Source organism: Chryseobacterium sp. GQ58 (assembly GCF_059758895.1).
Genome location: NZ_JCAXEH010000003.1, coordinates 173,015 through 230,685, shown reverse-complemented (window position 1 = coordinate 230,685; position 57,671 = coordinate 173,015). Strand labels below are relative to the sequence as shown.

The 57,671-nt window shown below is 35.4% G+C and carries 57 protein-coding genes and 3 pseudogenes (2 of these 60 running past the window's edge); 31 read left to right on the top strand and 29 right to left on the bottom strand.

The features are described 5' to 3' along the window. Positions 1 to 177, top strand: the 3' end of a protein-coding gene (locus tag AC6CHK_RS09030) for a DoxX family membrane protein (RefSeq protein ID WP_498095323.1). It extends 264 nt beyond the left edge of the window; only the last 177 of its 441 coding nucleotides appear in the window; its start codon lies off the left edge, out of view; the stop codon is at positions 175 to 177. Between the two features lie 311 nt (positions 178 to 488). Here the strand turns inward: AC6CHK_RS09030 and AC6CHK_RS09025 are convergent. From AC6CHK_RS09025 to AC6CHK_RS09015, 3 genes and pseudogenes are all read right to left on the bottom strand, one after another. Continuing rightward, positions 489 to 1,159 (bottom strand): annotated as a pseudogene (locus tag AC6CHK_RS09025) (potassium channel family protein). Between the two features lie 390 nt (positions 1,160 to 1,549). Then, complete coding sequence (locus tag AC6CHK_RS09020) at positions 1,550 to 1,747, bottom strand: hypothetical protein (protein ID WP_498095322.1); 198 nt, start codon at positions 1,745 to 1,747, stop codon at positions 1,550 to 1,552. A gap of 115 nt (positions 1,748 to 1,862) precedes the next feature. Then, complete coding sequence (locus AC6CHK_RS09015; RefSeq protein ID WP_498095321.1) at positions 1,863 to 3,464, bottom strand: helix-turn-helix domain-containing protein; 1,602 nt, start codon at positions 3,462 to 3,464, stop codon at positions 1,863 to 1,865. Between the two features lie 381 nt (positions 3,465 to 3,845). Here AC6CHK_RS09015 and AC6CHK_RS09010 point away from each other — a divergent pair, with 381 nt between their 5' ends. The 8 genes from AC6CHK_RS09010 (at position 3,846) to AC6CHK_RS08975 (ending at position 10,466) form a co-directional block, all read left to right on the top strand. Continuing rightward, entirely contained in the window at positions 3,846 to 4,466 is a 621-nt protein-coding gene (locus AC6CHK_RS09010) for a hypothetical protein (RefSeq protein WP_498095320.1), read from the top strand. A 170-nt stretch (positions 4,467 to 4,636) separates the two neighbouring features. Beyond that, positions 4,637 to 6,160 carry a phage tail-like protein gene (locus AC6CHK_RS09005; RefSeq protein WP_498095319.1) on the top strand — a complete coding sequence of 508 codons (1,524 nt, stop codon included), beginning with the start codon at positions 4,637 to 4,639 and terminating at the stop codon, positions 6,158 to 6,160. 20 nt (positions 6,161 to 6,180) lie between these two features. Next, on the top strand, positions 6,181 to 7,125 hold the full coding sequence (locus tag AC6CHK_RS09000) for a hypothetical protein (protein ID WP_498095318.1): 945 nt from the start codon (positions 6,181 to 6,183) through the stop codon (positions 7,123 to 7,125). A gap of 9 nt (positions 7,126 to 7,134) precedes the next feature. Next, positions 7,135 to 7,980, top strand: coding sequence for a hypothetical protein (locus tag AC6CHK_RS08995; protein WP_498095317.1), 846 nt, complete (start codon positions 7,135 to 7,137; stop codon positions 7,978 to 7,980). 11 nt (positions 7,981 to 7,991) lie between these two features. Further along, on the top strand, positions 7,992 to 8,894 hold the full coding sequence (locus tag AC6CHK_RS08990; protein ID WP_498095316.1) for a hypothetical protein: 903 nt from the start codon (positions 7,992 to 7,994) through the stop codon (positions 8,892 to 8,894). A 110-nt stretch (positions 8,895 to 9,004) separates the two neighbouring features. Beyond that, a complete protein-coding gene (locus tag AC6CHK_RS08985) occupies positions 9,005 to 9,151 on the top strand; it encodes a hypothetical protein (RefSeq protein ID WP_498095315.1) in 147 nt (48 codons plus the stop codon). 529 nt (positions 9,152 to 9,680) lie between these two features. Next, positions 9,681 to 10,133, top strand: a complete 453-nt coding sequence (locus AC6CHK_RS08980; protein ID WP_498095314.1) for a transposase — start codon at positions 9,681 to 9,683, stop codon at positions 10,131 to 10,133. 21 nt (positions 10,134 to 10,154) lie between these two features. Continuing rightward, positions 10,155 to 10,466, top strand: a complete 312-nt coding sequence (locus tag AC6CHK_RS08975; protein ID WP_498095313.1) for a helix-turn-helix domain-containing protein — start codon at positions 10,155 to 10,157, stop codon at positions 10,464 to 10,466. A gap of 561 nt (positions 10,467 to 11,027) precedes the next feature. Here the strand turns inward: AC6CHK_RS08975 and AC6CHK_RS08970 are convergent. From AC6CHK_RS08970 to AC6CHK_RS08940, 7 genes are all read right to left on the bottom strand, one after another. Next, positions 11,028 to 11,279, bottom strand: a complete 252-nt coding sequence (locus AC6CHK_RS08970; RefSeq protein WP_498095312.1) for a helix-turn-helix domain-containing protein — start codon at positions 11,277 to 11,279, stop codon at positions 11,028 to 11,030. After that, complete coding sequence (locus tag AC6CHK_RS08965) at positions 11,276 to 11,818, bottom strand: hypothetical protein (protein WP_498095311.1); 543 nt, start codon at positions 11,816 to 11,818, stop codon at positions 11,276 to 11,278. Before AC6CHK_RS08965 ends, AC6CHK_RS08970 begins: the two co-directional genes overlap by 4 nt. Positions 11,819 to 13,053: 1,235 nt before the next feature. Further along, entirely contained in the window at positions 13,054 to 13,485 is a 432-nt protein-coding gene (locus AC6CHK_RS08960) for a ubiquitination-like system serine protease family protein (RefSeq protein ID WP_498095310.1), read from the bottom strand. Continuing rightward, complete coding sequence (locus AC6CHK_RS08955; protein WP_498095309.1) at positions 13,451 to 13,738, bottom strand: hypothetical protein; 288 nt, start codon at positions 13,736 to 13,738, stop codon at positions 13,451 to 13,453. The genes AC6CHK_RS08960 and AC6CHK_RS08955 overlap by 35 nt, the downstream gene beginning before the upstream one ends. A gap of 120 nt (positions 13,739 to 13,858) precedes the next feature. Next, entirely contained in the window at positions 13,859 to 14,065 is a 207-nt protein-coding gene (locus AC6CHK_RS08950) for a hypothetical protein (protein ID WP_498096238.1), read from the bottom strand. Continuing rightward, positions 14,043 to 14,183 (bottom strand): bacteriocin-like protein, encoded by a 141-nt coding sequence (locus AC6CHK_RS08945; RefSeq protein WP_498095308.1) that lies wholly within the window; start codon positions 14,181 to 14,183, stop codon positions 14,043 to 14,045. Before AC6CHK_RS08945 ends, AC6CHK_RS08950 begins: the two co-directional genes overlap by 23 nt. A gap of 266 nt (positions 14,184 to 14,449) precedes the next feature. Then, positions 14,450 to 14,662: a hypothetical protein gene (locus tag AC6CHK_RS08940; protein ID WP_498095307.1), complete on the bottom strand. Its 213-nt coding sequence runs from the start codon at positions 14,660 to 14,662 to the stop codon at positions 14,450 to 14,452. Between the two features lie 621 nt (positions 14,663 to 15,283). Between AC6CHK_RS08940 and AC6CHK_RS08935 the strand changes: the two genes are divergently transcribed. The 5 genes and pseudogenes from AC6CHK_RS08935 (at position 15,284) to AC6CHK_RS08915 (ending at position 18,602) form a co-directional block, all read left to right on the top strand. Next, complete coding sequence (locus AC6CHK_RS08935) at positions 15,284 to 15,658, top strand: helix-turn-helix domain-containing protein (RefSeq protein WP_498095306.1); 375 nt, start codon at positions 15,284 to 15,286, stop codon at positions 15,656 to 15,658. Between the two features lie 92 nt (positions 15,659 to 15,750). Then, positions 15,751 to 16,506 carry an SDR family oxidoreductase gene (locus AC6CHK_RS08930; RefSeq protein ID WP_498095305.1) on the top strand — a complete coding sequence of 252 codons (756 nt, stop codon included), beginning with the start codon at positions 15,751 to 15,753 and terminating at the stop codon, positions 16,504 to 16,506. Between the two features lie 481 nt (positions 16,507 to 16,987). After that, entirely contained in the window at positions 16,988 to 17,563 is a 576-nt protein-coding gene (locus AC6CHK_RS08925; protein WP_498095304.1) for a hypothetical protein, read from the top strand. A 66-nt stretch (positions 17,564 to 17,629) separates the two neighbouring features. Beyond that, positions 17,630 to 18,080 (top strand): annotated as a pseudogene (locus tag AC6CHK_RS08920) (Rossmann-fold NAD(P)-binding domain-containing protein); the annotation flags it as partial. A gap of 36 nt (positions 18,081 to 18,116) precedes the next feature. Then, entirely contained in the window at positions 18,117 to 18,602 is a 486-nt protein-coding gene (locus AC6CHK_RS08915) for a DinB family protein (protein ID WP_498095303.1), read from the top strand. Between the two features lie 87 nt (positions 18,603 to 18,689). Here the strand turns inward: AC6CHK_RS08915 and AC6CHK_RS08910 are convergent, their stop codons facing one another. Next, positions 18,690 to 19,220: an SMI1/KNR4 family protein gene (locus AC6CHK_RS08910; protein ID WP_498095302.1), complete on the bottom strand. Its 531-nt coding sequence runs from the start codon at positions 19,218 to 19,220 to the stop codon at positions 18,690 to 18,692. A gap of 339 nt (positions 19,221 to 19,559) precedes the next feature. Here AC6CHK_RS08910 and AC6CHK_RS08905 point away from each other — a divergent pair, with 339 nt between their 5' ends. From AC6CHK_RS08905 to AC6CHK_RS08850, 12 genes are all read left to right on the top strand, one after another. Beyond that, entirely contained in the window at positions 19,560 to 20,333 is a 774-nt protein-coding gene (locus AC6CHK_RS08905) for an SDR family NAD(P)-dependent oxidoreductase (protein ID WP_498095301.1), read from the top strand. 66 nt (positions 20,334 to 20,399) lie between these two features. Then, a complete protein-coding gene (locus AC6CHK_RS08900) occupies positions 20,400 to 21,320 on the top strand; it encodes a helix-turn-helix domain-containing protein (RefSeq protein WP_498095300.1) in 921 nt (306 codons plus the stop codon). Positions 21,321 to 21,426: 106 nt separating this feature from the next. Beyond that, complete coding sequence (locus AC6CHK_RS08895; protein ID WP_498095299.1) at positions 21,427 to 22,254, top strand: hypothetical protein; 828 nt, start codon at positions 21,427 to 21,429, stop codon at positions 22,252 to 22,254. A gap of 624 nt (positions 22,255 to 22,878) precedes the next feature. Further along, entirely contained in the window at positions 22,879 to 24,069 is a 1,191-nt protein-coding gene (locus AC6CHK_RS08890) for an exodeoxyribonuclease VII large subunit (protein ID WP_498095298.1), read from the top strand. Further along, entirely contained in the window at positions 24,033 to 24,209 is a 177-nt protein-coding gene (locus tag AC6CHK_RS08885; RefSeq protein ID WP_498095297.1) for a hypothetical protein, read from the top strand. Before AC6CHK_RS08890 ends, AC6CHK_RS08885 begins: the two co-directional genes overlap by 37 nt. Positions 24,210 to 24,270: 61 nt before the next feature. Next, positions 24,271 to 24,447: a BF3379 family histone-like protein gene (locus AC6CHK_RS08880; RefSeq protein WP_123856289.1), complete on the top strand. Its 177-nt coding sequence runs from the start codon at positions 24,271 to 24,273 to the stop codon at positions 24,445 to 24,447. 485 nt (positions 24,448 to 24,932) lie between these two features. Next, a complete protein-coding gene (locus AC6CHK_RS08875; RefSeq protein ID WP_498095296.1) occupies positions 24,933 to 25,079 on the top strand; it encodes a hypothetical protein in 147 nt (48 codons plus the stop codon). A gap of 277 nt (positions 25,080 to 25,356) precedes the next feature. Then, positions 25,357 to 25,596 (top strand): hypothetical protein, encoded by a 240-nt coding sequence (locus AC6CHK_RS08870; protein WP_498095295.1) that lies wholly within the window; start codon positions 25,357 to 25,359, stop codon positions 25,594 to 25,596. A 409-nt stretch (positions 25,597 to 26,005) separates the two neighbouring features. Continuing rightward, positions 26,006 to 26,929 (top strand): sensor histidine kinase, encoded by a 924-nt coding sequence (locus AC6CHK_RS08865; RefSeq protein WP_498095294.1) that lies wholly within the window; start codon positions 26,006 to 26,008, stop codon positions 26,927 to 26,929. Then, positions 26,926 to 27,681, top strand: coding sequence for a LytR/AlgR family response regulator transcription factor (locus tag AC6CHK_RS08860; protein WP_498095293.1), 756 nt, complete (start codon positions 26,926 to 26,928; stop codon positions 27,679 to 27,681). The genes AC6CHK_RS08865 and AC6CHK_RS08860 overlap by 4 nt, the downstream gene beginning before the upstream one ends. Positions 27,682 to 28,078: 397 nt before the next feature. Further along, a complete protein-coding gene (locus AC6CHK_RS08855; protein WP_498095292.1) occupies positions 28,079 to 28,999 on the top strand; it encodes a DUF6268 family outer membrane beta-barrel protein in 921 nt (306 codons plus the stop codon). A 3-nt stretch (positions 29,000 to 29,002) separates the two neighbouring features. Beyond that, on the top strand, positions 29,003 to 29,878 hold the full coding sequence (locus tag AC6CHK_RS08850) for a lysophospholipid acyltransferase family protein (protein WP_498095291.1): 876 nt from the start codon (positions 29,003 to 29,005) through the stop codon (positions 29,876 to 29,878). Between the two features lie 293 nt (positions 29,879 to 30,171). Here the strand turns inward: AC6CHK_RS08850 and AC6CHK_RS08845 are convergent, their stop codons facing one another. The 5 genes from AC6CHK_RS08845 to AC6CHK_RS08825 all read right to left on the bottom strand — a co-directional run bounded on the left by AC6CHK_RS08845 (position 30,172) and on the right by AC6CHK_RS08825 (position 36,029). Beyond that, a complete protein-coding gene (locus AC6CHK_RS08845) occupies positions 30,172 to 31,329 on the bottom strand; it encodes a hypothetical protein (protein ID WP_498095290.1) in 1,158 nt (385 codons plus the stop codon). Between the two features lie 275 nt (positions 31,330 to 31,604). Beyond that, the gene (locus tag AC6CHK_RS08840; protein WP_498095289.1) at positions 31,605 to 33,065 is read right to left on the bottom strand and encodes a T9SS type A sorting domain-containing protein; all 1,461 of its coding nucleotides are present in this window, start codon (positions 33,063 to 33,065) and stop codon (positions 31,605 to 31,607) included. A gap of 510 nt (positions 33,066 to 33,575) precedes the next feature. Next, positions 33,576 to 34,091: a hypothetical protein gene (locus AC6CHK_RS08835; RefSeq protein ID WP_498095288.1), complete on the bottom strand. Its 516-nt coding sequence runs from the start codon at positions 34,089 to 34,091 to the stop codon at positions 33,576 to 33,578. A gap of 90 nt (positions 34,092 to 34,181) precedes the next feature. Then, the gene (locus AC6CHK_RS08830; RefSeq protein WP_498095287.1) at positions 34,182 to 34,511 is read right to left on the bottom strand and encodes a LytR/AlgR family response regulator transcription factor; all 330 of its coding nucleotides are present in this window, start codon (positions 34,509 to 34,511) and stop codon (positions 34,182 to 34,184) included. 327 nt (positions 34,512 to 34,838) lie between these two features. Next, positions 34,839 to 36,029: a DUF4369 domain-containing protein gene (locus AC6CHK_RS08825; RefSeq protein WP_498095286.1), complete on the bottom strand. Its 1,191-nt coding sequence runs from the start codon at positions 36,027 to 36,029 to the stop codon at positions 34,839 to 34,841. A gap of 201 nt (positions 36,030 to 36,230) precedes the next feature. Between AC6CHK_RS08825 and AC6CHK_RS08820 the strand changes: the two genes are divergently transcribed. The 4 genes and pseudogenes from AC6CHK_RS08820 (at position 36,231) to AC6CHK_RS08805 (ending at position 42,872) form a co-directional block, all read left to right on the top strand. Beyond that, positions 36,231 to 38,255, top strand: a complete 2,025-nt coding sequence (locus AC6CHK_RS08820) for a BCCT family transporter (protein WP_498095285.1) — start codon at positions 36,231 to 36,233, stop codon at positions 38,253 to 38,255. Positions 38,256 to 38,886: 631 nt separating this feature from the next. Next, positions 38,887 to 39,168, top strand: coding sequence for a helix-turn-helix domain-containing protein (locus tag AC6CHK_RS08815; RefSeq protein ID WP_498095284.1), 282 nt, complete (start codon positions 38,887 to 38,889; stop codon positions 39,166 to 39,168). 100 nt (positions 39,169 to 39,268) lie between these two features. Continuing rightward, positions 39,269 to 40,717, top strand: a complete 1,449-nt coding sequence (locus AC6CHK_RS08810) for a DUF3945 domain-containing protein (protein WP_498095283.1) — start codon at positions 39,269 to 39,271, stop codon at positions 40,715 to 40,717. A gap of 16 nt (positions 40,718 to 40,733) precedes the next feature. Beyond that, positions 40,734 to 42,872: pseudogene (locus AC6CHK_RS08805) on the top strand (type IA DNA topoisomerase). 60 nt (positions 42,873 to 42,932) lie between these two features. Here the strand turns inward: AC6CHK_RS08805 and AC6CHK_RS08800 are convergent. From AC6CHK_RS08800 to AC6CHK_RS08760, 9 genes are all read right to left on the bottom strand, one after another. Beyond that, positions 42,933 to 44,759 (bottom strand): T9SS type A sorting domain-containing protein, encoded by a 1,827-nt coding sequence (locus AC6CHK_RS08800; protein ID WP_498095282.1) that lies wholly within the window; start codon positions 44,757 to 44,759, stop codon positions 42,933 to 42,935. 18 nt (positions 44,760 to 44,777) lie between these two features. Then, complete coding sequence (locus AC6CHK_RS08795) at positions 44,778 to 45,335, bottom strand: hypothetical protein (protein WP_498095281.1); 558 nt, start codon at positions 45,333 to 45,335, stop codon at positions 44,778 to 44,780. Between the two features lie 10 nt (positions 45,336 to 45,345). Further along, on the bottom strand, positions 45,346 to 45,708 hold the full coding sequence (locus tag AC6CHK_RS08790) for a hypothetical protein (protein WP_498095280.1): 363 nt from the start codon (positions 45,706 to 45,708) through the stop codon (positions 45,346 to 45,348). Between the two features lie 232 nt (positions 45,709 to 45,940). Beyond that, a complete protein-coding gene (locus AC6CHK_RS08785; RefSeq protein WP_498095279.1) occupies positions 45,941 to 47,758 on the bottom strand; it encodes a T9SS type A sorting domain-containing protein in 1,818 nt (605 codons plus the stop codon). Then, positions 47,755 to 48,309, bottom strand: coding sequence for a hypothetical protein (locus AC6CHK_RS08780; RefSeq protein ID WP_498095278.1), 555 nt, complete (start codon positions 48,307 to 48,309; stop codon positions 47,755 to 47,757). The genes AC6CHK_RS08785 and AC6CHK_RS08780 overlap by 4 nt, the downstream gene beginning before the upstream one ends. A 70-nt stretch (positions 48,310 to 48,379) precedes the next feature. Beyond that, positions 48,380 to 48,973, bottom strand: a complete 594-nt coding sequence (locus AC6CHK_RS08775) for a hypothetical protein (RefSeq protein WP_498095277.1) — start codon at positions 48,971 to 48,973, stop codon at positions 48,380 to 48,382. A 4-nt stretch (positions 48,974 to 48,977) separates the two neighbouring features. Further along, a complete protein-coding gene (locus AC6CHK_RS08770; protein ID WP_498095276.1) occupies positions 48,978 to 49,358 on the bottom strand; it encodes a hypothetical protein in 381 nt (126 codons plus the stop codon). 918 nt (positions 49,359 to 50,276) lie between these two features. After that, positions 50,277 to 50,576 carry a hypothetical protein gene (locus AC6CHK_RS08765; RefSeq protein WP_498095275.1) on the bottom strand — a complete coding sequence of 100 codons (300 nt, stop codon included), beginning with the start codon at positions 50,574 to 50,576 and terminating at the stop codon, positions 50,277 to 50,279. 150 nt (positions 50,577 to 50,726) lie between these two features. Beyond that, positions 50,727 to 51,509 carry a hypothetical protein gene (locus AC6CHK_RS08760; RefSeq protein ID WP_498095274.1) on the bottom strand — a complete coding sequence of 261 codons (783 nt, stop codon included), beginning with the start codon at positions 51,507 to 51,509 and terminating at the stop codon, positions 50,727 to 50,729. Positions 51,510 to 52,242: 733 nt separating this feature from the next. Here AC6CHK_RS08760 and AC6CHK_RS08755 point away from each other — a divergent pair. Then, a complete protein-coding gene (locus tag AC6CHK_RS08755) occupies positions 52,243 to 53,469 on the top strand; it encodes a cation:proton antiporter (RefSeq protein ID WP_498095273.1) in 1,227 nt (408 codons plus the stop codon). Positions 53,470 to 53,816: 347 nt separating this feature from the next. On the opposite strand, the gene AC6CHK_RS08750 is transcribed toward AC6CHK_RS08755, so the two are convergent. From AC6CHK_RS08750 to dinB, 4 genes are all read right to left on the bottom strand, one after another. Further along, on the bottom strand, positions 53,817 to 54,068 hold the full coding sequence (locus AC6CHK_RS08750; RefSeq protein WP_498096213.1) for a transposase: 252 nt from the start codon (positions 54,066 to 54,068) through the stop codon (positions 53,817 to 53,819). 71 nt (positions 54,069 to 54,139) lie between these two features. After that, entirely contained in the window at positions 54,140 to 54,280 is a 141-nt protein-coding gene (locus AC6CHK_RS08745; protein ID WP_498095272.1) for a hypothetical protein, read from the bottom strand. Positions 54,281 to 54,315: 35 nt separating this feature from the next. Next, entirely contained in the window at positions 54,316 to 57,369 is a 3,054-nt protein-coding gene (locus AC6CHK_RS08740; RefSeq protein WP_498095271.1) for a DNA polymerase III subunit alpha, read from the bottom strand. A gap of 11 nt (positions 57,370 to 57,380) precedes the next feature. After that, positions 57,381 to 57,671 carry the 3' portion of a DNA polymerase IV gene (dinB, locus tag AC6CHK_RS08735; protein WP_498095270.1) on the bottom strand. 852 nt of this gene lie beyond the right edge of the window, so the window shows 291 of its 1,143 coding nt (coding positions 853-1,143); its start codon lies off the right edge, out of view — the gene reads right to left on this strand; it ends in the stop codon at positions 57,381 to 57,383.

Here is a 57,671-nt window from a genome sequence, read left to right as displayed (position 1 = left end):
GCTGTAATTTCAGGTATACTTTTAATTCTTTTCGCTGTTTCAATGACTCTGTCATTAGGAATAAAATCTACTTTTACCTATTCGGTATGGATAGGTGCAAGTTCCTGCTTTCTTTTAGCAACTATGACAGTCTATCAGTATAGTCTAGACAATTATATTCTAAAGAAGCAGAAATAATTGAAAATTTGCCCAACCTATAATTGTTATTATTTTTTAGAGAAGAAGTTTAGTTTTTAAAAGATAAGACATGGGAAAATCTAGTATATTTAGAACATTTCAGAAAGTTATTGAAATTGATTGCGTAGAAGAAGATATATTATTTCTTTACCTCGAAGTCATTTACTACAAACGATGCTGCTTTTAAAGAATTAATTAAAAAAGTCTGGACGCAATTTAATAAGTAGGCAATTAAATGCTGCTGGAAGGAAAGGGATCTCAGCAGGACTAAAGACGGCATGCGTCAAATTTATTGAAAGCAGCTTATTTATCTATTCTTTGGCAAATTTTTGAAGATCTTCATTAGCCCTGTAAATAACAATAATATCATCTTTTGAGAGGATTGTCTGAGGGTCAGGTATTCCCTGAACTGTTGTCACCATCTTATTTTTTCCAAAAAAGCTGATTCGGGTGTGTTTTTTATTGTGGTCAATACTAAAACATTGTAGTTTTCCCTGAATTTCACTTCTTCAATTGATTTCCCAACATATTTTTCAGGAAGTAATATTTCTACAATACTATAATTTTTATTAAGTTCAAATGAATCAATAACTCCTTTTAAACATAGCTTTTTAGCCCATCTTTCGGAAGATTCTTCTTCTGGTCTTACAATCTCGCTAACTCCAATAGCCTGTAGTACATTTTCGTGTAGTGGATTGATAGAGCGGCTTATTAATCGCTTGACACCGAGATTTTTAAAGTTTGAAGTTACCATGATATTGGCCCCCTCATCTTCTCCAATACAAACCATCACCACATCAGTATTTTTCAATGGCAAATGGGCAATGGCTGTCTGATCCGTTGCATTCATACAAACTGTATGGGAAAGCTTATTCTTCACTATGTTCACTTTCTCTACTCTTGAATCAACACCAATTACTTCATTTCCTTGTTGAGTTAGCTTTTCGACTAATGAACCTCCAAAGTTGCCCAGCCCTATTATTAAATTTCATGATTTCTATTATTTTATCTCCAATGCAGTATTTGTTGAAAGAGTAAACTCGCTAAATCCTGGTCCAACACCAAGTTTTCTCCTTTCCAACAAATTTTTCCAACACCAACAAGAGAATGAAATATTTTATAATTTTACAAAACAAAATGAGGGTATAAGTCTGTCCAAAGAATAGGGAGACTTACAGTTTAAAACAAGGAGGACGAATCTCCCAAAGCTTCAAGAGCCTCGAAAGATCGTTTTTGGTTAAAGAAAATAAACACGGAAATTGCGAGATCTCCTTCAAATAGCAGTCATGATGTCGTATCTCTGCCTAAGTTGTTAACGTAATATGATCTTACTACACCTTTTATTATAAAATAAATAGATTTTTGGACCTCGTCAATATCCAGAAGAACATCTTTCTTTTTTACTTTCATCAAATAATCGGATACCTGTTTGCGTTGCAGACTTAAACCACGTTGACCAATTATAAATAAGTCCGAATGAAACAGCAACTCCGTTATCATTTACATCCTGAAAAGCTGAATTATTAACGGCAAGTTTACGGTATTCCTGTGCTGTTAAAAAATTAGTCATAATGGCCGAATAAGACAAGTGCAAAAACGTTGTTTTTTTAAGATTAATATTTAGTTTTTTGCTTATTAATTGATGTATGGGGAAATTCCGAAATACCCGCTAAAATGGATAAATTTCACAATTCTTGCTTAACTTTAGCAGCTCTGAGCTGGGATATAAAATATGATGGAGTAACTCCTATTTCTTTTTTGAAAACCGTTGCGAAAACTTCTCTGGAGGCAAAACCGCAAACTTCTGCTAAATAGCTGATTTTGTATTCTCTGTATTTAGGTTCTTTATAGAGTAACTCTGTTATATAATTAATTCTAAGTCCATTAATGTAATTGTTAAAACTCTTGCCGGTACGCTGTTTGATGATTTCTGAAAGATACTTTGTATTGGTATTAAGAGAATTTGCCAAGTAAACATGACTTATATCTTCTCTAATAAATTCTTGTTCTTTTTCAAATTTGGATAATTTTTCAAATAAAATAGCGCTTGTCTTAGAAGTAATATGAACGCTGTTGTCGTGAATAATTTTATTATTATCACTATCATTGATGGTTTTTAGCTTTTCTTCCTCTTTATTCTTAAGAGATTCTATAATTATTTCATATTTTCTGTGGAGTAAAATTTTATTTCGTCGCCAAAAAAAACAACCTATTATAATAATAAGGATAAAAAGTACTGAAGATATTATAATGATTTTTTGAATAGTACTTTTATTGATTTTCCCCTGTTCATCTCTCATATGCTTGGCAGGAGTATTTATTGTCTTTTTTTCTGCATTTACCAGGCTGTCGTTCAAACTTGTATAAAGATTCATGTATTTTGAGGACTCCTCTTTTTTCCCCATTTCCACTTGTGCTCTGAACAAAACTTCGTAAATATCCCTTCTGGTATAAGGTTTGCTGATTTGCCTTTCAAGTTTTTCTGCTTCTACTGCATTGCTTATCGCCTTATCATATTTCTTTTGATCATAAAACAACCAGGCAAACTCACTCAGAGTAATTACTTCTAGATCCTTACCTAAATTATATTTCGGGCTTTTGCATATTTGCAAAGCTTTGAGAAAATACATTTCTGCATCTTTTACATTTTTCGAAGCATTACTTGTCATTCCCAAATTAATATATGCCAACGTCAAATTATGATATTTCTTATTCAAAAAATCTCCACTATCATCCATTTTATTTGCTATTTCCAAACTTTTTTTCTGATAATAAATTACCGAGTCTAGTGGTGCATTGATATGAGCATTATAAGAAGCCAGGCCTACATAAATGAGTGATTTTTGGTAAAATTTATAATTTTTACTTTCTATTTTATCTACAACAGCAAGAGCTTTTAAAAATTCTTTATGACTATCATCATTAAAACCCAATTCCGTAAAAGAAGATGCTCTTAGTCTGTAAGTATTAGAGAGCATTTTATGATCATCTGTTTCTAAGGATAATTTTTCGGCATCTTTACTAATTTCAATAACTTTCTTAAAATTTCCAGCATCGAAATATTTTGTCATCAGAATATTGTAGCTTTTCTTCATCCCGTTTTTATAATCTATAATTTTAGAAAGGCGGTATGTATTGTTAGAAATTTCTATTGCTTTTTTAGAATCTCTTGCTTTTTCTGCTTCTTCTATATCACTATCAATTTTTGATCTTATATTAAGTTGTTCAGAGTTTTGGGAATAAGTTATTCCGAAAATCATACAGAATAATAAATAGAGTTTTTTCATAAGATGCGTTTTATGTGTTTAAATTAATAGCATACAGAAATGCGAAGAAATTACTGATATTAGCCTGCAATTTATCACAAATAAAATTACAACTTAAATATATCATAATAAACCTTGTTATAAGAGTAGCTGTTTTAAGCAAAGTAAATTTGTATATCCCAGCATTTTTTGTAAAATAATCTTTAAGCTATTTTTTTTATTATCAGTTGATAATCAGTATTGTTTTTTGTAAAACAATACATTTATGTGCTTCTGGTGGTTTTATTGTTAGTTTTTCCGAAAACCTCACTTACTATCGTTTTCTCTGCGAAATTTAAGCTATAATATTGTCAAGTATTTGATCATATACAAGAGTTGTATTCTCCTTTTTTATAAATCCAAATGAGGAAAATTTATTTATTTAACAGCAGAGCTTATATTGCATTTTGTGCAAAAGCTCTGCTGTTTCCCATTTTCTTCACTTCTGCAATTTTAATATCTGCACTCCCAATTGCAAATGTTGAGGTGAAAAATACAGAAGAAAAAATTTCAGGAGATACTTCTGATTCTCTTTCTCAAAACACGGATAATTCTCAAATTGTAAAAGTTTTTGTATCAGATGGTACTACGATCTATAATACCGAACAATTGAAAGGTAATGTAGAATTTGTACAAACCAAACCAAGAGTAAGTATAAAGAAGAAATCACCAGTCTTACAAGTTTCAAAAAATATTCCGAAGTCTTATCTAAATAAGTATCAGAAAGTAGAAAAAACACGTGTAGCTAATGTACAGGTCAAAGAGATTCCTGTGTCTGATCATTTTATCTTCTCTAAAAGTAAGAGAGATATCATAATAGTACCCTCTACAACTACACATTTAACAATATTGGCACTACCAATATTGTTTAAGAATTACATCTCCATTCCTTTCCAGAAAAAACACAATTCTAAATATATAATGTCTTTTGCCAATGAAATAAGTCATTGCCAAATGCACATCCGTCCGCCACCTAGAGTTTAGAAGTAAATAGCAAACGTGAATTCTCACAAAACACCACTCTGTCATTCGTGTGGTCTGGCGTAGCCAATCTTAATAACAATCATATAAACCATTTGTGTGTTCGTGTGCAAAACAAAAAGTAGATGCCGTGAATACACTAATTAACAATTTTTTCAAAAAAACATTTTAAAATGAAAAAAAATATTATTCTTTTAGGCGCTTTAGCAATTTCTTCAGTAGCCTATTCTCAGGTAGGTATCAACAATGAAGCTCCCAAAGCGACTTTGGATGTTACCGCAAAAACAACGGATGCTACTACAGCAGAGGGTATCATTGCCCCACGTCTTACGGGCAACGAGCTTGCTGGTAAAGATGCCCAATATGACACAGCGCAAAAAGGAGCTATTATCTATGCTACATCTGCTGTATCTCCAGCTACCACAAAAACAGCAAATGTAACAACAGAAGGTTATTACTATTTTGATGGTTCTCTTTGGACCAAGTTTGGAAGTGGCAGCAGCGCATCTGGTGCGGAGCCGTGGTACAATCAAGCAGATGGCACTCCGGCAACCGCAAATACCCAAAACATTTACCAGACTGGTAAGGTTGCCATTAATAAGACTACAACCAACAAGCAGCTAGAAGTAGCCGGAGATATAAAATCCATGTATAGTGGTTCCGGTGTTTTCAGTACTATTGACAATAATTTCTCCGGTATTGGAGAAGGGTCCAACATAATGTCAAGTGCTGACAATGCAGATATTAACAGTGCATCAAAAGTAAATATGTTGTATACAAATAATGCTGCTGGTATGACAGGTCTTTCAAGTAAATACGGAACTTATAGAGCAGAAATAACAGGACTTTCTCTTGCTAGTGTAAGCTCGGCTCAGCTACGGGCTGCTAATGATTCGAACCAATATCAGTCTGCCGTAGGTGTAAATACAAGCGTAGGTGTTGAACTATATGATAACTTAGCTTCAGGATCAGGAGTAGGATCCAGAGTAACCATCAATAGAGCGGAAGGTGTCAGATTTAGGTTCTTTAATTCCAGCGGTACAAATGAAGGACAGTATATTTTTCCTCGAAATAATGGTGCTGCTAATCAAGTATTAACTACTGCTGGAGCATCTAGCGTCCAGTTATCTTGGCAAGACGTTTCTTCACTAGTAACTGTTCCGACAGAACCTTGGAACGTACAAGGTAGTACTACAGCAGCAACTACCAATACCCAGAATATCTACCAGGCTGGTAATGTTTCCATAGGTTCACAAACACCTATTGCACCTTTTACGTCCAACTCAGTTACCATTACACCAAAGCTGTCTGTAACAGGTAATGTGGCCACAACAGGATCTTACTACACAACCACAGGTAAATATGCTGATTATGTTTTTGAAGACTATTTTGATGGAACATCTAAAATAGATGAAACATACAAATTCAAAACATTGGAAGAAACAGCTGCTTACATCAAAGCAAATAAGCATCTGCCGGGAGTAACTTCTATCAAGGATATCCCGAAAACAGACAATGGCTACACAGTTAACTTGTCTGAGCTGTCCATCCAGCAATTGGAAAAGATAGAAGAATTGTATCTGCATACCATAGAGCAGCAGCAGGAGATCGCTAAGCAAAAAATGGAGATCAATGATCTGAAATACCGTATGGAAAAGCTGGAGAAGCTTCTTGTGAAAGAAAACAATAACAAGTAATCCAAATTCCTTTAGAAAATATGAAAAATAGACATAAAGGAATTCATGCAATACTGGCGATGTCGATATTGTATTGTTCGGTCGGTATAGCTTTTGCCCAGGTAGGATCAACCGGAATAGGCACCATAAATCCGCAAGGGCCATTGCATATAGATGGTGCTAAGGATAATGATGCTACCGCACCAGCACTGCCAATATCAGCACAGGCTGCCAATGATGTGATCGTCGATAAGACAACCGGTTTCATTGGTGTAGGAACTCTTTCCCCAAAAGTAAAGCTGGATATGCGCTCAGAAACAGGTACAAACAGCGAAAATGCTTTAGGATTAGGAACGACCACTATGCTTGCATCAGCCGCCGGTGCCGGTGCTGTAAGATATGATTCTGCGACACCACAAGGTACTGGACCCACAATGGACGTATCTGACAACGTAACGTGGAAGAGGGTCTATGTAGCCCCACAGAAAGCTGTAGTGGTTGCGAGAAAGATCTCAAGTCAAACAATAACAAGGGGTGTAGCTACTAATATTGGGAATTGGAGTGAGCTGAATTCGAGCCCTACTTTCGCTCCGCTTACAGGTATTTTCACAGCACCTCGCACTGGTACCTATACTTTTCTGTTGACTTTTGATTTTGCGAGTACTGCTATTAATGATAGCTCTTTGGTAGAATCACAGTTCTATAACATTACCACAGGTACAGTTTTGGCTCGTGTCTATAAAACCTTTGGACAATCAATGAATGGCAGTAATGCTGCCGGTGAAGATGGTGGTGCTTCTCGTCCCACACAGGCGGGAGGCTCAAGTACCGTTACGCTTAACCTGGCTGCTGGTACACAAGTGGTCGCAAGGTTATTTCATACCTTAGTAACATCTGGTGGTGTCGCACTGAGGGTTACAAGTAATCCTTCAGACCCTGCAAATCCGGATGATGGATTTAATAATTTGACCATTATAGAACATTAAAAATAGATTATGATGAAAAATATTAATATCAAATATCAATTGCTGGCTTGTACTCTAATTTTTTCTGTTGGTAAAACCTTGGCTCAGACGGGCGTAGGTACTATAAATCCGCAGGCGGCATTCCATATAGACGCTGCAAAAGACGCCAGCGATACACCTGCACATATGGCCAATGATGTAGTGGTTACAGCGGCTGGTAATTTAGGAGTGGGACTTTTAAGCCCTGTGACCAGAGTGGACCTCCGTTCGGCAGACCAGAAGGGGATTCTTGGTGTGGGCATCAATACACAATCTGCACTAGCTGCCGGTGCTGGTGCACTGCGTTATAATGCCGATGGTTATTTAGATTATTCCGATGGTACTAACTGGATTGCCTTGCCACTTAATCCACCTACCAAGGTGCTTATCAATGCTACCAACAATTCAGGTGCGGGTATTCCCACAGGTATTATTAACAGTACACCAATTACTACGGGTTGGAATGAAACCGGAGATTCTGAGAACGCTTTTACGAATGGTGTTTTTACGGCACCTCGCGACGGATTCTATCTGGTTTCTTTCAGTATTACTTTGGGTCCAAGTACAGGTAATATTCCTAATAATACCTATATAGAAACAGCCATAGAAGGTGTTACATTGACTGGTACTACTACGATCCCGACATTCAAAACAATCAATTCTTATCCTGCATATCAGGCTAATGTAAAGCAAAATTACATAAGTGGTAACTGCAATGCTATTTTTAACCTTAAGGCTGGTAATAGTTTTAGGTTTACTGTTAAGCATAATATGGGGGGCGGTAGAATTGTTTTGGCAGATGCAACATTAAATAACTTAAGTATCAGCGAACTATAAAAAGTATAACAATGATAATATTACAACATAAAATAAAAAAAATTGCAGGTTCTATCATACCTCTGCTTTTCCTGGTAACGCAGTTCAATGCCCAAATTGGTGTAGGAACACGCAGCCCTGTAAATTCTACCGAGATCGTAACAGATGCGGGCAATGTGATTGTGGATAACACCGGTAAGGTTGGCGTGTTGGTTGCTAGCCCAAAGGTGGCTGTGGATCTTCGCAGTGGTACTAATGGCTCAGTAGGCGTAGGGATGACGGATAAAACGGCAACTGCTGCCGGTGCCGGTGCTCTACGCTATGTGAACAGCCCCGCTATCGGAGTAAATGGCTATCTGGAACTTTCCGATGGCACCAATTGGATAAGTTTCTTCCCGAAAGGCAAACCACGGATTGTGGTAATGGCGAATAAAACGACACAAAATACAGAAGTTTTTGAAGGCCCTGATTCCGGTGCGAAAACTGGTATTATGCAACGCCGCTCTTCTTATTTGACCAATTGGACGGAAGTGCTGGATTCTGATTCTGGTGTCAATACCACAAATTTTAATCCTAATACAGGCGAGTTTGTGGCACCAAGAGATGGGGTATATTTTGCCACTTTTACTTTTGCATTACAAGCCGCTAATGTCAATACAGGATCCAATAATCAAACAGAAGCAATTTGGCAAGTTAAAGATGTCAATACCGATGCTATTATACAAAGAGTAAAAACAAATAATGGCTATGCTTCAGATACTGGAGGCGGTGGGACTAATACAGTGCCTGTAGGATCTGCCTGTACAGTAAGTGTTAAGCTGAAGAAAGGGGACAAGCTGAGACCTTTTACCTGGATTTCAGTACAGTTTGACGGAAATAACAGCTTATTTAATACAGATGCGAGCTACAATGTATTGACCATCGTAGAACAATAAATGAAATAATGATCAATGGTTAGTGATGAATATTTATGGATCAATGAAAATTCAGTAAATGATATCACTAACCACCGATCAATCACCAATAGCTACCAAAAATTAATACGATGCCTTTTTTAAACTTTGAAGGCCGTCATTTTTCTGAAGCGGAAAAAAAAGAAATTATCACAGCATTACAGGATTTACAAACTGCGTTAGCAGGAAAAGTAGCTGCGCTCACCAGAAGAGTGCCAGCAGTACGACAGTATCAATGAGCAGAATAAGCTCTTATTAAATAAAATAAAGGATTACAACGATAATAACCAACATCTTTAAGGAATGTTTGAATAGAGATTTATTTTTAACACAAATAATGAAAAAAATAAGTAACAAAAAAAATATGATTTTTTATATTAGGATATTTGTAATCTTTCTGGTTATTTTCTCTTTAACAGGAACTTTTTTTCTTACTGATACCAAATCAATTTCTGTATTATTCTCTATAATAGTAGTGGGAATAATAAGCGCTATCTTATTTCGTGATTAGAAATTTTTTAAGTTTGAGAATTCTATGCAATTTATTTCTATAAAACAGTCTTACTTCTGGAAAATAATCCACCATTAGAGCCCATAGAATTTCCAAATACTATACTCGAAAGCTTTAGCATTCATAAGGAATTATTTGTCACCTCAATTATATTAATCATTAAATCATCTACTGAAAAAAAAACAAAAAACTCTATTGTATAACGTAGGATAGGGCTTAGTAATAAACACATTTTAGAACTAAAAAATCGCTTAATAGTGCAACAGAATATATTTAAAATTGATTTAAAAAACATTCATATAGGATCTTTGATTCTGAAAAGAGTTACAGAACGTAATACAGAAATTGACAGAATATGCAGTTTTTTTAAATACTCTGAAACTGAAATTCAACAAATGTATGAAGCTCAAAGTTTAGACACGGAAATTCTTTTACGATGGAGTAAATTGTTAGAATATGATTTTTTTAGAATCTACACACAACATCTCATATTATTTGCACCTCATGCTAATGCAATTCATAATCATACTTTAAATAAAAAAAAATCGGTATTGCCTCAGTTTAAGAAAAATATATACACGAAGGAAGTAATTGATTTTATTCTAGAGGAAATAAATCAAGGAGAAATGACAAAAATGCAGGTGATGAAAGAATATAGAATTCCAAAAACCACATTATATAAATGGCTGGAAAAATACAACTTAGACTGAAATAACAAAAAATAAAAAAATATGGAAAAAGTAACACCAGATTATAGGCGTATTTATTCTGATATTATAAATAAAAAGTATCCCAATAAAAGGCAAGAATGTTTGGATTTATTAAAAAAATCAAATCTATCAGTATTAGATATAATAAAACTAAATCGTAAAATTTTCGGTTTAAGCAGTCAAAAATCTACTTACATACATCGTTCTTATAAAAAATCTGATATTGTAGAAATATTAAATTATCAAAAAAAAAACATGATAAATAATACTAAATTAGCAAGGCATTTTAATATAAGCAGGAATACAATCGCTAAATGGAAAAAACTATTTTAATATGATCTTATCTTTTTTTAGAGGATTTTCTTCTGTAATGGGTCGATCAAAAAAATAGCCTGAAAGCTTAGTACTCGCCGTAAGAAATAGGAAAATAGCATAGAATCCTAGTACATTGAAGTAGTATTGTCATAAGTTAATCAAATTGGTGTTTTAAGCAATAATTTACCCTTCGTCATGCAACATGATGTTATTAAATTGAATGGTAAATTTATTATATTAAATTCAATTACTTGCCTTTTTTCAGTTTGTAGGGTTTGATAACAGCTTTCCCTTCGTTGGTCCTTTATTGTCATTATCCACTAATAAACAATGAGTTCGAAATTCTGTATTGGAAAGTGATCCACTGGGATATATGTAGAGTCATTAACCAACTCTATGTTTTATTGAAGTTGTTTGAAATATTTATGAAAGGGAAACGAACTTATTTTGTTTTTAGCCTTGTTTTACAGGCTCCAAACTGCGTTTTTTATGTCTCAGCGGAAAAGGGAGCGATTCGAACTAACCTCCTGAATTCATAATACCCCTTTTTTTAAGTACTATTTAAAATGGCAGCTATGATTAATTCTTGCTGTTCAGTTTGGAACACGGTAATAGTCCTTTGTCCTTGTAAGTCTGCAAAGTCCATTTCGTAATGTTCATCATTAAACATGCTTCCTGGTTATCAAGCCATTTTTCTTCTTTGTAAATCGGGATGTATTTTCCTGTGGCATTTTTGGTGAATTCTAAAAAATCCCTCAGCTCTTTGTTCATTTCATGCAATGCTGATTTTTGTATTGCGATAAGTTCCATAGCTTGCCTTTCTAAATTCATTTAATAGTTTCTAATATTTGACAAAAAGTTAAGTTTTCAGCATTTGAAGTTTCTGTATTCAATTCTTTTAATCTATCTATTAAATTCTTTTTTAAGGATAAAGAAAATGGTTTTTGAATTCTTTGTAACTCATTCTTGGGTTTAAAATATGTAAAAGTTTCAGCCTTACAATCACATAAAGATCTTTTTTCAGCACATAATATAAAATAAGTTTCGTTTTCTTTTAAGACTTTTAAAATTCGTGTATCACTTTTACTGTCTTTTTTTGTTACTAAATAATTTTCATTATTGTATTTAAATTTTTTATAAGAATTTCCTTTCAAATCTACATTTTCTTTCTTCAATATTTCTGAAATTGAAACTTTTTTATTTTCATCTTTAGATAAGAAAAAATCTAATTTATAATTTAAAACAAAAAGACTTGGATTAACATTAAAAGCCCATTGTCCTGAAGTAATACTATTCCAATCATCTTTTGTTTGAGAATAACAAAGAATACCACAAAACATGAATAGAATAATGCTTAAAATATATTTCATAATAATAAGTTTATAATTTGAGATAGATACAAGTTAATTAAATTTTAATGAATTTATTCTGCGAATAAATCCCATGCTTTTGTAAATGCTGCACTTGCAGCACCACCTCCAACTCTAGCACCACCAATTGCTCCAATTACAGCAGCGCCAATATAACATAGGAACTTTTTCTTTTAAAGAAGATATATTTTTTACGACTTGTTCGCTTACTCTATTACAGCTGAAATTTCAGTATTTGCAGAATATTTTTCAAATTTTGAAAAAGATATGGAACCAAACCATAAATGGAGATGTCGGTTTATTGTATTTGCTAAATGAAAATTTACAAGTTTATTTAGGTGTAGGAATGTAATTTGACGATGATCCAGATCTTTATATTACGACAGGAATTTCCTGTCGTTTATAGATGCTAATACGGTATCACCCATTATTCCTCCTGTCACATATGCCAGAACTTCGTGAGGAATGTACTTCAATGCTGCTAGCACTACTGTCGCGGTTAATTTGAAATAATTCTTTTCTTAAACTCTTGATATTCTAAGGAAGGTAAACCTATTGCTTTTCTATTGACATTTATCTTTTTCTTATCAGTCTTTTCATCGATAGCTATTATTAAATAATATTCAATAGGTCTATTTTAAATTTCATTTTTTCTATCCTCCATCATCCCATAATTAAATGGATCACAAGTTCCATTTCTAATACTATGTTGCCAATCAACTTTTTAATACTGTCATTATTTTTTATGTTTTGTCTTATCTTATCTTATCTTATCTTATCTCTTGATCCTTAAGTGTCATTCTAGAGAACTCATGTCTTATGGGCATATTAATTTTACTAGCATTTTCTTTTACAATTTTCTCAACTTCATCCTTATTTATGTTAAACTCCTCCAAAAGCTTAGCAGCGCTTTTATCTTTGTAAATTGCGTTAACATCATATGCTTTTTCATTAAGATAATTTTCAACATCATTACGTTAATTTTTGACACTCTACTTTTAGAAATTAAATAGTTTCTCGATACATTAACAAACCATCCATCATCCTCGTTTTAACAGTTTCTGGATTGGATGATTTTTGGCAGACTGTTGGGTAAATCATAATATTTATCATTTGCATTCAGGTCCATCATAATTGATTGTTAAAGGCAGCATTTCCTTAAACGCTTTGCTGAAGGGTGACGTGCATTCTCTGAGAAAATAGGATTGCTAATTTATTAGAAAATTACAACAATATTATTTAAATAAACCTCCAAACCAATTCATTATTCTTTTCCAAAGCGATTTTTTTACTTTTTGTTTCCTTTCTCTGAAATACTCCTCAAGCTTCTGCTGATCATATTTTCTTCCTTTTTCAATCTGTTCTTCACTCCATGCATATGACCAAACTATTTCTCCTTCCTTTATCCAATAATGGGATCTGCAGGGGATCTGCCAATTTCCGATCGAAGGATATAGCGACGGATTACCACCTTCATTATTGAACGTCCATTCTGCTGGACCTAGAGGTGTAGTAACTTTGTTTCCACACCCACAGGCACATAGATGTACCGCTACATTAAAGCGATCAGAAACATAAAGTATTCCTTGTGTTATATTCTTTGGAATAAATTCGACATTTTCAAGATTTATTTTAGAGTTCATTTTCACCAATGTTTTTGCTGTCACTTATATCAAAAAGAGTGTGGTAATTACCCCTAATATCAGCATAAAAACCTCTTATTTGCTTGAACTTAAGTACGGCCATACTTGCGTTTAATGCATTCAGCTCAGAAATTTGAATATTAGTTTTATAAACATCGTCTGGATAATAGACTAATGGAGTTAGTCTTTTTTCAGAAATAGCTAGTGCGCTCTCCGGTGGAAAATAAGTAGTTCGTACTAATCCTCCAATTTTATCCGTGTCACGATTCAGTCCCATTCCAACATCTATAAAGGAATACCCATTTGAATTAACAGATTGTGTATTTCCATTCTGGCAGAGCCTTTGTCAACGCTAACGAAAGCAAAAGTTACCCCTCAAGGTCGGCTTCTGATCCTGTTAGAATATATTTTGATTCTGTTTTGACCCCATTTCGAAAATTTCTATACCTATCCTGATAAACCTCAGCCTTACTTTACCAAGTTCTTCTTCCGTAAGAGCTCCCGGAGATCTAAAAGCATTGTGTATATAATATTTATCGTAATCAAAGCCCCTGATTTCCTTTACCGGAGTTTTTACCATTTTATGGCTCAAGTCCAGGACCACTACATGAATTGTATGGAACGCATATTAATTTGTCATTTATAAAACAGAGCCTAGTACAATCCGCACCTCCTACAATTGTTTTTAATTCTGCTTTTTGAAGCTTTTTTAAATTTTTCATATTAATAATATTTTATGTTGTAGAACAAATTTCAAAAATAAATATTATATGATGGTTTAAATTAACAAATTTTAACTGTCCAATAAAGAGAATCCTACCTAATGCTTCATGGAATCATTGTAATTTTGTGTTCCAAAATACAGTACATGATGTATCTGGAGTTGCTAACTTTGTTAGGACACAATTCTTATACTCATTAACTTTAAGAGTATGAAAAAGATCAGAAAAAATTACAGTTTAGAAATCGAAGATTCGCCGGAGCCAATTTAAGATCCAGGCAGTATCTTTAAGTGAGCAGCGAGGCAATGTATCTTAAGTAGCTCAAGAATTGGAGGTGGAGCAGTATAAGGTACTTCATTTGCTTCATCTTCTTCTTGTAAGTCGTTGCCAAAATAAGACTCTTGCCCATTGATAAATGTCTCAACGGTGAACGATTTATCGGGCTTTATGCGATGGAACTCCAGTATTTTCTTATCCATTTTTACTTGTTTTGTATCGGGAATGGTCTGGTAGGATTTTATTTCAGCTAGATCTTCAATTCTGACAGGTAATGCTTGCTGCTTTCCAATACCTTGCTGTCCTTGACCTTCGTCAAATAAAAAGAGTTCGCCATCCTGGAACCTATCCTGAAAATAAGGTGATACAGAGTAAACTAAAGTAATTAATAAAATTTTTCATTTTAATAAGGTTTAATATAATGAGCAAAAATATATCAATATTCGGGACAGGAATCTTTTTACCAAAAATAAATCTTGAAATACTCATCGGTTTCAGACACCCTTGTTTGGTTTGCTTTCAGGAAACATTTTGTCAAGTAAATCGTCAAATTCGTTTCTTTCAGGATTTATATCTAGATAATTGAACATGCTATTCAAAGCTTTCCTGACTAGATTTTTAGCTCTGTATATAGGAATTTGCTTTTATTATCTGATCCTTGTTACTATAAAAACTGCTGATTATCAGTGGCTTTTTGTTTTCGGACATATTTCGGACAACGTTTATTGCAAGTTGTTAAGTTGTCACCATAATTTGTTTAATCTTTTCGTAATAGTAAGTAGACCTAGCAGTTCGCTATATTTGTATTGCTCAATTTTAGAATTATGAACAATAAGAATCCAAATATAAAAAGAAGTGCAGAGATTAGTAAGAGGTATTTAGATTTCTTGGAAGACCATATTGATGATGTCATCAGCGGGCGCACCTTGGAGTTTTTTGAAATAAATAAAATCGCTTCAGAGCTTGCAATCTCCCATAAACACTTCATTGAATTAATACAAAAAGAGCTGGGAAATCATCCTTGTCACTTTTATGACCTAAAGATTATTGAGAAGGCAAAGCAGATGTTAGTTAACGATAATAAATCTGTAGCAAAGATTGCAGAGATGCTCACGTATAACCCTTCTAATTTTTCAAAATTCTTTAAGAAATGGACAGGGGTAACTCCTGGGCAGTTTAGAATTAAAACTGATCAATAAATGCCGTTAATTATCCGAAAAGTTCACCATGTTTTTAAATCTGCAACTCCAGATATTTGTATTATTACTGAACACATAAATTTTATAATAGTATGTCAAAAAATGATTTGAAAGGAAAAGTAGTCTTAATTGCAGGCGGAGGTAAAAACCTTGGCGGGCTATTGAGCAAAGATTTTGCTACAAAAGGAGCAAAACTGGCTATACACTTTAATAGTGAAAGTTCTAAAGCAGAAAGTGAGAAAACTCTGGCAGAAATTCAGGCTTTAGGCGCTGATGCATTCTTATTTCAGGGTGATCTGACAAAGGTTGAGAACTTGACCAAATTCTTTGATGAAACAATTGCGAGATTCGGCGGAATTGATATAGCCATTAATACAGTTGGTATGGTGTTAAAAAAGCCTTTTACCGAAACTACAGAAGAAGAGTACGATAAAATGTTTGGTATCAATTCCAAGGCAGCTTATTTCTTTCTCCAGGAAGCAGGTAAAAAACTAAATGACAATGGTAAGATCTGTAGTATTGTAACTTCACTGCTGGCCGCATATACAGGACTATATTCTACGTATGCAGGAGCTAAAGCTCCGGTTGAACATTTTACTCGGGCAGCTTCTAAAGAGTTCGGTCAAAGAGGCATTTCGGTTACGGCTGTTGCGCCAGGGCCCATGGATACTCCATTTTTTTATGGTCAAGAGACTGAAGATGCAGTAACTTACCATAAATCTGCCTCAGCGCTGGGGGGGCTAACAGACATCAAAGATATAGCGCCTTTAGTTGAGTTTTTAGTGACTGACGGATGGTGGATAACGGGACAGACTATTTTTGCAAATGGGGGTTACACAACAAGGTAATTATTTTAAGGCAGTTATGAAGGTATCTGCCTTTCTTTATTTTTAGAGGTATTTATAACCTCTGTCTTTCTATCCAGAAGGCGTTAACTGTCGGGGAACGTTATCGTATTTTGAGGGAGATCATTCATTCGTAGCAATAACCATAGGACTATCCTTCTCTAGAGTGGACGGTTTAAGTGGACTCTTAACATTGGCCTTAACATAGCTTACTAGTTACAAAACGTCTCTTGGGAAGCTGAACATTAATTTGCATACCCATGAGTATGATCGGAACTAGCAAGAAGGGGAGACGATGAGCACTGTGAGTTAAAAGCAGATACTTCTTTACCCGTAATGTAAAAAGAAAACAATAATACAAAGGTATTTTTTGCTATTAGCGGTAATTCATTATATTTATTTCAAATTTTGGTATTAATACATTTCAGTATTTAATAATTTTAATGAAATCACAACAGTCTCTTTACAATATATACATGTTATAATGGATTTTTTTAGCCATATAAAGACAGTCATCAGTATCATTTTAAGTTTGGGTATAGGTAGTTTACTTAATGGTACAGTGAAGTTTATACAACATCCGGGAAGAACAAAACCTTATTGGGTTCACCTCTTGCTTGTATTCTATTTATTTCTTGAGATGATTCATTTTTGGTGGTGGGAGTATAATCTGAGGGAGGTAAAGGTTTGGACGTTCACAGAATATATTTTAATAATAGCGTATATATTACTTTACTTTACGCTCTGTCAGTTGCTGTATCCTGCAGACGTGAAAGATTATTCCGACAGCTATAAAAACTATTTTTATTCAAGAAAAAAATGGATTTTTCTGGGTTTAATAATTATTTTTTTTGTAGATATCCTTGATACATTGGTTAAGGGGTCGGCTTATCTGGAAAAATTAATGCCCATCTATGGTGTAAAAATGATCAGTCATATTCCACTATGTATCATACTTGGGTTTTCAAAAAGTAAAAAATCAACATTGTATGCTGCCATAGTTGTTTTTTTCATTCTTTTCGAATTATATTTTATTTCCAGCAAATACTATATAGACTAAAAGGTGGATTGCGCTAATAAATAAAAACTAGGGACTTCAACTAGGAATTTTAAATCGAAGTATTAAACACAGAGTATTACCAATACATTGATTTTTGACATATTAAAAAAGACAAAAAACTCAAAGTTCCTTTGAATGCTGATAAAAAAAGAAGTTTGATATGGACTCCCGATGCGAGTCGGGCCACTGCTTTGATCGGAAATATTCCAGATGCATTCGGACAGACCTGGCATCTACCAGTGGATAAAAGCCATCTAACTTATCGGAAATTTATTCAAATAGCTTCCGGTATTTATAAAAGGGATCTAAAATATTTTGTTGTTCCCAAGTTTATTTTTAAAATAGGTTCCTGGTTCAACAGAAGCGCGAAGGAATTACCGGAACTCCTTCCAAGATATCAACACAACAATATTTTTGATGATTCAAAGTTTAGGAACAGGTTCCCGAATTTCAGATCACGAGTTATGAACAGGGTATTGCTACCATAAAAAATGAGCAGCTCTCGGTTGAAAAATAAATCAATAAATTAGTCTTGCATAAATTAGACAAGTCAATGATAAACAATTACAGAGAAGGAGCAGTAGGAGCCTTACTTGACATATATGAACAGGCAATTTTTGATTTCAAAAAAGTTATCGAAGATATTCCTGACAATGCTCTAACTATTATCATAAACCCGCAAACAACCGACGAAAATTGTAAATCAATCCAGACGATATTATCTCACGTTGTAAGTTCGGGTTTTGGTTATGCGACTAGTATTCATAATTTAAAAGGAGAAAACATCAAACGTCAAGAGAAAAAGTATTATTTAACAACTAAGGAATACTTAGAGGACTTAACCAACGTTTTTTTCTTTACAGAAAATGTTTTTAAAGATATTCTAGATGCTGAATTAGAACAGTTCGATAGCTCATTGAAAATAAAAGCAGGTTGGGGACAGGTTTATGACATCGAACAAATCACCGAACATGCTATTGTACATATTTTACGACACAAGCGACAGATTGAAAAAATTAAGCGTGACGTATTACAATAAAAAAACTGTGTCTTGCTGACATTGCTTTAAGTTATATTTTCTTACAATTTTCATTAACTACATGCTTGTAACTTTAGTAGATACATCTTAAAAGTCATCTGAAAACCATTCTTCTTCAAGATCATCTTCAGAATTGGAGTTTTCATTAATCAATAGACTTTCAATGAATTGCTGAAAGCTATCGGCTACTAAAAAGATACTATTATTAATAGCTCCTTCGTGAGAGTAGTAGTATATCTTTTCATCAACAGTATTTATTAAAAGATAGTCTCCAGGGTTACCTTCAGCAAAAACAAAATAATCTGAACTTATTTGATCTGCAAGTGAAATTCTTGTTTCTTGAAGTGACTCCCCACCGGATCCCCATCCATAGATAAATGTTATCGGTGTGGTTCCGTCATCATAACCAACAGGAATTTTATCAATACTTTTAAATACGATATCATTATTGAATTGGCCAAATCCATATTTTAGTGAAAAATTGATATAAGCATCCGGAAGTTTTAAATCATTCAATTTTAAATAATTATCAACATCAATATTATTGTCTTTCTTTGATTCAAAAGCAGGTGTAATTTCGATTCCTCCAATTTCCTCAATTTTTTTTTCTATATTCATATTATTTGTTCAGTTTATTATTACGGATTATTTCTTAATATGGAAGCTCCACCAGAGTGAGGTATACAGTATGTTCAGCCTGGTACTTCAAATTTGCAAAATCGTATCCATCCACATACATGAATATACAAAAAAGAAATGTGATTTGATAGGGGAAGAGCTATTGAAACCAGTGCGAATGTCCATAAAAAAGCCGAAATTATTTGTTGGATTGATATTGCTGCTGAACTTAATATGATGGTCACTTTCCTTAATTCGGCTACAAATGTTCCTGATTTGGCTACAGGAATTGTACGGGTAATGTGGAATTTTGTTGTATGAAATTAAAAAAACAAAATTATGCAGACAAACGAAAAAAAAGTAGCACTTGTGACCGGAGCCAATACAGGTATAGGTTTTCAAATTGCAAAAGCGCTTGCAGATCATCACTACACAGTGTATTTAGGTTCGCGTAACCTACAAAAGGGAGAAGCTGCCGCTGCTGAAATCGGTATGCAGACAAAAGCCATTCAACTGGATATTACAGATACCGATTCGATCAACGCAGCAGTAACGAAAATAGAAAGTGAATTTGGATATCTTACCTTGTTGGTTAATAATGCAGCCATATCGCACGCCGGGACAGGGGGACGGACAATGGAAGAAGTACTGGGGGCTCAACGCGCCAGCATTGTACCGATCAGCGAAATGAAAACCGTTTGGGAAACCAATGTATTTGGGACTCTCGCCGTGACACAGTCATTTTTATCACTGTTGCGAAAGGCGCCAGCAGCTCGTATCGTTACTGTTTCAAGCGCCTTGGGTTCTCTTGGATTAAATTCAAATCCTGCCAATCCTTACCGTTCAGCTTTTGATACGGTGTATGGTGCTTCGAAAACAGCTCTTAACGGGGTTTTCCTGTCTTTGGCTATTGAGTTGGAGAAGTCTACCATCAAGGTTCATCTGGTTAGTCCGGGTTTTACTGCTACGGCACTTAACAATTTCCAGGGAACCGATACGGTGGAAGAAGGCTCAGTTGAACCGATAAGGGTATCCTTGGCAGAAGATTTACCAACAGGAAGTTTTACAGGTCCTGCCAATTCTTCCGAAGGAGATAACAATATTCCCTGGTAATTTTTTAACAGTTTCAAAAACCTATGGTCCTACTCTTACCATAGGTTTTTTTTATAAATTTATAAAATGAAAAACAAGAAAGATAAGCTGGTACGGATTATTTCAATATCGGAAAGCCATAAGGCTTTTGGCTTGTCTAAACCGCAACACCCCTTAATCAGTTTGATGCACTTTAACGAAAGTAATCCTTTTAATACAGATATGGCTCCGATATATGATGTGCTGAGTTTCTATAAAATCACTCTCATTACAAAAAACAGCGGACAATTAAGGTATGGACAGGATTATTATGATTTCAATGAAGGGAGTATGTTGTTTTTAGCTCCCAACCAACTGGTAGGAACAACGGAATATGATGGGAATACCCATGCCTATATATTGCTCATTCACCCCGATTTTTTTTGGGGGTACCCTTTGGCAAAAAAGATCAAGCAGTATGGTTACTTTTCCTATTCAGTCAATGAAGCTCTACATTTATCCGACCATGAAAAAGAGAATATACTTTCTGTTTTACACATTATGGAAGAGGAGCTCAACAACCGTATTGATGAATTTAGCCAGGAAGTCATGATTGCCCAGATAGAACTATTGCTGAGTTATGTCAATCGGTTTTATAAAAGACAGTTCGTTACGCGTAAAGCGGTAAACAATGATATTCTTCTAAAAATAGAAACTATTTTGGATGATTATTTCAACACTGAGAAGCCTCTGACCCAAGGTATACCCACAGTGCAATTCATTTCGGAACAATTACATATCTCGCCTGGTTATTTAAGTGATGTGTTACGTTCACTTATCGGGCAAAACGGGCAACAATACATACACAAAAAGTTAGTCGAAAAAGCAAAAGAAAAACTTTCTACCACCCAATTGACCGTCAGCGAGATCGCTTATGAATTAGGATTTGAACATTCGCAGTCCTTTAGCAAGCTATTCAAGACCAAGACTAATCTTTCGCCATTGGAGTTTAGAGCTTCATTCAATTGAGGCAAAAAAATACTAGATTCTCCTCCATTTTACTAGATCTCTAAATCGATTCTACAAACCCATTATTTTAAAACATCACACAGACAAACAAAATTTAAGAAAATCTATGGACAAAAAAGCCAAAAACATATTGTTCAAAACGTACTGGAAAAACGGTTGGATTGATCATAACCAAAGGCAAATAAATGTTGCTGACTTTGAGTATGCAAAATTAAAAGGATTAATGTTTGAACCTTTGACAATTTCTCACGACCAATGTTTGGAGAAAATTTTTGAGATACTTCCAACAATTTCAATCGACAAAGTTGCAATAGCATTTTTAAGCAGTCTTTCTAATAGACGTTTAGATTGGCGTTCAAGTTTGGCTTCCTATTTTATAGCGAAACAATTGGTTCCTCATCAATATGCAGAAGTATTAAGTGGACAAAGTTTTGGAGAAAATGGAGAAGTAATACACGAAAGTAAGACTTGTATAATTTGCAGAGATTTAAAATATGGCATTATAGGCGACAAAGATTATCTAAATGAAGACTTAAATGTGTTGAATTTTGAAAGAATAAAATGGGGCGGAATTAGACACGGACAACTTATTTACACTTTATTAGACCTTCAACAACTTCAAATAGCAGAAATCCCGGAACCTTCGACGGAAGATATTGAGATTTTAAAAAATATTTTATCAATTATCAAAAATTCTCAACCCAATGATTATCCAAGTGCATTGGAGAAAAACTTATCTAACGCTTTGAAGTCAACAAAAGACGAGCGAAAAATATTAATTGAAATTTTAGCTTGCATTGACATTCTTAAACCATCGTCTTATGACAGACCAAGTAGGGGAAAACACGATTGGACATTTGTTGAATCTTGGCGCGGGGAAGATAAATACAACGAAGAAGCTCTAAATAATTACTTTGGAAAATATATAACGTAAAATAGATAACACACCGCATTGGATTGGCAATATGGTGCCTGAAGTGCTCCTCTTACATTTTAAAAACATGGGAAGATAGGCTCATATCAAGTATAACCAATTCCACCATACAGTAAGCTGAACTTTTCAAAAAAAACAATACTAACGTAACAATAAACTAAACAACAATTAAAAACACAAAAATGACTTCACACTACCTATCAATTTAGAAAATACAGATGGACCTACTTTTGGAGATAAGGGGCTGAATACCTTCTATTCGGAAATAAAAGAAAAGGTTTCATTTTAAGAAGAATAAACGATACAATATTTAAGCGAAATAACAACCATACTGATAATGTCCATATATGCAATTCTTACTAGCATATGGAAATTTACTTTTCAAATAATTTTGCCAATATCAAATATGTATTCAGCAAGTAACACCTTTAATATAAATCCAATACGTACGCCTTTTGATTCTAATAATGAGTATGGTAAGGCCAAATATACTGTTCTTGATTTGACATCAACTGCCAACGTTAAGAATGAGGAAGTTTGTTTGATGTTAGAAGACAGAATTATCCCATCTCAATAAACAATATCTTTGTGTTATATTTTGACTTGAAAAACAACACATATTAAATGGACGGAAATGAATTGGGCTACCCGGTCTATTCACCGGTGTCTCTTATAGGGATCTTTAGCAATGCCCTGAAGCTTAATGCAACAATAAATCTTATCTATCTTAAAGGAAGATATGCTTTCGGTGGCGGTAAGTCCTACGGTAATTATTATTACGACCATCTTTTCTCCGAAGGTGACCACATATCCATCGGAATCCGTATCTCATCCCTGCTTAGAAGTAAGATCAGCAACAATGAAATCTATACCCTTAGAGGGTTCATCGAAAAGAATATTAAAAACTCGTCTATTGAACTCCGCTTTGTGGTGGATGAGATCATTCAGCAGGAAGAGAAGTCAGTATCTGAAGAGGAGCTCGAACGGTACGGGCTGATCCAGAAAAAATTGGAGACAGGATCAAAAGATCTTGAAACCTTGATCAGAGATAAGATGCTAAAAGATGAAAAGATCAGGATTGCCAATATTTATGGCAATAATGCGATTGTTCAAAAGGATTTTTCAGAAGGATTGGATGTTTCCCGAAAATATTTTGATATTACAGATCACACTTGCAATATTACCTCTTCAACGGCAATCATCTCCAAACTTAAAAAAGTTGCAGCATTGGATTACGATATTATTGCTTTAGTAAGAGGTGGCGGTGACCGGCAGAGTATGGAAACATTCAATGACCTGAGCTTATCCGAAGTATACATTGTGATCAAGCAGGTGACTGTTACGGCCATCGGCCACACGATCGATGAAACCTTACTGGACAAGCTGGCAGACAAACGTTTTCACCTGCCTCATGATTATGGAGCAGGACTGCATGCCATTGCCGAAAAGCTGTTGCACGAAAGATCCAATTCAAGGGCTCTGTTGATCGATGAGGTAAAAAAAGATGTCACGAAGCAGTTTTCCGAGCAGGTGGAAACCCTTGAGAAACAGTTAAAGAAGAAAAATGAGGAATTTACCGAAGCGCAGAAAACGTACAAAGACCAGATCGAAACGCATAATAAAACTTTTGCTGAGCAGTTGAAGGTCAGAAATGAGGACTTTCAGAAGCTTCAGTTAACCTCTACGAGACAGCTGGAAATTTCCAGGAACAACAGAAACAGCGTCAGGAAGAAATGGAGAGCTACAAAAAAGAAATCGCTGTCTTGCATGAAAAAAATATGCAGTCTGCCATCAATGAAAAGACAGCTTCCCTAAAAGCTTATCTGGAAACCTTAACGCAGGATAATATAAGATTGAGCCGGGAAGTTAAGAGCAGTAAAAACGATTATGTAAAGATCATTACGGCGTTTATTCTGGCATTGATCCTCGGATTCATCTTAGCTAAATTTGTATAGTGAATAAAGCAGTAATTGTTATAAACCATTATATTTGTCTTCTAATTTAACTTATCATACTATGAAAGAACTTATTGAAAAGATCAATGCTGAGTTTGAGGCATTCTCAAACGAAGCCAGTCAACAATCTGAAAAAGGAAACAAAGCTGCCGGTACAAGAGCCAGAAAATCGGCTTTGGAACTGAGCAAATTGTTCAAAGACTTCAGAAAAGTTTCAGTGGAAGAATCCAAAAAGTAAGACAGTAACGACAAAGATCCCTGCTAATTTTGCAGGGATCTTTTTTAATTGAACCTATTTAAAAGGTTCTAATTCTTCAATTGTACGATCGTAACCGAAATTCTGCTGGATACTATTATCTGTACAATCCCTATTCATTTGCAGATCCGTCTTCCGCACAACTTCCAGTATTTGGTCATTAGATCACTCATCACGACTTTATCATGGTATAACTCTTACGATATTCCTTTACAAGATGTTGTTCAGATATGGCGGTATGTGAGGGGGATTCTCCCCCGGGATTAAACCACATTATCTGCCGGATCATGCCAATTTAAAAAATTTGGTTGATGAAGCCAGAGAAGTATCAGTAATCTGGAAAACAGTATTCTTATACTGGATCATCATAAAAAAACTTCCCCTAAGGGAAGTTAAAAACACAAATGATGAAAAAAAAATTCCTCATAAATGAGGTACTGTAAATATAAAGATTTAAATTGAAAAAAGTGAGCCAACTGAATTTATTTGACGCGGTAGAATTTTATGAATTTCCAAAAGACCTTTTGGAATACGAGGAGTATTTTCTAAGCAGGGAAGAATTACACAACGCTCCCTCGAAACAGCATACCCAAAAGATGTATGATAAGGTGTGATGCTCACGCCACGTTTAACAGCATGGTATGGTGATGTAAAATCTTATGGGTCAGAAGATCACCAATCTGATGTAAATGCATGGACTCCAGAACTGCTTTCTTAAAAAAAAGAATAGAACAGCAATTTGGATATCAGTTTAATGGTGTGGGAGCATAGGATTACTAAATCAACAGTACCTATGAAGGAAAGAATTAATCTCACCTCGTTTGGTTAATGAAAAAAATTAGATTGAACATTCTCTTTATACTAATTGGGTTTCAGTTTAAATCAAATCATATGAAGGAATTATTTATTAAAAAATACTGGGAGGAAGAAGATGTACTGTTTTATATTCATTTTAAAGATGATATAGCAGTTAGACAACTTGAAATCACAACAGATGGAAAGATCTTTTTAACATCTGAAAATCTACAAGAAGGTGGGTCTATGCTTTATGATCAATCGGCTGATGAGCTTGATTTGCAAGAATCAGATTGTATAACAGAGGAAGAATTTAACAGTATCTGGAATGAATGAAAAATCGAAAACGGCCTTTGATTTTTTAATCTAAGTTGCAAGATCATCAACTTTTTTTGTCTTCTAATTCAGCTGAATACTATAAAATTGTCAATGTAAGATAATAATTTTGTAATGGTGCCTGTTACTCTTTTAAAACTCATTTCCACTGGCTCATTCACAATACGCAATTTCATTTGAATAGGAAAAGAGTGACATTATAATACCTATCAAAAATCTTTTTATTCAATTCATCCTTCAAAAAATGAAGTTCATCAGAAAGCCAAGGGATTTATAATCGATATCGCAAGAAAAATTTTATTTTTGGAAGATGGTCCGGATGCAAAAATCAGATACAAAAAATCTGCTTATTTTTTTCTTTTCCACATTGATTTATGCTCTGTGTCAAATGCTTTTTAGCATTATTATAATGAAAGAAGATCTATGGAAAAATTTTCATATTCAATTATTTGCCCACTATATTGTGATTTTTACGATGTGTTTAGCCGATTACGGGCTGTTATTACTATTAAATAAATATTTACCCTATTCAAAAAACACACTACTTCGTATATTGGCAGGGTTAACAGGTTTAACTGTAATATGTTTGGTATTATTAGGGATATTTAACTTCTTGATTTACAATGTGCTTTTAATCCCTAAAGACGGGCTGCCTCCTTTCTCGGTAAAATTTGCATTTGGAATGGCAGCAAATGTACCTATCTTATTGGTGTTTGAGCTGATTTATTACTTCCAGTCCGAACAAAAAGCAATAGCTGATTCTGAAAAAGCCAAGCGCAAGGCCCTTTTATTTCAACATGAAACGTTGAGAGCACAAATAAATCCACATTTTTTATTTAATTCATTGAATGTGCTGTCTTCGTTGATATATATAAATGTGGACAATGCTAATAAGTTTACAAAGGCACTCTCCAAAACCTACAGATATGTACTTTCTTTAAATCAATATCCTCTAATTTCTGTTGAGGAAGAACTGAATGCTCTGGATTCCTATATTTTTCTGATGAAGATGAGATTTGAAAACTCTTTTACTTTTACGGTAAACAAAAAGCCTGAATATGAGAAGAACAGCATTATTCCTCTTACATTACAGTTATTGATAGAAAATGTATTCAAGCATAATATGGCAACAGAAGAAATGCCGTTAAATATACAGATCACGATTAATAGGGAACATATTGCGGTAGAAAATAATATACAGCCGGCAAGTAGTATAGAAAAAGGTGGAATCGGACTGAAATACCTTACAGAGCAATACAAGTTGTACAGTAAGGATATTATTGTTGAACATACAAATCAAATGTTTATTGTGAAAATCCCATATATCCAATGAAGTATCTGATCGTAGAAGATGAGCGGTTTGCATACGAAGAACTAAAACGTATGATGACAAGATTACGCCCTGGCTACATTTTGGACAAACATACCAAAACAGTTGTCGACACCATTGAGTTTTTGAAGACCTCTAAACCGGACCTTATTCTTATGGACATACGACTTGCTGATGGAAACTGCTTTGAGATATTTAATCATGTTAAGGTTTCTACACCTGTTATATTTACCACTGCTTATGATGAACATGCCATCAAAGCATTTAAGCTCAATAGTATCGACTATCTGCTAAAACCTTTTGACGAAAATGAACTAGGGATATCATTAAACAAATTTGAAAGTATTTTCCAAATTCCTTTTTATAAAGCTGAGTCTAAAAGTTTTGAACACATATTTTCTCTTAAAACCAAAAATAGATTTCTGATATCAAAAGGAGAAAATTATCATTATATAGAAACTGTTGATATAGCCCATTTCTACAGTGAGGGAGGGGTTGTTTTTCTGCATACTTTTCAGAATAAGCGTTATATTATTAATTATACGCTAGACCAGTTAGAGCAACAGCTGGAGAAACGCTTATTTTTCCGTGTATCCCGAAATTGTATTGGTAATGTAAAAGCTATTGAAAATATTGCTAAATATTTCAACAGCCGTCTAAAACTTTCCTTTTTACCAGAATGTCCGCATGAAGTTCTGGTAAGCCGTGTGCGTGTGCCCGATTTTCTGAAATGGATGGATGGTGTAATTGAATAATGTCACTAATTGTGATCCGAAAAGATAAATCATTCTTTTTAAGGAAATTAATCCTTACATCTTGTAAATAGAAATTGAAATCGTAGGATATTGAAGCCCGGATTATCAAAAATATAAACCTGTTTTTGGCAATGGGGAACTAAAAGAGTGGAATAAATTCTATAGGTAAAATAGTAAAAGTATTCAGAGAAATAGGAAAAAATAATCCTATTAACCATTTCAGTTTTTATTATTGATCATGCCACATTGATAATAACATTCAGATTCCAACTTAATTTCATTCTCCTCATTCTATATTTCATGGTACATATTCTCAAGCCTATCAATTGCTGCTTTCCGCGCCGGAACATTGACTGTTATTTTGCTCAAAATATTACCAATAAAAATAGACAATCACATGAAACCAATTTCATTATTTTTAGCATCCACAGCAATATTACTGTGTGTGGAAATGAAAGCACAGGAAGTGTCGCTTAAAGCAGAATACATAGGAAATTCCGGCTACTATTATCTTCCGCCAGGTGAGAAACCAAAAGAAAAGATAGGCGACGCTAAAGGTTCCGCTATGATTTATCAGGGATCAGTTAATATGCCCATATCTATGAAGTTGAATGAAAATAACCGGCCTACCGCCTGGGGTGTTGGTTTTGGTGGGTCGTATGTTTCTCTACACAATAAAGATTTCAAAGAAAATATGGTTTCTGAGATCATGAACCTGCAGTTAGGGATCTACCATTTGCGTCCACTGAATGATCAGTGGTCTATGAGGGCAAGTATAGGAATGGGAGTATTTATGCCATCCACCGATTTTTTCAAAATCAGTTTTAAAAATGTACTTGGAAGCGGAGGAGTTGTTTTTATCCGACATATAAACCCTAATCTTCAAATTGGGGGAGGCGTCGCCATTAACAGTTCGTTGGGTTATCCGATGGTGTTTCCGGCCGTTTATGTGAAATGGAAATTTGACGGAAAATTTGACGTCAATGTCGAGCTTGTTGAAGGGCTTGAAATATCAGCAGGATATGATTTTAATGAGAAATTTAAACTTTCTTATGCTCTTGAAATGAACGGACAAGTTGTTTTACTGGAAAAAGAGGGTAAAAATATGATATTCTCTCATCAATATATCGTTACAGGCTTTCGCCCTGAGCTGAAGTTTGGAGAAACCGGATTTTCTATGACAGGAATGGCAGGACTGAACCTCTATCGACCAGCTTCTTACAGCGATAGAACACTGAAGGGAGTATTTGCATCTGACAATGATTATTATTTTAGTGTTTCGCCTTATCTGTCAGTTGGGTTAAAAATGAAATTTTAGCCGATGAAAATAAAGCAAGCCTTACAATTTTTTTCATACAGGAGCCTTTATGTTATTATTTATGCTGTAAGTCTGCTCCCCATAAAATTTTTGTACGCAATGAGTTCTTTTATTTTTTTCATTACGTATTACCTTATTGGATACAGAAAAGAAGTTGTGATTCAAAATATTGCACGTTCCTTTCCTGAAAAGCGATATGGCAAAATTCAGGCTGTTTCAAAGAAATTCTATACTTGTTTTACAGCCTATTTTGTAGAAATAATAAAAGCTGTTTCCGCACCGGCTGAAATACTTGATAAGAAAATTACATTTGAAAATCTGGAACTGATAGACTCTTATATAAACACCGGAAGAAATGTGGTTGTTTCTGCAGGACATTGTGGAAACTGGGAGATGCTCAATTATATGCCTTCCAAAATTAAGCATGAAATGTATGCCGTGTATAAGCCACTCCGCTCGGAAACAATTAACAGCCTTATGATTCGGATCCGTTCCCGTTTTGGCATGAAGCTCATTACCGACCGATCAGTTGTGCGTCATACTTTATCTAAGAAAACATCTCCTTCAGTCTATCTTTTCCTGACCGACCAATGTCCCACGATAAAGGAAGAAAAATACAGATTTACGTTATTAAATCAGGAAACATACATTTTTTCGGGCATGGAAAAATTAGCCCGTATAAGTCAGGCAGCTGTCATCTACCTTCATATTACACAACAGTCAAAAGGCTGTTATAAAATAACCTGTATGCCTATATGCTCAAATGCTAAGTCCGTAAAGGAGGGTGAAATAACAAAAAAATATGTTGATCTACTGGCAGAGAATATCAAAGAAGAACCTTACGGCTGGTTATGGACACATAAGCGGTGGAAAAGATGAATGACCGGATATCTATCCAACAGAGTCTTTGATGGAGAATTATGAATTTCCAAAACGTTCTGAATAGTAAACTTTAAGTACGATACTTATTCATTAACAAATCAAGTTCTAACCCTTACTCGATTAGGAGAGCAAGAACTCTCTCCTAATCTGAATAAAAGGTTCAATAAACTTTTCGTTATCAATTCAATTTATAGTATCAATTCAAGGTATCAATGTTTTGCAACAAACTTTCATTTAGTAATGAATGATTAGGGCGCAAGATTTTACATGCCGGATATGCGTGTAGAATTTTATTTTGTGATTTCCCATAATTCAATTTCTAACTGCTTCTTTTCTTTTTCTGTATAAAATTCAGAATTGAGCAGTGATTTATTGAATTCTTTTATTGTTTCAGAATAGCTTTCTTTTAATTTAATCTTAGCTTTTATGATATTTATATAAGTTTCTGAAAAATTTGGGTAAGACTGTAGCAATATTTTCCAAGCCTCAATTGCTTTGTTGTATTGTTTTTCATTATAAAAGTACCAACCCTTGCCATTTAAGATGCCCAAAGAAAAATGTAGTTTGACTCCGTAATTTGATACTATTTCTTTATCAAGAGTTTTTTTAATATTTAGATTTCTTTGTTTGTTAGAAATATACTTTGACTGGGTTGAGTACCAATCTTCAAATATTTCATAAAGTGCAGTATTGATCAGTAATCCTGGAGTTGAATTATGGTCCGCTTCTTTAAAACGGTATCCTTTAATATCTAAAAATGGATTATGAATACTATTTATAATAGAATCCATTGTATTGAAATCTTCAGGATAATCGTTTCCGATTCCAAAACGATAATACTTTTTATTCTGGTAAGAATGTCTGTTTAGTCCGCTCATTGAATGGGTTAGGTCAATATTTTGCTGAACAAAAAACGGACTCATAGAAATGACAGCATTCAAGTCATTTATTCTTGAATTGAAAAGTGACGTGGTAAAATAACCATATCTTGAATGGCCAATTAAAATCCTAAAAGGAGACGCTTTGAAGTCTTGCTCTGCAAGCGGGATTAGTTCTTCAAAAATAAATTTTTCGTTCTCAAGTGCACGCCCGTTTGGATCAGAAATTTTGTACTGCGTTTCAATATAACGATAGCGTTGTTCTGATTCTACACTGATTATTACAGATGATGGTATTTGTTCATTGCTGGTCAAATAATCAATGGTATTAAGGATATAATTATTACTTCTTTTATTTTGTTTATCAAATACAATGATCAGTGGAAAATCGTTTTTTATCCCTTTCTGCCATTCTACCGGAACGATTACCGAAATCTTTTTCTCGAATCCAAGATTGGTAGAGCTTATTATTGTGTCTTTTAGTTTTTTATATCTCTCATAATCTTGAGAAAACAGAGATGAGGGTACTAAAGTGAGAATAAAAAGAAATGGCAGATGTTTTTTTATCATCGAATTTTTTTTAAATGTCTTCTAACTTTTGGAATGTCAAATTGATTATATCTAAATAATTATGTTAAAAATATATAAATATCCACGGTATAGCAATTTATTTCAAACCAAAATGAAAAAAGCCAAAGTTTTCCTCGTACTGGTGTAAGCATCTCGCTTGTATTCACTTTATATCGTATTTTGAGATTATACTCGCTAAATATAAGGTGTCTGGATTTGTATCTTAAAAATATCAAAACAGGTATCCTCTCAAGCTTTAGATTAAGGTAAAGGTTTTATTTCTTTAAAATTTTCTTAGAAACAATAGTACCATTAGCAGTGTTGGCGCGAATGAAATAAACACCCGGTGGTATCATAGAAAGATCTAATTCAGCAGCACTCGTTTTCTCATAAATCACTTTTCCATCCATTGATATGATCATAATGTTTTTTAGGACTTCTGAAAAGTAAAGATGCTTTTTAACAGGATTAGGATAAAATGCTACATTGTCTACCATTTTGGGATCATCTGTACCAAGTAAAACTGAACCAAGTTTAACAAGCCAAAAATCTGTAGCATTTGAATTATAATGCAGTCCGATAACATCACCGTTGGTCGAATTTGTAGAGCCAACTACTGCACATCCTCCATCTTGTGTTAAAGCTAATGAAAATGCGGTGTCACCACTTGTGCCGCCTAAAGATTTGCTCCATACTAAATTTCCAGTTTGATTAAGCTTTACAATCCAATAATCATTGCCAGTGTCGTTTCCATGATGATCTGTAACATCCCCGTCCGCAGAGAATGAACTTCCACAAACAACATATCCTCCATCCGAGGACTGCTTTACAAAATGTGCTTTATCAGACTTACTGCCCCCTGCACTTTTTTGCCACAATATTGAACCATTTGAATCTATTTTGGTAACCCAAAAGTCATAGTTGCCATGATTACCTACTACATCACCATCTATAGAATTTGAAGATCCGGACACAATAAAATTCCCATCAGAAGTCTGAAGAATAGAGTAAGCAACATCTTCACCTGATCCTCCCAAACATTTTTGCCACTGTAGCGTTCCTGACGAATTTAATTTTATTATCCAAGCATCGATAGATGCTAAATAAGTCCCTTGACTTGAATTATAATATAAATGATTTCCAGTAACATCACCGTTATTTTTTGACTGTGTAGAACCTGCAAGTATGAAACCTCCATCAGTAGTTTGCTGAACTGAGTATGCAACTTCATCACCTGAACCACCAAAACTTTTTTCCCATTGGGTATCTCCTGACGAATCTGTTTTTATAACAACTGTGTTGTAACCTATAACACTTGTTCCTGTATTATAGTTTGATGCACCGGCAATCACGTAACCTCCATCTGAAGTCTGCTGAATCGAGTAACCTTTTTCATCACCTGTAAATCCTAAATTTTTTGACCATACGATATTACCGCTATTATTTAATTTCACAATCCAAATATCTTTAGAACCATAGCTTATAGGCACGTCTCCATTCCCCACTGTCGAATATCCTACGATCACATACCCGCCATCCGAAGTTAATGTTATAGCGGCACCTGAATCAACGCCGGTTCCACCAAGCGCTTTCTGCCATTGAAAATTGCCCAGTTGATCTGTTTTTACAACCCACACATCTTCTGCTTGTCCATGAACACCTGAAATATATCCATTATTAGCGTTTGTATTTCCAACTACAATATATCCTAGATCAGGAGTTTGCAGGACCTGCAATCCATACGATCTCTGCGAAGTATTAAAGTCAATCGCTGCACCTTCGGTACCAGTTCCACCTAGGCATACAGCCCATTCGATAGAAGGGGTCTGCTGAGCTATTAACAATTTAACAGCAAAAATAAGCAGCAAAGCCAGTATATTTTTTTTCATATTTTTTATTTTAATAAATCTGATAATCAAAATTAAATAAATAATATCATAATGGTTTAATTTTTTATTTGTTACTGTTTTAAATATCTGCTTATTAAAACCTATCGCCCATAGATGTTTCTCAAAAATGCAGAAAAGAAATTGGCAAAAAAAGGTCTTTCAGATGATGATTGAGATAGGTAAAATTGATTAGCCATCGTTTTTTAAGATAGTTATATCTATTAGTACCGTTTTGGGCTTTGCGATGGTGGAGCAATCGGAGCTCAAATCTTTTGCACAAAAGTCTAATAGAAGAATTACCGTTGAGCTTTGTAGTGTCACCTCACTATCGCAAAAACCTACTTAGTGGCATTCTTTTTAATTTCTGTCAAATGTTTTCGGAATTATATTTATGTCAGTTTCTCCACAAAATATCCAAGAAATAATATACCAACGATTATTTTCAAAAACTAATTGAATGCTATTTATACCTCTTCTTTCAACTTTTCCGCCTTTTTCTAATTTCGTTTCATAAGTACTCCAAACGTGTGCAATATTGCCGAAAATTCTAACTTCTCGATTAACTTCGTTTTCATAAAAAGCTGTATTAAAAACCATTTCATCAGTTTCTTTATGGAATTCTTGCAATGTCATAGTCACTTGTTCTTGCTTTTTTCTGTCCAAATAAGAATATACTGCTTTTTGATGGTGCAAATAATTGTCTCTTTCCCATTGTCTTTTTGCACCTTTTTCGCCCGAAACGACTTCATAGCTTGCTTTTATTAATGCGTCAATTGTTTTTGCATCATTCTCAAATGATTTGTTTTGTGCTTTTAAATTGCCTGTTGCCATAAATACTATAGTTGTTAAGTAAAATAAAAATTGTTTCATCATATTTTTTACAAAGCAACTCAGATAATTCCGTCCCCAAAAAAAAGTTATTTACTTCGTTTAGGTTTTTATGTAATCTACCAGATTTCTTATTTAGAGTAGCAATTTGTCAATACTACTTAATATACAATCTTTGTAACTTTTTGCTATTGTGATTTTATGTTCGCCAATAACTAAATGATTATCTTCTATATATTCCACATTTTTCAAATTCACGATATTTGAATTATGAACCCTCATAAATTCATCAGGCAATTTGTCAATAAGATTTTTTAAGGTTTTGTAATAAACATACTTTTTGTTGTTTTTGACAAAAATTTCAACATAATTTCCCAATCCTTTTACAAATAAAATGTCGTCAAAACTTAATTTGATTAATTTTCTGTCGGTCTTTATAAAGGTGAAATTTTGTTGATTTATCATTTTATGGTCGTTTAGTTAAAATTGGCACTAACTTTTAAATTTACGCATGCGCCAATCCGATTTATATTTTATGATTATTTTTATCTTAAATTTTCTTTGGATTGAGCATGTTTTGCTCTTTTGACAAAAAGACAAAGATAAAATATTCTCCATATTGAGAAAGAAACTTGAAATAGCCACATTCAGAGAATCGACAATCAAACTTATTTTACTTAGTATCATCTTTGAGATTTAGTGCTATCTAATATCAAAAGTGGTGCTTGATGAATAATCCGACTTCAAAGCACTGAAAATGTTTTTTCAGTAAACTGTTACTATCTGCATGCATTATTTTATAAGGGCCTTTTCTATTTGTTCGAATAAATCTTCTGAATATCCGTCAAACATTTTAACTAATTTTCCACTTGGTTCAAATAAATAAAATGTTGGAGTTCCGAAAACTTTATACTTAGCATAGGTTGCACTTAAGCGACCGTCTCTATCCCATAAAATATTCCAGCCTTGATTGTGTTTTTGAGATAAGCCATCAAATCCTTTTTGATTTTTATCAACATAAAAAGTCACAATTTCTAATTTCTCACTCTTAGCTTTTTTTATTTTTTCAAGTTCTGGAATTGCCTGAATGCAAAATCCACAATACAAAGTAGAAAAATCTAACAAAACGTATTTGTTGCTGAAATATCCTGAGAACAGTTTTTTTTCCCCATTCTTATCTAAAGCAGAAAAGTCATAATATTTTTCTCCAACTTTTAAATCCGGATATATCAAGTGCGAATTTATAGATTTTGCATAGGTTGTAAGCTTTAATTCGGAACCAAGGTTGTTTAAATAATTTTGAAGTTTTGATTTAGAAATTTCAGTCTTATAAATTTGCATCAATGCTAATCCATAATATGAATTGAAATTCTTATCAATAAACTCGTCTCTTATTTTCTTTAAATGATTATCAACAATTGTTATTTTACCAAAAGGTTCAGTTTTACTCCAAAAGGCATTTTGCACACTATCATTCCATTTGTTCTGTTTCCTTAGTACAAACATTTCATCAAGGAATTTCTTTCTTTGGATATTTAAATCTTTTTCTAATTGTGCAAAATCCAATCTTTGTTTATCATATTTTGAACCTGTAACTTTGACACCGTACGGAAAATCTTCTATTTTAGCTTCAATATTAACACTCTCATTTCCCAGAAAAAAAGAAGAGTAAACAAAGTCTTCACCATTTTTTATAGTAAGAAAAACAATAGTTGGAGTTTCTTCGAATGTCCCATTTAACTCAAATTTTCCATTTTTCAAATAACAACTATCTAAAACAATGTTTTCTCTGTCAATTTTAACTAATGCATTTTCTTTAAAGCCGGTTAATTTCCCTTTTATTTTAAAATTGTTTTGCGCATTTATAATATTGCAAAGTAGAAATAAGGTGAAGGTTATAATTTTCCAATTGAGTTTTTCTAACGCAAGTGGTACAATATCTCTAACATTTGATGTTGGATTAGTGTGATATAAATTTTCCATAAAAATATTGATTTATAATTAGTGATAGTGCAATATAAAAAGTTTTAATAATAATCCCAAATACATTCTTTAGTTAGTATATTAATGATTACAAGAGTATTATGCGCTTCCTGGCGCAAACCACCTTCACAAAGCTCTTAAACGATTACAACTATTTTAAAATCTGTATATTTGAAAGTACACTAATAATTTCTTTCCGTAATGAATTCATCCCAGCGAACATCCAAGCTCAAATTTACATTTGATAAGGGGGTCACCATACCCAGCTTAGTTTTTATAGTGGGAATATGTGTTTTCTCAGTATTGTTTCCTGCTGAAACCAAGTCTGTTTTAGATGTGGTAAAGAATTTTATTTTTGTGAATCTCAATTGGGTCTACGTATGGTGCGTAACTATATTTGTAGTCTTTCTCGTCTTTCTAATGTTTAGCAAGTATGGGAAAATCAGATTGGGCACCAATGACAGCAAACCTGAACATTCTTTCTTTTCCTGGATTTCCATGCTTTTTGCGGCAGGTATGGGAATAGGCCTTATGTATTTCAGTGTTGCAGAACCTATGCAGCATTATTCTACAGATGCTTTTTCTGAAAGTCATATCATCAGCAGGGCAAAAAACGCACAACTTTACACATTCTTTCATTGGGGTGTTCATGCATGGGCCATTTATGGTCTTGTAGGCCTATGTTTAGCTTATTTCACTTACCGTTACCGGCTTCCTTTGTCGCTCCGCAGCTGCCTGTATCCGTTGTTAAACGACAAAATCAAAGGCAAATGGGGAGATATGATTGATATTTTTGCTCTATGCAGTACTTTTTTCGGTATTACAACAACACTGGGATTTGGGGTTGTACAAATTAATTCAGGATTGGAAACGATGAAAATTTTGCCGGATACGGGTTTTGTCTATCAAATATTAATTGTCCTTGTTTTAGTATCTATTGCCGTTTTCTCAGCGACATCAGGAGTTAATAAGGGAGTTAAGATCTTAAGTAATATCAACGTTGTTATTGTTATTATACTGCTCTTATTTGTCCTGTTTTTAGGGCCGACAGTTTATCTGATCGGAAGTTTTACCTATGGTCTGGGCAATTATATAAACAACTTTTTTGATCTGACCTTCAACACACACGTTTATGAGGAGAAAACACTTCCATGGTTTTATAATTGGACCATTCTTTATTGGGCATGGTGGATTTCATGGTCACCTTTTGTAGGCCTTTTTATAGCAAAAATTTCAAAAGGAAGGAGTATCCGCGAATTCATTGCTGCTGTTTTGATCATTCCAACATTATTTAATTTTATCTGGATGTCGGTTTTCGGAAACAGTGCGATATGGCTTGATTTCAACGTGGCTAATGGCGCATTAAGCGCATTGGTTTCTGACCCGGATGCTTTGATGTTCAGGTTTTTAGAATATCTTCCGCTTTCCAAAGTTTTAAGTTTTATTGTTCTTTCAATAATAATTATCTTTTTCATCACTTCGGCAGATTCCGGTATGTTGGTAATGGATAGTATATCAACTAAAAATTCAAGCAAGTCTCCAAAGATCCAAATGGTATTCTGGGGGGGACTTCTGGCTACATTAGCCCTTATGCTACTTAATGCAGGCGGGCTTGAGGCCCTGCAGACGATGACACTTATCACTGCGCTGCCGTTTGCAGTAATTATGATTTTATTTGTTGTTTCGTTGATGAAGGCCCTTGTGATCGACTACCGGTACTATGAAAAAGGACTTTCGGTTTCCACAGTACCGTGGTCAGGCGAATTCTGGAAGGAACGGCTTAAAAAAATTGTTTCTTTTAAAACCAAAGACTCTGTGAAAACTTTCCTGGAGGATGAGGTATTGCCTGCTTTCACAGAATTAAAGGAAGAATTTTCATTAAACGGAATTGCTGTTGAGATCAATAATATACCGGGCGATCTAAAGATCAACTTAGAAATCCATCACGATGTAGTCAATAATTTCATCTATGGAGTGGCGGCTCAAAAAAGAATCGTTTCCGAATACATGGTGGATGATGACAATCTACCAGATCTGGATAGTAATGTTACTTATTTCCCTAAAACCTATTTTGGCGATTCACGGGAGGGGTACGATGTTCAGTACTTTACCAAAAATGAATTGATCAGCGATGTTCTAAAACACTATGACCGTTTCCTCAAAATCATTGCAGAAGAGTCGAATGAAATGTTTATAAGCAGTGACAGTAATATTGAAAGACATTAAGATAATTGTAGTACAATGTTATCATATAATTGCTAAAACAATGATGGAATTTTATTTAGCTGCCTTGCGGTTGTCAGGATATTGTAAATGCTGAATATCTTTTTGATGGAGTCTTTTTTCCAGCCAGTTTAACCTTGCCATAGGACAAATCAAAGACGTCCGGGTAAAGTATCCGGATTTCTTTCCGTAGAGTAGATCCGCTACTTATATTTATTCAGTTCCAGGCGGAGATCAGAAATGGTAATACCGGATATTATTGTTTTTATTGATTCGCGAAGGATCTCTGGCTCAGATCGGAATTTATGTGAATCACGAGAAGCGAAGATAATTGTAAAAGTATGTCCAAAGAATAGGAAGACTTACAATTTTAACATCTCATTGTTCTAAAAGCAGGTTTTTAGCTTTCTCTGAATTCTGCAATCTTAATTTTAACACATTTGCAATCTTTAAGCAGCACTCCTGAATAACTTTTTGGACAATCCCACAGTATTTTATTTAACTGTAATATTTATTTTAAAAAAAATATTTATTGCTATACCCAAAAATCTTTTCGGTACTCCGAAAAAGTAGTGATTTTATGTGATCGGCATTGTTCAATTTTACATCGATATAATTATTAAATACAATTGCTATGAATATCGAAAGAACAGAATTTATTGCCTGGATGGAGCGGATCATGGAACGATTTGACATTCTGAAGGAGCAAGTAACAACTAATCAATCCAGATTTATAGAGATCGACGGGGAGGTGCTGCTTGACAATCAAGATGTTTTGCAACTCTTAAAGATCAGTTCAAGATCATTGCAGCGCTACCGCACCAATAAAAAGCTGCCTTATTATACCATCAGTGGGAAGCTTTATTACAAACTGTCCGATGTACATCAGCTCATCAGGGAATGTCTAAGCTCCTGATCAATTAATGAAACGACATCAGCCGCCAAGAAAGGAATAACAATTCCATACCTACATACTGACCAGTCATCCTTCTATCTTCATCAGACAAATGCTTGTTATGAAAAAGAACGTAGAGAATGAAACAAATGGGATCAGACCTGTGTCGGACACGCTGCTGGTTTTAAACAAAGACAATAATAAAATTGAGATGGTCAAAGGTGTAGACAAAGAAGGGAATCTGCAAAAGTTCCCTCCGGAAGAGAAGAAAGACAATGACCCATTGATCAGGGTCGATAAGCACGGTGATCTGTTCTCCAATTTCTTTTCCAATTTTTACCGTCAGCTTAAAAACCCGTCGCATTTCAATTTCTTCAAGGTCTCGGAGTACGATGCAGTCCATACAGCAAAAGACCTTCAGCAGTATGTCGACCAGGCATCGCCTGAAGAAAAGGAGAAACTGAAGGAATATGAAGTTCTACCCAAAAATACAAACCAATTAAAAGATAAGAATACAATGGAAAACAACACAGACAATCAGGAATACCGTTTTCAGCCGGAACAGATCGACTGGAAGACGATGGAAAAATTCGGGCTGAATCGTGAAAAGCTAGAAAAGATGAATGCCCTGGATTCGATGCTTAGAGGGTTTAAAACCAATAATTTGGTTCCCATAACCATCAATCTGGGAACCGCTGTCAGCAAGATGGATGTCCGTCTATCCCTCCAGACAGCAGACACCGGCGAAGTAGCTATTAACCTGCACGGCATCCGAAAAGAGCCGAGCTATAATTTGAAGTTTCTCGGTCACGAATTTTCAGAAGAAGATAAAAAGAACCTTCGGGAAAACGGGAATATGGGAAGGATAGTCGATCTTATCAATCCTAAAACCGATGAGATTATTCCATCAGTCATCAGCCGTGATCGGCTGACCAATGAGCTTGTTGCCTACCGGGCGGAATATATGAAGGTCCCTGATGACATCAAGGGAATCAAGCTGGATGAACATCAGAAACAAATTTTATTTGAAGGCAAGCCGCTTTATCTGGAAGGCATGACCAGTAAAAAAGGAGAACTGTTTGATGCCACCGTACAATTCAATGCAGACAAACGGTATGTTGAGTTCATCTTTGGCAACAATCAGAGCCAGCAACATGCCCAGCAACAGAACTCATCCAACCAACAAGGACAAAACAAAGATGGGGAAGCCCTGAAAATTTTCCGGGGAAAAGAACTGGATGATGCACAGTACGACAAATTCAAAGCAGGGCAGGCCGTCTATGTTGATGGTCTTGTAGACGGCAAAGGAAAAGCCTATCAAGGTTATATTACCTTCAACAAGGAAACTGCTAAAACAGATTTTTCCTTTACCAATCCCAACAAATTAAAGGAAAAATCCCAACCCTCGGAAGACCATAAAACCCAGACAGCGGTCAATACCGATGGAAAGACGAATGAAGCCACCAAGAACATCAAAGAACCCATGGAGCCTAAACAGCAGCAACCCGTCAATAAACAGCAGGAGGCTCAGCAAAAGAAATCGACCAGATCCAAAGGACGTAAAATTTAACCGAAATTTAAAACATATGAAAGCCATTATCGCAGAAAAACCCAGTGTAGCAAGAGAGATTGCACAATTGTTAAATGCCAATGAAAGAAAAGACGGCTATCTGGAAGGTAACGGGTATTGCGTGACCTGGGCATTGGGACACTTAGTATCATTGGGAATGCCGGAAGATCATGGTAAAAGAGGTTTTGACAAAGCCTCTTTGCCTGTCTTTCCGGATCCATTCCTGTTGATCCCAAGAAAAATAAAGAAGCAAAACCATAAAGGTTATCAGCCAGATCCTTCCGCCCTGAAACAATTAAAGATCATTCAAAAAGTCATCAATCGATGCAGCAGCATTATTGTTGCCACCGATGCCGGAAGGGAAGGAGAGCTGATCTTTAGATATATTTACAACTATCTCCAATGCAACAAACCATTTAAAAGGCTGTGGATAAGTTCCCTTACCGATAAGGCCATACAGGAAGGATTTAAAAAACTTCGGCCTGGCTCAGCATTCGATGGCTTGTATCAGGCTGCAAAAGCCAGAAGCGAAGCCGATTGGCTGGTCGGGATCAACGCCACCCAGGCATTGAGCATTGCCGCCCATCAGGACGTGTATTCATTAGGCAGGGTACAGACCCCGACACTCGCTTTGATCTGTAAAAGATTCGAAGACCATCAAAATTTCACCCAAAAGAAATACTGGCAGATCCAGCTGAAGCACCGGAAAGAATACCTGGACTTCACCAGCCAGTCAAACGAACAATGGGAAGAAAAAAAACAGACAGAACAGATCCTAAAATCGATAGAACGATAGGGCAGGGCTACTGTTGAAGATGTCTCTGTCAAAACGGTAAAAGAACAATCTCCTATACTTTATGATTTAACAGAACTTCAAAAGGAGGGCAACAGGAAGTTAGGTCTGTCAGCCGATGAGGTCTTGCGAAACGCACAATCACTTTATGAAAAGAGATTCATTACCTATCCGAGAACCGGCAGCAAGTATATTCCTCAAGACCTTTGGACAGAGATCCCGGAACTTGTCAGAATTCTTAATACCGTCGATCAGTTCAAGCCCGCAATCTCAACACTCAAATTCGGCAACTTCAATAAACGGATCGTGAATGATCTTAAAGTAACCGACCACCACGGACTTCTGATCACCACAAAAACACCTTCTGCACTTACGGCAACGGAAAAAGCCATTTACGATATGATCGCCTATCGTCTACTGGAATCTCTTTCAGAACATTGCTCCAAACAAGTGAGTCATACCACGATCAAAGTACACCATTATGCATTCAGTATCAGAGGTTCAAAAATACTGATCAAAGGCTGGCGAGCCATCAAAGGAATCCTTTCCGATAACAACAGCAATACAAATGACGATAATTATAGGAATAACGATCATAACCATAACCATAATCATAACATTGAAGAAATACTTACGGACCTCCCGGAATTAAAAATAGGGGATGAGCTGAAGATCTCCCAAGCAACTCTACAGGAAAAAACAACTCAAGCTCCTAAACTCTACCGTGAAGCTGATCTGTTATCAGCAATGGAACATGCAGGAAGATCAATAGAAGACAAAGACGTGCAGAAAGCGATCTCCAATATTGGGATCGGAACACCCGCCACCAGAGCCTCCATTATTGAAACGCTTCTCAGCAGAAACTATATCATCAGAAAAAACAAAGCCTTGGTACCAACCGAAAAAGGAATAAAAGTTTACAATCTCGTCAAAGACAAAAAGATCGCCAATGTACAGATGACCGCAGAGTGGGAGATGGCATTGGACAGGATCGAAAAAGGTGAACTCGGTTCAAATGAATTCATCACTGATATAAAAAACTACACAACAGAGATCACCAAAGAACTTTTAACACTGTCCATTCCTCAGGAAAATATTCCTCAACTAAAATGCCCAAAATGCCAGCAGCAAAACCTCATTATGAAAGAAAAGATCGTAAAATGCCCTGATAATCAATGCGGATGGATGCAGTTCAGAAATGTTTGCGGTGTACAGCTCAATATAGAGCAGATCACTTCACTTATCAAGAACAGAAAAACCCCACTGATCAAAAATATGAAAACTAAAAACGGTAAAAAGTTCAGCACCTATATTGTTTTGAAAGATGATCACAAAACAATATTTGAATTTCCAAACTCTTAAACTAAAGTTTAGTAGCTTATAAGTCCTAATTTGAGATATCTGCGGCTAATTATAATGAATTTATTTTCTTACTAATATTTTAAATGTTTTTATGAATTGCTTTTTCTCTCCGTATATCTGCACAAAATAGATTCCTGCAGTTAATTGATTTTCAAGCTTTAATTCTATAACTTCTTCTTGTGGTAATTTTTGCTGAAATGCCATTCTGCCTGACGCATCAGAAATCTTTATTGAAGTTAACTCTTTAGCTAAAGTTTTCCCCTTTAAGCTAAAATTTCCATTATTGGGATTATCATAAAGGATCAAATCCGATGATTGACCTGATTCACTTGCAGAAAGCTCACCTTTATAATTGAAACGTGCAAGAAAACCCGCACTGTAACCTCCGATATTTGGAGGTAACTGTGGCTGTGCAGAACCAGCTGTCGCAATTCCTGATGCGGCACCAGTTCCTCCATACAAATAAAATGCTGAATGATCAGGAGCAATGATGCCTATGGAGCGGTATTGCTGTGTTAGAACCTGACTCCCGCCATAATAGGAGCTCCATTTTAAATTACCAGAGAAATCAAAGTGAGCAAAGAAAAAATTCACACCATTAGCGCCATTTGAAGGCGGAATATCTATAAAAGAACCAGTAGTTGCAATATTAGATCCTGTACCCTCTACACTTCCTGCTATAAAAACCCCCTGATCTGTTAAAGCTATTGGACTGGGAGAAAAGCTGGACTCAAATCCATCACTGCCAAAATAGGTTCCCCAAACACGATTTCCCGTAAAATCCAATTTTGTTAAAAAATAATCAGAGCCACCGGTTGACTGAGATTTATGTGCCCCCGGCGTCGCAAAATAGGTTGTTCCGGGAGTATATTCCATACCTAATACATATATACCTGTTGAGTTAACTTTAAGATAATCAGCGCCACTGCTGAATGTAGCCGAGCCAATATAAGTGCCCCACAACCTCGTCCCTGTTTGAGTATTGAGAGCTGTTAAAGACGAAACAGCAGGATTAGTTTGCCATGTATTTGAAGTAGAAAGTTGTGGAATACTGGCATCTAAATCGGAACCTGCCATCATAAATAACTGTTGGTCATAATACTCCAAGCCAAATCCGTTGGTAGTTGTAGGTAAATATGTTCCCCATAGCAATTGCCCTTGCAGTCCCAACTTTGCTACATAAGCATTAGAGGAGATTACGCCATTGACATATTTTATCTGGAAGTTTTCCATAAAGCTACCAGCACTACCTATTCCTTGCTGTATTAGCGTGTTGCTGTAGATGTAAATATTTCCATTCTCATCAGAGGTAATAGCCGTGTCATTCTCACTTGGCAAAAAGGTCTTCCAAATAACATTACCATTGTTGTTTTTCTTTATGAGCTGATAATGAATCGTAGTGTTTGCTGTAGATAGTATAGGATCGGTGGGAAACCATGTGTTAGGAGTGGTGGGATCCGTTATTGTAGCATTTTTTTTCTTGATGTAGTAAAAATTCCCCTGCATATCAATATGTACCAGATCTTCTCCTTCAATACTGCTTGCTGAATAATGACCTGTATATTCTGATGTAAGAAGAGTACCACTGTTAGTAAACTTTGTTTGGATTATAGCGGTATTAGCATTTAAATCTACTCCCTGACCTCCCGGTGTGACATATTGGTTGTAATAGTTAGCGCCCAAGCTGTTATTAATGCTTACTAATCCATTTATGTAAAGGTTATTTTGTGGGTCACATAAAAACCCACCAGAAGTCATAGATCCACCAAACGAATTACCTGCGGGCCCATAATAGGTTCCCCAAGCTCTTTCATAATCAAAAGCTTGAGGAAACATTGGACGAATACCTAATGCAAAAATCAAAATGAATAGTGTTTTTTTATACATAATATTGGTGCTAGTCAATTAAATGATCGTTACATAGTAATTTGTACCTATATAAAAGGACTCAACATTAATGTATGGATCAGAGTATATCATGGGATACTGCTCGCAGTCAGGTCCTGCAGTATTGACCGTATTGACTGCAAAATTATTGTGAATACCCATATTATCCCAATACTCAACAATCATTCCAGTAAATATTGTTTGTGTACCATAGAGAAATCCATCTAGAATTGCATTTGTTGACGCTACGGCAAAAGGTGTCGCCGTTGCGCTACCCTTAACATACCAAGTAGTAATAGGAACTGTCGTTGTATGTGAATTACGATATTTTTTATACATTACGATATCTCTACCCAAAAGATCACCATAGGGGTAAATATTATCATCAAAGTGGCCATCTAATGTTGGATAACAGAAACCTGGTCTAGATCCGGTTACATGACCTCCCATTATATAATTGCTATAGTTATAAATATGCATCTCATCTGTTATAAAATATGGGGGTGGTGGTGTCTGAGCTTTCATAAAAATCGTAGTAAGGCTAAACAGCATAAAAGTCAAAGTCAAATTTTTCATAATCAAAATATTAGTTATTGGATTTTATTTCATTTCTATATTTCACGAGATTTTTATGATATAGACCAAACGCTAAATTCAAAATCTCTTTTTTTTCCTTGGCTCGGATTTCGTTCTCCTGCATGCCTCCATCAGACAATATGGCTTTAGCGCCAGGAAGTAATAGGCCAATTCCCTCATCGTTTAACTGTTTATCAGGATTGACAAACTTTCCTTTACTTTTGGCAATGAATTTTAAGGCAGTGTCAAATTCCCGCATCCCCTCACTTTTTGCAGATTCTACTGTTTGAACGGGCTCCATTACTTGTCTCTGTTCATTTTGGCAGCAAATTGTGAACAAACTTACAACTGCTACAAGTACAAATTTTCTCATGTTTATTAATTTATGATTAATATGGATAGTTAATTATTTTAGTTTCTAATCAGAAATATGTTCGTGTTAAAGCCAGAGTCTAACGTCATTTGCAGACTTTTACGAACTTCTATGAATGTTATTAGTTATAATGATTTTGATAATGTACATATCGGGATACCCTCTATCATTCCAATAAAAACCAGATGTTTTATACATACAGCAAAGCTTCTCTTGTCATATAATAGCGATATCACTTTTTTACCATCATTTTAAATGTTTTTATAATATTATTTTTCTGACCAATGATGCTAATATAATAAATTCCCAATGTCAGCTTTTCTTGTAATGCAAAATCTACAACTTCCTCTTTTGCTAATTGCTTCATATAGATCAATCTACCTGAACCGTCAGTAATCGTTAGCTTAGTATTTTCTCTTGTCAGTACTTTTCCTTTAATAGAAAAATTACCATTATTCGGGTTGTCATATAATTGCACATCATCATATTTTAACAGCTCTGATGTTGAAAGTTCAGGATTCTTTAAAGAAAATTTAGTTACAAAGCCGAAAGGCTGCTGCACAGCAGGATTTATCATCGTAGGATATGCTCCATTAGCAGAAGCAATCCCACTCGAAGCTCCGGTACCGCCCCATAAAACAAGAGATCCATTACTTAAAAGCTCAGGATGGATATATTCTCCCATAATATTGTTTGCTGTACCGCCGAAATATGATGTCCAGACTCTGTTTCCTGAAGAATCAAACTCAGTAAAAAACATACTCGAGTTAGATGCGTTTGGAACTGTTGTCAGAAATGCTCCTGGCGTAGAAATGTTGTTAGAACTTCCATACTGATTGCCCGCAAAGATAATCCGGCCTCCTAAAATAGTCATGTTGGTATTGGCTATATTGTAGTCATAACCATCACTTCCGAAATAAGTACTCCACAGGCGATTTCCATCAAGGCTGAGCTTGCTCAAAAACAAATCTCCCCCACCTGTAAGCTGTGATTTAAATGCGCCCGTACTTGCGTAATAAGCAGGATGATTAATGTCTTCTGTTGATCCGCACAGGTAGAGGCCGGTCTCATTAACTGCAAGATCCGTAACTCCTAAGCCAATATAGGTATTAAACGTTGAGCTTCCATAATAAGTGCCCCAAACCTGTGTCCCGGTAGTAGCGTTTAGCCTGATCAGTATTTGATTCCCCTGATTTGTAGGCTGAAATGTGCCCGTCGTCGTAAGACCCCCAGGTATTTGTGGATGATAGGAACCTACAAAATACAGTCCGTTGTTATGATATACCAGGTCCAGCATTCCCACTACTGAATAAGTCCCCCATATTTTTTGTCCCGAAGGGCTCAGCTTCACTATATAAGAATTGCCTACAGGAGAATTTGAAATGGTATAAGGGATGAAATTTTCCTGAAAGACCCCGGAGGATCCTATATTACTGATCTGTTCCATAGTGTCACCGAATAAAAAAAGATTATTATTTTCATCAATTCTTATCGATAACGTTTCACCTGATGAATTGTTTGGAACATAAGTGGTCCAGACCAGATTGTTTGAAGGATCATATTTGGAAAGTGTAATGGTATTGCCTGCTGTGATACTTGTTGGCTGCGAAAGCCAGACCCCGGGTGTCGACAGGTTGTTAACTATTCCAGGTGTTCCCGAGAGATAATATTTGTTGTCACTATTATCTATTGCAATAAGACGTTGAAACGAATAATTATTCCTGCTACTATAATCCCCCTTAAGCATCTGTCCTCCGGCAGAAACTTTTGCTGAATAATTGTTAGTGTTTTCAGAAATGATTGCTGGATTTCCATTAACTGCAAACTGATTATAGTAGGCAGCAGTATAGCCGTTCTGAAATGCAGTATACCCGTTTAAATAAATATTATTTTGACTGTCTGTAAAAAATGAGTTACCATCCCTATAGTAGTCATCCAAAAGAGTCCCCGTGCCTCCTATGTAGGTACCCCATTCCCTTTCGTACGGAAAGGACTGGGCTGAAGTAAAAATTCCCAGCGAAAAGAAAAATAAAAAAATAATGTTTTTCATAACGGATATATTTGAACGTATGTATAACCACTTCCGCCGGATGTAATTGTAAATGTTTCAGCTTCCGTATAGGTCCCCGAATCATAGGTTACAGGTGAAGGATTGCAAGTGGGAAGATATAAGTATAAATCATCAATTGCTACATTATTACCCGTATGAGGTAGAAATGCAAAATATGACCAGTCTGTATTCTGAGAAATAGGCCCGGCAGGTAGCAGGCTCAAATGATTATATGGTCTGTAACCTCCCGTATTAGGAGCGGTGCTTACAAACCATTGCAAAAGCGGTATTGAAGAAGTATTTGACGAAGCGTAATTAGGATATTCCACTGTAAACGGAATGGCTGAAGAAAAAGCTGCCGGAATGTTATAATTATTCGCACCGGCAGGCGGTATCGACTGTACAGACGGGTAACAATTCGAAGAAGCTGCCGCTGCTCCAAATCTTGAGAAAAGTTGGTAATTAGTATAATTGTTAATTACTAAACCTGTAATTTGTGAGAAATATAAATTTGCTGCACAAAAAATAAGTATTGAAAATATTTTTTTCATATAAACAGTATTAGATGGTGATTTGAATTCTTGGTAAGCTAAATTTTATCCGAACAGATATCATCCTTATTTAGTAAATCTGAATAAAGGTATGCGCCTGGCCGGCAACAGTTATTTTAAATATTTCAGCATCTCCGTATGGTGTTGAAATATAATTTGTCGGCAACAAGGTATAGCAGGATCCTGAGCCATCATCAAGATTTCCATTAAAATACGTTTCCGGAACATTGACACCACCAGAAGATACCTGGTCATTTGTCCCGGCAAAATACATCTGAAATTTACTGTGCCTCCAGTCGGTAGTAGATGAAATAGCACCACCGGAGAACAGGGATGGATGATTATAGGCACGCGGCCCGCCTGTACCCGTGGCAGCAGTTTGAACAAAAAAAGTTGATATTGGGTATAAACCTGTACCTGATGTGGAATAAGCAGCGTATTCAGCGTTTAGACCATTTGCCTGATGAGAATTAGCAGGAATTACCAATTGTGAAGGGTTGGCTGGATAACCTATTTCTACCAGGGGATAGCATGTACTTGCAGGGGTTGCTGAAACATTTCCGTGAAAATCGTATGCTGAATAATTATTGATAATAAGTGTGCTTTGCTGGCCTTGTAAAAACATAGATAAAAACAACGAAGCCATCAATTTAAGTTTTTTCATAGCCTTAGTTTTGTAGTTGTAGTTTTTCTTTTATTTCAGCATTCTTTTCAAGATTAATTTTTATTGCCCAAACAATAATAGCAGATATATCACCTCTTGTTTTTGATTGAATTTCCGATTCTGAGAAACCAGTGGATTTAATCAGTTCGATTGAGGAAGGAACTAATATTTTTTTTCTTCTGTCACTAAGTTCAAGAGATCCGCTTTTTTGTTCTTCGGATGTAGGTTTGTTTTCAGGATCCCCGAGACTTTTCATCGCCTTGTTAAAATTGTTCATCTGCTCAGTTCTCATTGATTCAGCGGTTTCAACAATTGTGTTTTCAGAACTGCATGATGTAAAAGCTAGCGCAAAGATTACTAGTCCAGTAAAAATTTGTTTTTTCATAATTAATTATTAGTATTTTGATGATAAATTCAAATATAAAACAAATAATTTATTATCTAGACATTTTTTTACATTTATTAGCTATAATTAGATATGGTTATATAGCTGTTGTCGCATCTATTTTTGAACAGTTGATTGTTCTTCATAAAATTAGATCTTTTCAAATTGATAGATCTACAATCATCTTCTAAAGTTATGTGAAATCATGTACGTGATTTTTAAGATATAAAACGTAAAGTCAATACCGATTTTAAGTATACAGAACCGCAGGTTTTAGATAAGTTTGATAAGAAAATAGTATCTAAAGCGGAGGTTTTTCCTGAAGCTAATAAACATCGGATTTTAGATGCTGATTGCAGAACTAATCTAATTCTGAATGAAACTAATACAAATAGATGGAAAACGAAATTTGAACTTATTAAATCTGACTATACGAATCCAGTATCCGTGCAAAGATCAGGCAAAAAAAAACCAAAAGTATCGCTCTTATAGTAAATTTGATATTTTACAAATCTTATATTATCAGCAGAAATATAAACTTAGCAATAGCCATCTGGCCAAACATTTTAATCTGGGCAGGAATTCGATTATTAAATGGAAGAAGATTTTTTTGGTGTAAGACAAATTTTGTATAAAAAAATAGTTGCAAGTTTAATATCGTCAAGGCTCAATTGAACAATTCATTCGCTGGATATACAGCAAAATGTGTAAAGCGAATTTAAGTATATACGCAGATTGGTAGAGAGATTTATGGGTGATGAGTAGTAACTGTAAAAACCTTTGTTTTCAGCGTTATGTCCATTCAGAATTTCAAGGTAGTCATTGTCATTCCGTAAGAATCTCAATAGAGATTAAGCGGTTGAAAAACTTTATATATATAACAAATAAGCTATGAAAATTTTTCCATAGCTTATTAGTTTATTCCTGGTAATCGATGAGTTCATATTTTATTTGCTCTTTCTCCAGATAGTTTTTCAGTGCATCAAGATCTGTCCACACATAGGAAGAACTATATTGACAAATATAAATACCGTCCTCTTCGAAAATAATACTGATGTTAGGTAGTTGACCAGTGTTTTCTGCATGCCTGAAATCCCTGAACAGCTGATGGGTATATTTATATTTTTTCTCAAAAAGAACAGATCTTTCTAGTAACTCCTGAATTTCCGAATTTTGTATTTCTGTAAGCTTTGTTTTTAATTTATATTCAAATCCCATGATTCAGTAATATAATTAGTTTTTATGATGGTACTAGTCGGAATTCAATAATTCTGCCAAGGTTTCATGTATCTTCTTTCTACACTCTTTTTATATTTTCGTCATTATTTTCAGCTAAATACTTGCATATAAAAATAAATCAACATTTTATTACTCTTCTATTCCTAAACGAATAGCTCTTTCAACGGGAGTATAGTCCACATTAGAACCGGAAATAGTCAATTCACCTCTTAAGAGCAAGGGTGGTTGTGCCATAAATTTAGGAGTTTTTCCTCTGTGAAGTTGAGCAGAGTGAACCAAAAAAGGATGGCAAAGATAAACTGTACCCGCCTTACCCGTTGCGTACACTTCTTTTCTTTTTGGCAGCTCGTCCAACTTGTCTGCAAGTTCCATAAAGGAAAGACCAAAATTGTCCACTTGAGATAGTAACCGTGCAACATCAATGTGAGAACCTTCATAAATGACCGTAGGAGCATCATTTTCGCTGACATCCGAATACAATGCCAGCATCAATAAGGCCCGCCCTTTCGATTTGACATTGGCACGCCATTCAAAATAATTATTAGGATCATTTCCAGGAAAACTAACATCTACATGTTTACCTGTATCATTGGGCTGCTGATCAGATGGAAACCTGACAGGGAATGTGCCTACACTTCGACAAGGAATCCATCTATCTTCACCAATTAATTGGTTAAAAGCTGAATGCAGCTTTTCTGTGTTTAGAGAATTAATAAAAGGCTGCTGGGTGTACATTCCTAAACGAATAACAGGTTCCGTCCAAGTGTTGGGATCTAACCTGTCACAAGGCAGGTCCTTCCATAAAATATCTAAAGCTGCATCTGCAACTTCCTGTGAAAATGCGTTATCAATGCGAATAAAACCGTTAAGAATAAACAGCTCTATTTCCTTCTTACTTAGTATTTCGGACATAATTTATTTGTTAAAAAACCATCTACGATCGCAACAAATCTTGTTGACCAGTAGGCTTGGTTATAAGTTATAAAAAAAAGAATAATAGAAAAAGTGGGCTTTATGTAAATAAAGCTCATTGCTTAATAGAACTAAGCGGAAAAGGATATTATAACATTACAGTCATTCTCATAGAGACAAAATTAGAAAATATTTTTTAAATGAACAAAACGAAAATGCTATGCAAGTGATATTTTACCTGTATTGTGCGCAATTCGGTAAAATCAAGTTTTAACAGGAAAGTAAGCCGTTTCGAAAATCCACACTTAGATAATCATCGAAACAATATTCTTTAATATTCCTTTGATGACACTGCAGTGCTTCTGAAGAATAAATGCGTCATTCACAAAAATAGATCATTGTGTTTGGATAAATGCAATTTATAGGACATTGATTTTATCAAACACTTATTACTCTTGAGAGGGATGGATAAGATCAGATCTAAAGTCAGCATATGAATGTCAAAATAATAGGCTCAGGCAGCTGCATCGCGGGTAGTATAAAAAACAGCGATTTTTCTGAGCACATCTTTTATTTTATTAAAATAGCTATTTGACATAGGGTGTAAATAAGTAATGGCGGGATATTTGATAATTTACCCCTGTTCGTTTGAATATTTTCAGCTTTGCTTAACTTGACTGAATATTATAGCAATCCACCAGTATTCTTACAACAAAAACAATTTATTTCCTTTATGGATCAATATCTCCTTATTATAGTAATACTCGGGGCTGCCATTTTCAGTGTGGCCTGGATGCCCGGGATTTCAAAAAAAACCGGGATTTCGTATTCTATTTTTTATGTAGCAGCAGGGTTCTTACTTTATCGCGCAGCTCCCGGTTTTCTACCAGACCCGATGCCCCAAAAAAATGAAGATCTGACTCTTCATTTAACAGAATTGATTGTTATTATCTCTCTAATGGGGACAGGTATTAAGATCGACCGTAAATTTTCTTTTAAGAGTTGGTCCTCTCCATTAAAACTGGTGGGATTAACCATGTTATTATGCATCGGTGCAGCATCGACAGTGGGTCATTACTTTTTAGGATTAGGAATTGCATCGGCAGTGCTGCTGGGCGCTGTTCTTGCTCCAACCGATCCTGTTCTCGCGTCTGATGTACAGGTGGGACCACCCAATGACGAAATGAAATCAGAGGCCAAGTTTGCGCTCACAGCTGAGGCCGGTTTAAATGATGGAATTGCATTCCCGTTTACCTGGCTTGCAATTACAGTGGGTTTAATGTTGTCTGGGAAGGAGGGAAGTCTTTTTGAATGGTTTGCATTTGATGTCATATACCGTATAGCTGCCGGAATCATTATCGGGTTTCTTTCCGGCAAAGGTCTCGGGATATTATTATTTAAACTTTCTAAAAAATATGAAACGCTAAAAACCAGAGATGGTCTGGTGGCGGTTGCAGCTACCTTATTGGTGTACGGAATAACAGAAATTTCACATGGTTATGGTTTTATTGCCGTTTTTATCTGTGCTATCACCTTGCGGCATTTTGAAAAAGAACATCATTATCACGATAAGCTTCATTCCTTTACAGATCAGATAGAACGTCTGCTGCTTTGCTTGCTGCTGATTATTTTTGGAGGAACGTTAGCTATGGGTATTTTGGATCCTATTACCTGGAAAATGGTTTTGTTTGCAGCTATTTTTCTTTTGATAGTAAGACCTGTGTTCGGGTGGCTGGCCCTTACTTCTGCAAAAATGAAAAACAGAGAAAGGCTTGCAATCGGATTTTTTGGTATCCGTGGAATGGGCTCGATATTCTATCTTGCATTTGCTTTCAGTAAATTTGATTTTGACCATCAAGATGAATTGTGGGCTGTCGTTTCTCTAACCATTCTTTTTTCAATATTGATTCATGGTCTGACTGCGACACCCGTTATGAAACATCTTAAGAAAGAAAAATAGCATCAGTATTGTTGTTTCTGACGAAAAAGCCCCGACATTGTCAGGGCTTATTTTAGTGAACGGAAAATTATATTTATTTATGTTTTCCCTATCTGTTCCCAGTGCTGAAATTCTTATATGTTCTTTATAGGAACTTCCTTTTCAATTCTTATAGGTATGTTTCTTACCAGAATACCGCTTCCGTACATTTAATGATTCGAAAGATACAATCAGTAATAATGCTGTAGTAATGAGATGAGTTTTTTCATTTTGATTAATGGTTTGATTGGATAGAGTAAGTTATTTTTTTTCACCAGGCTTGTGTATATGCGGTCTCAAACCAGGGTGCTGCGGTTGAGACTCCGGAGTTACCCGTCTCTCTTGGAGAAGATGCCTACCGCCTTTTTTAAGATGTCACGCTCAAGCTTTGTTTCTTCCAATTCCTTGCGAAGTCTCAACAACTCTTCTCTTATGGGATCGGAGGAAATTTGTTTTTCCTTTGTAAGTTTACCTTCCTTGTGAAGTTTTCTCCAATTGACTAAACTTTCTTTACAAATACCCAATTCTTGAGCGACTAAAGATACATTGCCTCGCTGCTCACTTAAAGATACTGCTTGGATCTTAAATTGGCTTCGCCGAATCTTCGATTTCTAAACTGTAATTTTTTCTGATCTTTTTCATACTCTTAAAGTTAAAGAGTATAAGAATTGTGTCCTAACAAAGTTAGCAACTCCAATCTCAAAATGCTTTTGTTTTTGTTACCCTCAAAACTGACGATTACGGAATTATGATCGTTACTTGTTTCATCAACGATGGTCGCTTTGAGTTTCATGTAAGAGATTGTTATTTTTGAGTATATTTTCTATTCTAAATCATTTTCTGTCTCGGTAAACCGATCTCATGCTCCTGCGGATAAGGTTTTCTCTGCGTCATGCTGACATCTTCATGAAGTGTTCTGGCTGCTTCTAAGGATTTTTCTTTGTCCATCGAATATCTTGGATCAGGAATGAACGGCATCTTAGCCATTTTATGAATAGTGATGGTTGGAAAGTGAAAATCGACTTCTACTGTTCCCAATAATAAATAGCAGCCTCCGCCCTGAAAAGGGTAATCGGCAAGACAGTTAGGGAAATGTGCCGTGTCAAAATATTCTCCTTCCGCATCGATCCAGGTTCCGAAAAACATCACTCCTCTTTTCGTAGGAACATGTTTTCTGGAAATCAGATAAGCGAGCATTTTAATCTGTTTTTTGTGATGTTTAACGAGATCTTTCGCCATTATAGTGCCTCTGTATTTGGTCTGCAATAGATCAAAAGGACTGAATGAAACAGAAAAGTCCAGAATTTCAATTTCATCGAAAGCATCTTCAAAAGGATTTCTGATAATGGTCGGAAGTTGATAAGCTTTATGCGGTTCATCCAGTAGGGTAGGATGACGGAATGCCGACTGGTCATTTCCAAATAGAAATCTGGCTTCAATGAGCAATTCATGTTTCTGTTTTCCAGTAAATCTGAACGCACCGATAAAGATCAGAATCTGCAGGGTTTCAATTCCAATCGGAATCCTTTTGACAAAGTTTTCCAATGATTTGTAATCACCGTTATTTCTTCTTTCTTCAGGAATCATCATGGCGATTCTCCCTTCAACTTTCTCGATATGCATCATTCCTAAATAAACATCAGTTCCATATACCGTCGTCTGATATTCGCTGAGGTTGACGCAGGGATTTTTGATGTTCGCTCCCGACATTTTCGCTTCATGGACATAGACTTCCGTTCTGTAAAATCCACCACCGTTGTTGATAGCACAGACCATAAACTCAATAGGGTAGTACACTTTCAGATATAAACTCTGATAACTTTCTATAGCGTAAGAAGCTGAGTGCGCCTTACAGAAGGAATATCCTGCAAAAGATTCGATCTGACGATAGACTTCTTTCGACAGTTGTTCAGGATGTCCCAGTTCTCGACAGGATTCAAAGAAATGATCTTTGACTTTTTGCAATGCGGATAGTGAACGTCCTTTTCCGCTCATCGATCTTCTCAGAACATCACCGTCTGCGGCTGACAACCCTCCGAAGTGCAATGCGATTTTAATGACGTCTTCCTGATACACCATAATTCCATAGGTTTCACCGAGTTCTTCTTTAAAGACCTCATGGAAATATTCAAATTTTGTCGGATTGTTATGTCGGAAAATATACTCTTTCATCATTCCGCTCTGTGCAACTCCCGGACGGATAATGGATGAAGCAGCAACCAGTGTCTTATAGTCTTCACATTTCAGTCTTCTTAACAAACCACGCATCGCAGGACTCTCAATATAAAAACAGCCGATGGTTTTTCCAATACTGAGGTAACTATTGCACTTATCTTCATTTTTTGAAATCGTTGTGTCTTTAATGTCCACCGTAATCCCCCTTTTTTCTCTGATGAGTTCTACCGTATCTTTAATCGTTCCAAGTCCTCGTTGGGATAAAATATCAAACTTTTCAAAGCCTATGTCTTCAGCAGTATGCATATCAAACTGGACAATCGGAAAACCTTTGGGTGGCATCTCGAGTGCTGTGAAATTGGTGATCGGTTCCTCCGAAATCAAAATGCCGCAGGAATGCATGCTTCTCTGATTCGGAAACTTTTCCAAGAGCTTACCGTATTTATGCACCAATTTAAAAACGGAGTTGTCATCATGCTCAGTCATGGATTTGGTTGCCAAGACATCCAATTCTTCTTTGGGTAAACCGAAAGCTTTTCCGACTTCCCTGAAAATGGACCGGTATTTAAATTCCACATTGGTACCACAGAATGCTACATGCTTTTTGCCGTACTTATTAAAAATATATTCCAGGATGGTATCTCTGGTCTGCCAGCTCCAGTCAATATCAAAATCAGGAGGGGTTTTTCGGTTGAGGTTGAGGAATCTTTCAAAATACAGATCCAGCTCCAAAGGACAGATATCGGTAATCCCTAAACAGTAACTGACAATCGAATTGGCACCGCTTCCTCTTCCCACATGCATAAACCCCATGCGGTTGCTGTATTGAATAACATCCCATGTGATCAGAAAGTAACCGCTGAATTTTAACTGGTCGATCACTGCCAGTTCTTTTTCAACTCTTGTTTTTGCTTCGGGATGATCTGTGCCATATCTTGTTTCCAAACCTTCATAAGCGAGTTGGGTCAACAGCTTAAAATCATTCTCCCGACTGTCTGTGTAATACTGCTTGTTCTTCGGCGTTGAAAAATCATAATCAAAACTACACTGGTCAATAATATCCGCTGTATTTTGTATAATTTGAGGATAGTGACGGTATTGATCCAACAGTTCTTTTTTATTGACAAAGGTTTCGGTGTCTCTGCAGTAATCATCATCATTCAATTTGCTGATGAGGGCATTATTGTCAATCGCTCTTAAGATTTTATGGAGATTGTAATCCAATTTGGTTTTGAATGTGACAGGTTGTAAGATGACCATTTTATCAATCAGCTTTTTGAAATCAGGCTTTACGAGATGATTCAGTTCTTCAGGTCTGATTCCAACATACTCGTGTTCCTGCAAAACTTCAGGAAAGTTCTGTAAAGGATAAATGACAATGGTATTTTCAAGGATTGGATTGTGTTTTGGAATTTCGATTCCATCACAATTATAATCCGTCAACAAGCGATTAATCTCTCCGACACTTTTCTGGTTTTTTGCCAAGCAAATATAATAGAGCTCACTTTCGACTCTGATCTCCACTCCGACAATGGGTTTAATACTACTTTCATTACAGAGTCTGAAGAAATCATAGATTCCTGTAATGGTATTGATGTCGGTGAGTGCTAAAGTTCTGACTTGATGATCCACACCCTGCTGAACCAGATCCTGAAGCGAAATGGTTCCGTATCGAAGGCTGTGATAGGAATGGCAATTGAGAAACATATCATTTATTTTTATCTTAAGAGTCCGGACGCTCTGCCCACACTTCCGGTTCCAAACCTGTTTTTAATCTTATCCATGGTTTGGTACAAGGAAATCAATTCTTCGGTATCTTCGAAAAGATCCATCTGATGACAACCATGAACCAATCCCGTGAACTTGACTCCGATCAGACGTATTCGCATTCTTCGGGTATAGACTTTTTTAAAGAGTTCCAATACATATTTGAGCAAAGTATGGTCTGCTGATGTATAAGGAATTCGGCACTGCCTGGTCTCTGTATCGAAGTTGGAATATCTGATCTT

Coding starts and splice junctions, on each gene's coding strand:
- AC6CHK_RS09020 (WP_498095322.1), bottom strand. CDS start 1,747: ATGACTAATTTTTTAACAGCACAGGAATACCGTAAACTTGCCGTTAAT.
- AC6CHK_RS09015 (WP_498095321.1), bottom strand. CDS start 3,464: ATGAAAAAACTCTATTTATTATTCTGTATGATTTTCGGAATAACTTAT.
- AC6CHK_RS09010 (WP_498095320.1), top strand. CDS start 3,846: ATGAGGAAAATTTATTTATTTAACAGCAGAGCTTATATTGCATTTTGT.
- AC6CHK_RS09005 (WP_498095319.1), top strand. CDS start 4,637: ATGAAAAAAAATATTATTCTTTTAGGCGCTTTAGCAATTTCTTCAGTA.
- AC6CHK_RS09000 (WP_498095318.1), top strand. CDS start 6,181: ATGAAAAATAGACATAAAGGAATTCATGCAATACTGGCGATGTCGATA.
- AC6CHK_RS08995 (WP_498095317.1), top strand. CDS start 7,135: ATGATGAAAAATATTAATATCAAATATCAATTGCTGGCTTGTACTCTA.
- AC6CHK_RS08990 (WP_498095316.1), top strand. CDS start 7,992: ATGATAATATTACAACATAAAATAAAAAAAATTGCAGGTTCTATCATA.
- AC6CHK_RS08985 (WP_498095315.1), top strand. CDS start 9,005: ATGCCTTTTTTAAACTTTGAAGGCCGTCATTTTTCTGAAGCGGAAAAA.
- AC6CHK_RS08975 (WP_498095313.1), top strand. CDS start 10,155: ATGGAAAAAGTAACACCAGATTATAGGCGTATTTATTCTGATATTATA.
- AC6CHK_RS08970 (WP_498095312.1), bottom strand. CDS start 11,279: ATGAATTTAGAAAGGCAAGCTATGGAACTTATCGCAATACAAAAATCA.
- AC6CHK_RS08965 (WP_498095311.1), bottom strand. CDS start 11,818: ATGAAATATATTTTAAGCATTATTCTATTCATGTTTTGTGGTATTCTT.
- AC6CHK_RS08955 (WP_498095309.1), bottom strand. CDS start 13,738: ATGGGACTGAATCGTGACACGGATAAAATTGGAGGATTAGTACGAACT.
- AC6CHK_RS08945 (WP_498095308.1), bottom strand. CDS start 14,183: ATGAAAAATTTAAAAAAGCTTCAAAAAGCAGAATTAAAAACAATTGTA.
- AC6CHK_RS08940 (WP_498095307.1), bottom strand. CDS start 14,662: ATGGATAAGAAAATACTGGAGTTCCATCGCATAAAGCCCGATAAATCG.
- AC6CHK_RS08935 (WP_498095306.1), top strand. CDS start 15,284: ATGAACAATAAGAATCCAAATATAAAAAGAAGTGCAGAGATTAGTAAG.
- AC6CHK_RS08930 (WP_498095305.1), top strand. CDS start 15,751: ATGTCAAAAAATGATTTGAAAGGAAAAGTAGTCTTAATTGCAGGCGGA.
- AC6CHK_RS08925 (WP_498095304.1), top strand. CDS start 16,988: ATGGATTTTTTTAGCCATATAAAGACAGTCATCAGTATCATTTTAAGT.
- AC6CHK_RS08915 (WP_498095303.1), top strand. CDS start 18,117: ATGATAAACAATTACAGAGAAGGAGCAGTAGGAGCCTTACTTGACATA.
- AC6CHK_RS08910 (WP_498095302.1), bottom strand. CDS start 19,220: ATGAATATAGAAAAAAAAATTGAGGAAATTGGAGGAATCGAAATTACA.
- AC6CHK_RS08905 (WP_498095301.1), top strand. CDS start 19,560: ATGCAGACAAACGAAAAAAAAGTAGCACTTGTGACCGGAGCCAATACA.
- AC6CHK_RS08900 (WP_498095300.1), top strand. CDS start 20,400: ATGAAAAACAAGAAAGATAAGCTGGTACGGATTATTTCAATATCGGAA.
- AC6CHK_RS08895 (WP_498095299.1), top strand. CDS start 21,427: ATGGACAAAAAAGCCAAAAACATATTGTTCAAAACGTACTGGAAAAAC.
- AC6CHK_RS08890 (WP_498095298.1), top strand. CDS start 22,879: ATGGACGGAAATGAATTGGGCTACCCGGTCTATTCACCGGTGTCTCTT.
- AC6CHK_RS08885 (WP_498095297.1), top strand. CDS start 24,033: ATGCAGTCTGCCATCAATGAAAAGACAGCTTCCCTAAAAGCTTATCTG.
- AC6CHK_RS08880 (WP_123856289.1), top strand. CDS start 24,271: ATGAAAGAACTTATTGAAAAGATCAATGCTGAGTTTGAGGCATTCTCA.
- AC6CHK_RS08870 (WP_498095295.1), top strand. CDS start 25,357: ATGAAGGAATTATTTATTAAAAAATACTGGGAGGAAGAAGATGTACTG.
- AC6CHK_RS08865 (WP_498095294.1), top strand. CDS start 26,006: ATGAAAGAAGATCTATGGAAAAATTTTCATATTCAATTATTTGCCCAC.
- AC6CHK_RS08860 (WP_498095293.1), top strand. CDS start 26,926: ATGAAGTATCTGATCGTAGAAGATGAGCGGTTTGCATACGAAGAACTA.
- AC6CHK_RS08855 (WP_498095292.1), top strand. CDS start 28,079: ATGAAACCAATTTCATTATTTTTAGCATCCACAGCAATATTACTGTGT.
- AC6CHK_RS08850 (WP_498095291.1), top strand. CDS start 29,003: ATGAAAATAAAGCAAGCCTTACAATTTTTTTCATACAGGAGCCTTTAT.
- AC6CHK_RS08845 (WP_498095290.1), bottom strand. CDS start 31,329: ATGATAAAAAAACATCTGCCATTTCTTTTTATTCTCACTTTAGTACCC.
- AC6CHK_RS08835 (WP_498095288.1), bottom strand. CDS start 34,091: ATGATGAAACAATTTTTATTTTACTTAACAACTATAGTATTTATGGCA.
- AC6CHK_RS08830 (WP_498095287.1), bottom strand. CDS start 34,511: ATGATAAATCAACAAAATTTCACCTTTATAAAGACCGACAGAAAATTA.
- AC6CHK_RS08825 (WP_498095286.1), bottom strand. CDS start 36,029: ATGGAAAATTTATATCACACTAATCCAACATCAAATGTTAGAGATATT.
- AC6CHK_RS08820 (WP_498095285.1), top strand. CDS start 36,231: ATGAATTCATCCCAGCGAACATCCAAGCTCAAATTTACATTTGATAAG.
- AC6CHK_RS08815 (WP_498095284.1), top strand. CDS start 38,887: ATGAATATCGAAAGAACAGAATTTATTGCCTGGATGGAGCGGATCATG.
- AC6CHK_RS08810 (WP_498095283.1), top strand. CDS start 39,269: ATGAAAAAGAACGTAGAGAATGAAACAAATGGGATCAGACCTGTGTCG.
- AC6CHK_RS08800 (WP_498095282.1), bottom strand. CDS start 44,759: ATGTATAAAAAAACACTATTCATTTTGATTTTTGCATTAGGTATTCGT.
- AC6CHK_RS08795 (WP_498095281.1), bottom strand. CDS start 45,335: ATGAAAAATTTGACTTTGACTTTTATGCTGTTTAGCCTTACTACGATT.
- AC6CHK_RS08790 (WP_498095280.1), bottom strand. CDS start 45,708: ATGAGAAAATTTGTACTTGTAGCAGTTGTAAGTTTGTTCACAATTTGC.
- AC6CHK_RS08785 (WP_498095279.1), bottom strand. CDS start 47,758: ATGAAAAACATTATTTTTTTATTTTTCTTTTCGCTGGGAATTTTTACT.
- AC6CHK_RS08780 (WP_498095278.1), bottom strand. CDS start 48,309: ATGAAAAAAATATTTTCAATACTTATTTTTTGTGCAGCAAATTTATAT.
- AC6CHK_RS08775 (WP_498095277.1), bottom strand. CDS start 48,973: ATGAAAAAACTTAAATTGATGGCTTCGTTGTTTTTATCTATGTTTTTA.
- AC6CHK_RS08770 (WP_498095276.1), bottom strand. CDS start 49,358: ATGAAAAAACAAATTTTTACTGGACTAGTAATCTTTGCGCTAGCTTTT.
- AC6CHK_RS08765 (WP_498095275.1), bottom strand. CDS start 50,576: ATGGGATTTGAATATAAATTAAAAACAAAGCTTACAGAAATACAAAAT.
- AC6CHK_RS08760 (WP_498095274.1), bottom strand. CDS start 51,509: ATGTCCGAAATACTAAGTAAGAAGGAAATAGAGCTGTTTATTCTTAAC.
- AC6CHK_RS08755 (WP_498095273.1), top strand. CDS start 52,243: ATGGATCAATATCTCCTTATTATAGTAATACTCGGGGCTGCCATTTTC.
- AC6CHK_RS08745 (WP_498095272.1), bottom strand. CDS start 54,280: ATGAAACTCAAAGCGACCATCGTTGATGAAACAAGTAACGATCATAAT.
- AC6CHK_RS08740 (WP_498095271.1), bottom strand. CDS start 57,369: ATGTTTCTCAATTGCCATTCCTATCACAGCCTTCGATACGGAACCATT.